The following is a 56,939-nucleotide window of genomic DNA, read 5'->3' on the forward strand; positions in this document are numbered from 1 at the left end:
CCGAAAGCCCGCCACAACCGGATGTCCCGGTCGTCGACGAGCGCGGCGTCCTCAGGCAGCCCCTGTGTGCTCTCCAGGTGGTCGGCGACCTCGTCCGTGAGGCCGGTCTCCCGCTTGGCGGGCGTCCAGGTGCGCCGCGCCTCCCGGCGGGTGGCGACGACGAGCCACCCCACCAGTGCGCGCGGTTCGTGCAGGCGGTCGATGTGGCGCAGGAACGCCAGCCACACCGTCTGCACCACGTCCTCGGCCGTCGAGCGGTCGAGCCCGTGCCCTCTGGCCACGTGCCAGACCAGCGGGGTGAGTTCGGCGACGAGCACGTCCAGCGCGCTCCTGTTCCCCGTGCGAGCGGCGATCACGCAGGCGGCGTGCCTGTCCGTGCCCGCGAGCCCCTCCCACGGCGGGTGATCGCCCGTTGTGCGCAGCTCACCCACATCCTCACCTCCCGGTGTAGCCGGTCTACCTGGTCAGATGATCGCCGAAGCGGCCCGCGACGCCTCCCCCGAAGCGCCGCGGACCGCTCCCGTGCGGCGGTCTCCCCGATCGACACCCCTCGAAGCCGACCGACTCACCACCCGTTCCCCCGTGGTTCCGTCAGCCGGTCTTCACCGGGTCGTCGTGGTTCGGTGCGGAGGTCCCCATCGGCGTCGGGGGCGCCGATGGGGACGGTGCCGCGGGCTCGTGGGGCCGGTCGCCAGGCGGATTGGCGGTCATCTGCCCTCCAAGGTCGGATGTCACGAGGTCTGTCACCAGCACAAGAGCGCAGTAGGTCTGAGTAGATACACCCATACGGAATTCTTTTGGCTCACTCTTCGCGCAGGAGTGGTCCCGCTGCGCACCGGGGTGCCGGACGGTGCGGCCGTGCGGGTGATGGGCGCGGCCGGCCGGGTGGTCCGTTCGCGAGCGGGTCGGGCGTTCGCGGGCCGGGAGGCCCTATGGTCCAGACCATGCTGGAAGTCATCGTTTTGGACGCCGCGGACGCCGAAGCCGCGCAAGCCGGTGGAGCGCACCGGTTGGAACTGGTAGCCGACATGGCATCGGACGGGCTCACGCCACCCCCGTCGGTGCTCACGAGCGTGCTCGCCGCCACGGACCTGCCGGTCCGGGTCATGCTCCGCGACGCGACGGGCTTCGGGCCCGGCAGCGTCGACGGGCTGCGCCGGACGGCGGCGGAGCTGCGGGAACTGGGGGCGAGCGAGTTCGTCCTCGGGTTCCTGACCCCGGAGGGCGAGGTCGACGAGGACACCGTCACGGCCGTGCTCGCCGAGCTGGACGGGTGCCGGTGGACGTTCCACCGCGCGCTGGACAACTCGGCCGACCCGCTGGCCGCGTGGTCGGTCGTCGCGAAGCTGGGCTGCGACACCGTCCTGGCGAGCGGCAGCCCCAAGGGGGTCGCGGACGGCCTGCCGGTGCTGCACGAGCTGATCGCCCGCCAGGCCGCGGACGGCGTGCTCGTGTTGGTGGGCGGTGGTTTGCAGGCCGCGCAGGTCGCGCCGCTCAAGGCGGTGGGCGCCACCGGCTTCCACGTCGGCGGTGCCGTCCGGCCGTCCGGCTGGAGCGGTCCGGTGTCCGCCGAAGTGGTTCGCACCTGGGCGGATCTGGTCTAGACCCTTGCCGAAACGGACACGCCGCTCCTAACATCGCCGAATCGCGTTGCTCACCGCGAAATGAACGTTGCATATAGTGCAACAAATCTCGCTGAGGGGATCTGAGATGCGGTTCGTGTTGTTGGCTGCGGCGTGTTCCGTGGTGCTGGCCGGCTGCGCGCCGGTGACGTCGTCGGGCCCGGCGGCCCCGAGCGGGGACGAGCAGACCGGCCAGCTCCGGGTGTGGCTGTTCGACGAGGTGAACCGCGGCCCCAAGGAGGAGGTCGTGAAGCAGGCGGTCTCCGAGTTCCAGGCCGCCCACTCCGGCGTCACCGTGGACGTCCAGTACATCCAGGTGTCCACCCGCGCCGAACGCTTCAAGGCCGCCTTCAGCGACCCCAAGAGCGCGCCGGACGTCGCCGAGTTCGGCAACACCGACCTCGCTGGGTACGTCGCCTCCGGCGGGTTCGCCGACATCTCCAAGGAGGTGTCGGACTGGTCCGACAGCAAGGACTTCCTGCCCGCGGTGCTCGACACCGCCAAGGTCGAGGGCAAGACCTACGGCCTGCCCTGGTACGTCGGCGTGCGCGCCCTCTACTACCGCACCGACGTGTTCACCGAGCTGGGGATCCAGCCGCCGAAGACGCTGGACGAGATCGCGCCGCTGGCCCGCCGGATCCGCGCCGCCAAGCCCGACCTGCTGGGCATCTCCGCGGGCGGCAAGTACACGTTCGGCATGCTGCCCTTCGTCTGGGCCAACGGCGGTGACATCGCCGCCGTCGACGGCGCCAAGTACACGGCGAAGATCGACAGCGCCGAGTCGAAGAAGGGCGTCGCGAAGTACACCGAGCTGATCGCCGACGACATCTGCCCGGCGGCGCAGTGCGCGGCCAACGGCGGCGACGCGAGCGTCGAGGCGTTCCGCGCGGGCAAGGCCGCGATGGTCATCGGCGGCGACTTCAACCGCAAGTCCGTCGACGCCAGCTCCGCCGCGGGCAAGTACGCGGTCGTCCCGCTGCCCGGCAACACCGAGGGCTCCATCGCCCCCGCGTTCGCGGGCGGCAACCTGCTGGGCGTGATGAAGGGGACCGAGCGCAAGACCCTCGCGAACCAGTTCCTCCAGCTCCTCGGCGGCAAGCAGTACCAGCAGAAGATGTTCCAGGCCATGGGCAACCTGCCGACGTTCGCCGACGTGCAGGCCGACGTCGCCAAGAACGACGCCTTCGAGCAGCCGTTCATCAAGACCCTGGAGGCGGGCACGAAGTTCGTGCCGGTCACGCCCGCGTGGGCCAAGGTCGACGCCCAGGCCGTCCTGCCGACGATGCTCCAGCAGATCGCGGCCGAGGGCCAGGACGTCGACACCGCCACCAAGACGGCCGCCGAGTCCATGAACGCGGCCTTCTCCTCGTGACGCAGCGCATGGCCAGGGGTGACGGCAGGACGGCGTTCGCCTACCTCACCCCGGCACTGCTGGTCCTCGGCGGCCTGATGGCCTACCCGATCTACCAGTTGGTGCTCATCTCGCTGTTCGACTACGGCCAGGAGCAGGTCAGCGGTGGCGCGCCGCTGGAGTTCCTCGGGCTCGGCAACTACACGGCGCTGCTGGCGGACCCGCAGTTCTGGACCGTGCTGTGGCAGACCGTCGGCTTCGCCGCGACCTGCGTGGTCGGCACCCTGGTGGTCGGGGCGGCGCTCGCCGTCCTGGCCACCAGGGTCCGCCCCTGGGCCCGGATGCTGCTGTTCCTCGCGGCGCTCGGCGCGTGGGCGACCCCCGCCGTCGCGGGCTCGACGATCTGGCTGTTCCTGTTCGACGCCAACTTCGGCCTGGTCAACGAGGTGCTGGGCAGCACGGGCTTCTCGTGGACGTTCGACCGCTGGATCGCCTTCGGCCTCGTCGCAGCCCAGGTGATCTGGTGCTCGTTCCCGTTCGTCATGGTGACCCTCTACGCGGGCATCAAGGCCATCCCGCAGGAGGTCATCGAGGCCGCGGCGCTCGACGGCGCGTCCACCGCCCGCACCGCGCGCAGCGTCATGCTGCCCCTGCTGCGCCCGCTGATCCTCGTCGTCACGATCCAGTCGATCATCTGGGACTTCAAGGTGTTCACCCAGATCTACGTGATGACCAGCGGCGGCGGCATCGCGGGCCGCAACCTCGTCCTCAACGTCTACGCCTACCAGCAGGCCTTCGCCGCCTCCGAGTACGGCCTCGGCGCCACCATCGGCGTCGTCATGACCGCCCTGCTGCTGCTGATCACCATCGGCTACCTGCGGGCGCTGCGGAAGTCGGGAGAAGAGCTGTGAAACGCCCCAGCAGGCTGATCGCCGAACTCGTCACCGTCGTCATCGCCGCGGTGATCGCGTTCCCGCTGTACTGGATGGTCCTGACCGCGCTGAAGCCCGCCGACGAGGTGATCTCGGCTGACCCGCGGCCGTGGACGCTGGCGCCCACGCTGGACAACTTCACCCGCGCGCTGACCGTGCAGAGCTTCGGCCGGTACTTCGTGAACAGCCTGGTCGTCGCGCTGGTCGTGGTGGTGCTGAGCCTGCTGATGTCGTTCCTCGCCGCGACGGCGCTGACGCGCTTCCGGTTCCGCGGCCGCACGACGATGCTGATCATGCTGCTGGTGGTGCAGATGGTGCCGGTGGAGGCGCTGACCGTGCCGCTGTTCTTCATGATGAGGTCGCTCGGCGACACGGTGCCCGCGTTCGGGCTGAACCACCTCGGGTCGCTGGTGCTGGTGCACCTGGCGTTCAGCATGCCGTTCGCGATCTGGATGCTGCGCGGGTTCGTCGCGGCGGTGCCGGTGGAGCTGGAGGAGGCGGCGACGTTGGACGGCGCGAGCCGGTTCCGGTTCCTGTGGCAGGTGCTGTTCCCGCTGGTCGCGCCCGGCCTGGTGGCCACCAGCGTGCTGGCGTTCATCCACGCGTGGAACGACTTCCTGTTCGCCAAGACGTTCATCATCTCGGCGGCGGAGAACCAGACGCTGCCGCTCGCGTTGCAGGTCTTCATCAAACCCGACCAGAACGACTGGGGAGCGATCATGGCAGGTTCGACGCTGATGACCATTCCGGTGCTGGTGTTCTTCGTGCTGGTGCAGCGCAGGCTCGTGTCCGGTCTCGCCGGGGCGGTGAAGGGGTGACGCTGCTGCCGCGCCCGGTCCGGTTCACCCCCGGCACCGGGCACACCGAGCGGGTCGAGCCGGTCGTGTCGTTCGTCGACGGGCCCGCGGAGTCGTACAAGATCGCGATCACTGCGGAGGGCGTGTCGGTCGAGGCGGCGGACGCGGCGGGCGCGTTCTACGCGGGGCAGACGATCCGCCAGCTCCTCGGGCCGGACGCGTTCCGGGCCGCGCGCGTCCGCGACGAGCCGCCGGTGCTGCCGGTGTGCGTCGTGGAGGACCGGCCGCGGTTCCCGTGGCGCGGCTGCATGATCGACGTGGCCCGGCACTTCCTGCCGAAGCACGACCTGCTGCGGTACGTCGACCTGATCGCGGCGCACAAGCTGAACGTGCTGCACCTGCACCTGACCGACGACCAGGGCTGGCGCTTCGAGGTGAAGAGGTACCCGAGGCTGACCGAGGTCGGGTCGTGGCGGCCGGAGTCGCGCTACGGCGACCGGCGGGCGAAGCTGTCGACCGGCAGGCCGCACGGCGGCTTCTACACGCAGGACGACCTGCGCGAGGTCGTGGCATACGCGGCCGAGCGGCACGTGACCGTGGTGCCGGAGATCGACGTGCCCGGTCACAGCCAGGCGGCCATCGCGGCGTACCCGGAGCTGGGCGTCGGCCCGGTGCCGGGGGTGTGGACCGACTGGGGGATCAACGAGAACGTGCTGAACCTGGAGGAGTCCACAGTGGACTTCTTCCGGACCGTGTTCGACGAGCTGGTGGACGTCTTCCCCAGCGAGGTGATCGGCCTGGGCGGCGACGAGGTGCCGGGCGCGACGGAGGCGCACGGCGGGTTCATCCGGGCCATCGCCGAGCACCTGGCGACGCACGGGCGGCGCGCGTTCGGCTGGGACGAGATCGCCGAGGTCGGGCCGCTGCCGGACGGCGCGGTGCTGGCGTCGTGGCGCGGGGAGGACGCGGGTGTGGCGGCGGTGCGCGGTGGCCACGACGTGGTGATGTGCCCCGAGCGGCACGTGTACCTGGACTACCGCCAGTCCGACTCGCCGGACGAGCCGATCCCGGTCGGGACGGTGCTGTCGCTGGAGGACGTCCACCGGTACGAGCCGGTGCCGCTCGCGCTCACCGGCGACGAGCCAGGTCGGGTGATCGGCGCCCAGGCGAACCTGTGGACCGAGCACCTGGATTCGGTCCGACGGCTGGACTACGCGGCGTTCCCGAGGCTGGCCGCGTTCGCCGAGGTGGTGTGGAGCGGGGGCGAGCGCGACGAGGCGGAGTTCCTCGACCGGCTCGCCACCCACCACCTGCCCCGACTCGACGCGCTGGGCGTGGAGTACCGGCCCCTGTCCGGTCCCCACCCCTGGCAGACGATGCCGGGCGTGCCCGGTTTCCCACGGTGATCAGAAGGTCGGCGTGGTGTCCTGGTAGAGGTCCGGGGTACTGAGCTCCTCCTCGGGGACGAGCATCCAGCAGGCGACGTAGAGGACCGCGCCCGCGCCGAAGCCGAAGAGCGTGGCGGCGACGAGACCGATGCGCAGCAGGGTCGCGTCGACGCCGATCAGCTTCGCGGCACCGCCGCACACGCCGCCCAGCATCTTCTCGTCCCGGCTGCGGCGGAACTTCTTGACCTTGTCGGTGGCTTCGTTGAGCACGTTGTTCGTCATGGGGACAACGATGCCGCCCCGGAGCTGCGAAAACATCGGGGGCGGACCCTGACGTCCCCCGGATCCGGACCCCTGGCCTTACCCTCAGGCCATGACGCCCGATGAGCTCGCCGCCGAGCTGGACCGGGTCGGGTACCTGCCCGACGCGGGGGTGACGACGGCCGCGTTCCTGGCGCTGCGGATGCACCGGCCGCTGTTCTGCGAGGGCGAGCCGGGCACCGGCAAGACGTCACTGGCCCTCGCGCTCGCCCAGGCCATGTCGCTGCCGCTGATCAGGCTCCAGTGCCACGAGGGCATCGACGCCTCGCAGGCCCTCTACGACTGGGACTTCCCCAGGCAACTGCTGCACCTGCGCGCCCTGGAAGCCGCCGCCGACGGCGCCCTGGACCCGGACGCCGCCGAAGCGTCCCTCTACACCCGCCGGTTCCTGCTGGCCAGGCCCCTGCTGCGGGCCCTGGAGGAGTCCCCGTGCGTCCTGCTGGTCGACGAGGTCGACCGCGCCGACGACGAGTTCGAGGCCTTCCTCCTGGAGGTGCTCGACACCAACGCCGTCACCATCCCCGAACTAGGCGAGATCCGCGCCCTCGTGCCACCGATCGTCATCCTCACCTCCAACCGCACCCGCGAGGTCCACGACGCCCTCAAGCGCCGCTGCCTCTACCACTGGGTCGACCACCCCGACCTGGCCCGCGAGGTCGCGATCATCCGCCGCGGCCTGCCGGGCGTGTCGGAACGGCTGGCGTCGCAGATCGCCGTCGCGGTCGGGAAGCTGCGCGAACTGGACCTGCTCAAGCCGCCGGGCGTGGCCGAGTCGCTGGACTGGGCACGGGCGCTGTCGGCACTGGGCCGGACCGAACTGGACGCCGAGACGGCCGCCGTGACGCTCGGCGCGGTGCTCAAGTACCGCGAGGACGCGACCCGCGCGGTGGCGTCGGGCGTACTGGGCTGACCACCGGTCGGCCGCCCCACGTGAGCGCTGGTCAACCCCGTCCCCGCGCCCAGTTGAGATTCCTGGACGATCCTCCAACCGCCGGAGGCGCACAATCGAAGGATGGCGGTGCTCACCGGATACGTCGGGTTCGCCCGTGCGCTGCGTCGGGCGGGCGTCGGGTGCGGGCCCGATCGGGTGCGGGCGTACGTCGCGGCGGTCGAGCACCTCGATCCGGGTCGTCGTGACGACCTGTACTGGGCGGGTCGGTTGACGTTGTGCGGGGAGCCGGACGACCTGCCGCGCTACGACGCCGCGTTCGACGCCTGGTTCGGTGGCGTGGAGCCGCGGCGGGTCGAGCGGCGGAAGCCGTTGGCGACCCGGTTGGCCTCGCTCAACGGGGGCGCGGAGCAGGACGGGCGGACCGGCAGGCTGGCGACCGCGGCCAGTGACGTCGAGGTCTTGCGGCACAAGGACATCGCCGGGCTCACGGCCGCGGAGAAGGCGCACCTGGGGGAGCTGATCGCGGCGTTGGAGCCGGTTCCGCCGAGGAGGCGGGCGCTCAGGACCCGGAAGGCGAAGAGCGGCGTCCCCGACGCGAGCCGGACGTTGCGGGCGATGCTGGCGGCCGGGGGAGAGCCCGCGAAGCCGCGGTACCGGCGCAAGGGCACTCGGCCGCGCAAGGTGGTGCTGCTGATCGACGTGTCCGGGTCGATGTCGCCGTACGCCGACGCGCTGCTGCGGTTCGCGCACGTGGTGGCGCGGGCGATGCCGACCGAGGTGTGCACGCTCGGCACGCGGCTGACCAGGGTCAGCCGCCAGCTCGGGCACCGGGACGCCGAGTTCGCCCTGACGAGCGCGGCCCGCGCCGTGCCGGACTACGAGGGCGGTACCCGTCTCGGTGAGACGATCAAGGTTTTCCTGGACCGGTGGGGGCAGCGCGGCGCCGCGAGGCGCGCCGTCGTCGTGGTGTTCTCCGACGGTTGGGAACGGGGTGACCCGGCTCTGCTGGGTGAGCAGCTCGCACGTCTGCGGCGGCTCGCGCACGCGGTCGTCTGGGTCAACCCGCACGTCGGCAAGGCCGGGTACGCCCCGACCCAGTCCGGCATCATCGCGGCCCTGCCGCACGTGGACCGCCTGCTGGCGGGCCACAGCCTCGACACCCTGCGCCACCTGCTCAAGGAGATCAACCGTGCGTGATGTGCTCGACGAACTGGTCCGCCGCGTGGCGGACGGCGAGACGGTCGGGGTCGGGACGGTCGTCGCGACCTTCAGCTCGGCGCCGCGCTCACCGGGCGCCGCGATGCTGGTCGGACCGGACGGCGAGGTCACCGGCAGCGTGTCCGGCGGCTGCGTCGAAGGGGCGGTGTACGACCTCGCGCAGCAGGTCGTCGCCGAGGACCAGCCGGTGCTCCAGCGCTACGGCGTGAGCGACGACGACGCGTTCGCGGTGGGGTTGACCTGCGGCGGGATCATCGACGTGTACGTGGAGTCGATCAACGCCGAGACGTTCCCGGAGCTGGCGGAGATCCACGAGGCCGTGCGGGCTGAGGTGCCGGTGGCCATCGCGACGGTCATCGAGCACCCCGACGCCGACCGGGTGGGCCGCCGGGTGGTGATCTGGCCGGACCGGGTGTCCGGGACGCTCGGGTCGGCGCGGGCGACGGACGCGGTCGTGGACGACGCGCGGGGGATGCTGGCGACCGGCCGCAGCGGGTCGCTGCACCACGGGCCGGACGGGCAGCGGCGCGGCGAGGGCATGACGGTGTTCGTGAACTCGTTCGAGCCGCCGCCGCGGATGCTGGTGTTCGGCGCGATCGACTTCGCGTCCGCGATGGCCAGGCTCGGTTCGTTCCTCGGCTACCGGGTCACGGTGTGCGACGCGCGGCCGGTGTTCGCGACCGCGAGCCGGTTCCCGGAGGCCGACGAGGTCGTCGTGGACTGGCCGCACCGCTACCTCGTGGCGCAGGCCGACGCCGGGCGGGTGGACGAGCGGACCGTGGTCGCGGTGCTGACGCACGACCCGAAGTTCGACGTGCCGCTGCTGGAGGTCGCCCTGCGGCTGAAGCTCGCGTACGTCGGCGCGATGGGGTCGCGGCGCACGCACGACGACCGGCTGCGGCGGCTCCGCGAAGCGGGGGTGACGGAGGGCGAGCTGGCCGGGATGGCGTCGCCGATCGGGCTGGACCTGGGCGCGCGCACGCCGGAGGAGACGGCGGTGTCGATCGCGGCCGAGATCATCGCTCTGCGTTGGGGCGGTCGCGGTGAGCGATTGACGGTTCTCGACGGCGCGATCCACCGGTAGCGGCGTTAGGGTGATGTGACACCGGTCACCCACCACTGGCCTGGAGGGTTTCATGCGCATCACCGTCAACGTCGACGGCGTGGGTTACACCGACGATGTGGAACCGCGAACGCTGCTGGTCCACTACCTCCGAGAACGACTAGGCAAAACCGGAACCGTCGTCGGCTGCGACACGAGCAACTGCGGCGCGTGCACGGTCCACCTCGACGGCCACAGCGTGAAGTCGTGCTCCGTGTTCGCCGTGCAGGCGGACCGCCACGAGGTCACCACGATCGAGGGTCTGGCGCGGGACGGGAAGCTGCACCCCGTGCAGCGGGCGTTCCACGAGAACCACGCGCTCCAGTGCGGGTTCTGCACGCCAGGAATGATCATGCAGTCGCTCGACCTGATCGCCGACCACCCCGACCCGGACGAGGAGACCGTCCGCAAGGGACTGGAGGGCAACCTCTGCCGGTGCACCGGCTACCAGAACATCGTGAAGGCCGTGCGGGACGCGGCCCACCACATGCGTCCCGGCGCGGGCCCGGAAGCCGAGCAGGTCACCGAGGAGACCCGGTCGCCTTCGCACGCCGGAGGCGGGGAATGACCGCGACAGTCGAACCGGAGATCGGTAAGGCGCGGCTGCGCAAGGAGGACGCGCGGCTGATCACCGGCGACACCCGGTGGACCGACAACATCCAGATGGCCGGGATGCTGCACATGGCGGTGCTCCGCAGCCCCATGGCGCACGCGAGGATCACCAGCGTCGACGTGACCGCCGCCGCGGCCATGCCCGGCGTGCTGCTGGTGCTGACCGGCGAGGACGTGGCCGAGGAGCAGGGCAGCCTGCCGTGCGCGTGGCCGATCACCGAGGACATGCTCGCCCCACCGGCCCCGTCGCTGGCCGTGGGCGAGGTCAACTTCGCGGGCGAGGGCGTCGCCGTCGTGATCGCCCGCAGCGACTACGAGGCGCACGACGCGCTGGCCGCGATCGACGTCGAGTACGACGAGCTGCCGGTCGTGCTGGACATGAAGGCCGCCCTCGCCGACGGCGCGGACCTCGTGCACCCGGACCTCGGCACGAACAAGAGCGCGACCTGGGTGTTCGACTCCGCCGAGGCGGGGACGGGCTCCGACGTCGACCAGGCCATCGCCGACGCGGAGGTGACGGTCACCAGGACGTTCCGCCAGCAGCGGCTGATCCCGGCGTTCATGGAACCCCGGTCCGTCGTGGTCGACCCCGGCGGTGGGTCGATCACCATGTGGTCGGCGACGCAGGTCCCGCACATCCTGCGGTGGATGCTGGCCGCCGTGCTCGGCATCCCCGAGCACAAGGTGCGGGTCATCGCCCCGGACGTGGGCGGCGGGTTCGGCGGCAAGCTCCAGGTCACGCCGGAGGAGGTGCTGACCCTGCTGGTCGCGCGCCGCCTCGGCAAACCGGTGAAGTGGACGGAGTCGCGCACCGAGTCGATGCTGTCCGCCCACCACGGCCGCGACCAGGTGCAGGAGCTGACGATCACCGCGCGCCGCGACGGCACGGTCACCGGCCTGAAGGTCGACCTGCTCGCCGACATGGGCGCGTACCTGCGGCTGGTCACGCCGGGCGTGCCGATCCTCGGCGCGTTCATGTTCAACGCCATCTACAAGTTCCCGGCGTACCGGTTCACCTGCGTCAACGTGTTCACGAACAAGGTGCCGACGGACGCGTACCGCGGCGCGGGCAGGCCGGAGGCCACGTTCGCGATCGAGCGGATGATGGACGAGCTGGCCGCCGAGCTCGGCGTGGAGCCGATGGAGCTGCGCCGCAAGAACTGGATCAAGCACGAGGAGTTCCCGTTCACCACCGTCTGCGGGCTCACCTACGACTCCGGCAACTACGAGGCCGCGACCGACCGGGCCATGGAGCTGTTCGGGTACGAGGAGCTGCGGCGGGAGCAGGCCAGGCGGCGGGAGAGCGGTGACCCGGTCCAACTGGGCATCGGGATCTCGACGTTCACCGAGATGTGCGGCCTTGCGCCGTCGCGGGTGCTCGGCTCGCTGCGCTACGGCGCGGGCGGCTGGGAGCACGCGGCGATCCGGATGCTGCCCACCGGGAAGGTCGAGCTGATCACCGGCACCTCGCCGCACGGGCAGGGGCACGAGACGGCGTGGAGCCAGATCGTGGCGGACCGGCTCGGCGTGCCGTTCGAGGACGTCGAGGTGCTGCACGGCGACACGCAGTCGTCGCACAAGGGCATGGACAGCTACGGGTCGCGGTCGCTGGCCGTCGGCGGCACGGCGATCGTGCTGGCGGCGGACAAGGTGCTCGCCAAGGCCCGCACGCTGGCCGCGCACCTGATGGAGTGCTCGGAGTCCGATGTGGACTTCTCCAACGGCCAGTTCTCCGTGCGGGGCACCGGAACCAGCACCGCGCTCACCGACGTAGTGCTCGCGGCGCACGTGGCGCACAACCTGCCGGACGGCATGGAGCCGGGCATGGACGCCGAGTCGACGTTCGACCCGACGAACTTCTCGTTCCCGCACGGCACGCACCTGTGCGCGACGGAGGTCGACACCGAGACCGGCGCCGTGAAGATCCACTCGTACGTCTGCGTCGACGACATCGGCGAGGTGGTGAACCCGCTGATCGTCGAGGGCCAGGTGCACGGCGGGCTGGCGCAGGGCATCGCGCAGGCGCTGTTCGAGGAGGCCGTGCACGACGAGTCGGGCACCCTCACGACGGCGACCCTGGCGGACTACCTGGTGCCGACGGCGGCGGACCTGCCGCACTTCACCACCGACCGCACGGTGACACCCGCGGACTCCAACCCGTTGGGCGTGAAGGGGGTCGGCGAGGCGGGCACGATCGCGTCGACCCCGGCCGTGGTCAACGCGATCATCGACGCCGTGCGCCACCTCGGCGTGACCGACGTCGAGATGCCGTGCACGCCGATGCGCGTGTGGAAAGCGGTGCACGAGGGCAAGGAGCGGGGTGTGCCGACGACACCGGTCGCGGCGGGCGGCCTTGGCTCCATCGACGCGCAGGGAGGTGCGGAGTGATCCCCGCGGAGTTCGAGTACGTGGCGCCGACCAGCGTGGAGGAGGCCGTCCGGGCGCTCACCGAGGCCGGTGAGGACGCCAAGGTCCTGGCCGGTGGCCAGAGCCTGATCCCGGTGCTGCGCATGAGGTTGGCCGCGCCGAACGTGGTCGTGGACCTGTCGAACCTGAGCGAACTGACCGGTGTCCGGGACGACGGCGACTCGCTGCTCATCGGGGCGATGACCACGCACTACGAGGTCCAGCGCGACCACCTGGTGCACGACCACGCCCGGCTGCTGGCGTTGGCCACCGACGAGGTCGCGGACCCGCAGGTGCGGCACCGCGGCACGTTCGGCGGCGCGCTGGCGCACGCGGACCCGGCGGGCGACCTGCCAGCCCCGGCGTTGGCGATGGACGCGACGATGATCATCGTCGGGCCGGGTGGACGGCGGGAGGTGCCCGCGGCGGAGTTCTTCGTCGACTACTTCACCACCGTGCTGGAGCCGAACGACGTCCTCGTCGACATCCGCGTGCCGAAGCTGACCGGGTGGAGCGCGCACTACGAGAAGTTCAACCGGGTCGCGCAGGCGTGGTCCATCGTGGCCGTGGCCGCGGCGGTCCGGGTGTCCGACGGGACCATCGCCGAGGCGAGGGTGGCGCTCACCAACATGGGGCCGACCCCGGTGCGCGCGCACGGCGTGGAGGAGGCCCTGGTCGGGCAGCCCGCCACCGCCGAGTCGATCAACGCCGCCGCCGCCCGCGCGGCGGAGGGCACGAACCCGACGACGGACGGCAACGCCGACGCCGAGTTCCGCTCGCACCTCGCGCGGGTGCTGACCGGGCGGGCCATCACCGCAGCGGTGGGCGCATGAGGCTGGAGCACGAGTTCACGGTCCCGGCCCCGGTCGAGACCGTGTGGGCCGCGCTCCTGGACCCGGAGAGGGTGGCGCCGTGCATGCCCGGCGCCACCCTGACCGAGGTCGACGGGCCGCGGTTCACCGGCACCGTGAAGGTGAAGCTCGGCCCGATCACGTTGATGTACAAGGGATCGGGCGAGTTCCTGGAGACCGACGAGAAGACGCGCACGGCCGTGATCAAGGCGTCCGGCAAGGACGTCCGGGGCAACGGCACGGCGTCGGCCACCGTCACGGCGGTGCTGACCGAGGCCGATGGCGGCACGCGGGCGGACGTCGTGACCGACCTCAGCATCACCGGCAGGCCCGCGCAGTTCGGCAGGGGCCTGATCGCCGAGGTCGGCGGCAAGATCATCGACCAGTTCGCGACTTGCCTGGCGAGTAGGCTCGGATCGGAGGAGGCTGGCGGGGACGACACCGACACCGACGACGCCCCCGAGGGGATCGACGTGACCCAGCAGCACCTCAGAGCCGTTCCGGACCAGGCCGAGGAAGCAGAGGCGATCGACCTGCTCGGCACCGCGGGCGTGCCCGTGCTCAAGCGGGCCCTCCCGCTGGCGCTCGGCCTCGTCGTGCTCGTCCTGGTGATCTCGCGCCTGCGGCGGCACCGCTGAAGCACCGGTTCGGGAGGGTGTCGGCGGTCGTGACCGCCTGCGCCCTCCTGGCCGCGTGCACGGCCACCGCGGGCAGCCCGGCGGCGGCGCCCGCCCCTTCCTCCTCGTCAGCCGCGCCTCCCGCCGCGCCCGCGGCCCAGGCCCCGCGGTCGTTCACACTGGCCGCGGGCGGCGACATCCTCATCCACCCCGCGCTCACCGACCAGGCCAAGGCCGACGGCGGTGGCGCCGCGAACTTCGGGCCGCTGCTGGAGGGGATGCGCCAGGCCGTGGCCGCGGACCTGTCGATCTGCCACCTGGAGACGCCGCTGTCCGCGCCGGGGGACCCGACGTTCGGCTACCCCGCGTTCAGCGCGCCGCCGGAGATCGCGAAAGCACTGGTGGACCTCGGGTACGACAGTTGCTCGACCGCGTCGAACCACACGCTGGACCGCGACGTGCGGGGCGTGCGGACCACGCTGGACGTGCTGGACTCGGTGGGCCTCAAGCACACCGGCTCGGCGCGCAGCCCCGAGGAGGCCGCGACCCCGCTGATCCTGGACGCGAACGGCGTGAAGGTCGCGCAGGTGTCGTTCACCTACGGCTACAACGGGATCCCGCTGCCCGAACCGTGGATCGCGAACACCCTCGACCCGCAGCGCGTCATCGACGCCGCGCGCGCCGCGAAGGCCGCGGGGGCCGAGGTCGTGGTCGCCAGCCTGCACTGGGGCGCCGAGTACGAGGCCGACCCGACGCTGGACCAGCGCAAGACGGCCGCGACCATCCTCGCCGACCCGGCGGTCGACCTGATCATCGGCACGCACGTGCACACCGTGCAGCCGATCGAGCAGATCGGCGGCAAGTGGGTCGTGTACGGCATGGGCAACGAGGTCGCGAAGCACGAGGAACCCCGCGGCACCACGGAGGAAGGCCTGATCGCCCGCTTCAGGTTCGTCGAGGGCGCGGCGGGCTGGAGGGTCGAGGAGGCGAAGTACCGCCCGACCCTGGTCGAGCTGGGCCCGCCGATCCGGGTCGTCGACCTGTCGTCGGCCCCGCCGACACCCCGGCGCACGGAAGCGCTGGCGCGCACCGACGAGATCGTCGGCCGCCTCGGCGCGGCGGCGGCCGGACTGGGGCGGTAGCCGACTTCCCGGTGCCGTTGAACCGAAAGCGCCGCGTGCTCGTGACCCTGCTGTACATCGGGAACACCAGCACCGGAGGACAGCCGCCATGACCGGGAACGACGCGAACCTCTTCGCCGCGAAGACGACGCTGCTCCGGCTCCCGCGGCGGGGCACCGGCTTCGGCGGGGTGCCCGCCGTCGGCCACCCGGCACCGGACCAGGCCATCGCCCCCGTCATGCCGCTGCCCCGGCACCCCGCGACCGCTCCGCTGCGCGTCGACGTCGTCGGCGGTGGCCCGGTCGGCCTCACGTTCGCCTGCACGCTGCGGGCGATGATGGGCGACCAGGTCGCGATCCGCGTCCACGACCCCCGCTGGCACCGGCGCAACGGCCGCGTCCTGTGGCGCGAGCGCGCCGAGGGCAACACCCGCCGCGAGCAGGTCGTGACGTTGCAGAGCAACGTGTGGTCCAACCTCCCGGAGAAGGTCAAGAGGCGGCTGTTCACCGAGGGCCGCTTCGGCGAGATGTGGCCGCTGGGCCCGGACTCCCCGGCCGAGCGCGGCCGTCCCCGCAACCTCAAGATCCGCTGGATCGAGGACTGCCTGCTGGACATGGCGCAGGACGTCTACGGCATCGAGCTGCGCGCCGAGGCGTACGAGGTCCCGGAGAAGTGGGACGGCACGCACGTCGTGGCGATCTGCGACGGCGCCAGGTCCAGGACCCGCGAGGCGCTCAAGGACGACTTCGGCACCCCCGACCGCGACTTCTACTCGATCAACGGCGAGCCGCTGGAGGAGACCGTCCTCGGCATCCGGGTCAGGTCGCACCTGCCGGACGAGTTCACCGTTCCGCTGACGGTCAGCCAGAACCGCTTCCTCTTCAACTCCCTCGGCGGCGGTTTCATCAACATGCGCCTCACCGCGGAGGAGGCGTCCGAGATCGTCGCGATCGGCGAGAACGGCCCGGTCGAGTGCATCGAGCGCTACTCGTGCACCCTGCGCCCACTGGGCGACCGCTTCGTCTGCGACCGCCACCTGTCCACGTTCAAGCCGTCGATCGACCCGCTCTCCTTCCTGTGGCCCAGGATCATGGACGGCATCCGCTTCTTCGGCGCCTCGCCGTCGGACTTCCTCAGCCTCACCTCGTTCAAGCTCGGCATGCGGCAGCACTCCCGCTTCACCGCCCAACTCGCGCCCGGCACGTGGGGCTTCCTGCTGGGCGACGCCGCCAACTCGCTGCACTTCTGGCCGGGCCGCGGCCTCAACACCGGCGTCAAGAGCGCCCAGTCGCTCGCCACCACGCTCCGGGAACGCTGGCAGGGCAAGGCTTTCCGCTCGTCCGACTTCTCCTCGCACGAGGGCACCATGCAGCAGCTCCAGTACCGCGAGAAGTCCCGCGCGTGGACCACGATGGTCATGCCGGACGAGAACGGCGCACCTCGCGGCATCGAGGACCGCGTCCGCGACGGCCTCGAAGGCCCGTTCGACCGCCAGGCCCTCACCGCCGAGCTGTGGAACCGGGTCCGCGACGTCAAGGCCCGCCTCGCCCCGCGCATGGGCCACCTGCCGAACGACCAGTGGTACCTGGACAAGATCAACGGCCTGCACGTCAAGACCCTCAAGGTGATGGTCGAGACCGGCCCGTGGATCACCCGCGAGATCGGCGGCGACGAGATCTCGGTCAACGTCGAGTTCCCCGAACCGTCCCGCCGCGACCTCCCGCTCACCCACCTCCGCGCCACGTCGCTGGCGGGGTAGCGCCGTCGGTCCCTACGGTGGCGCGATGAGCCTCCAGCCCGAGCCCATCACCACCGCGCGGCTCGTGCTGGAGCCGTTGCGGGTTGAGCACGCCGAGGAGATGGCGGTGTTGCTGGACGACGTCCGGCTGCACGAGTTCACCGGCGGTGAGCCGTTGGCGGTGGACCTGTTGCGGGACAGGTACGCCCGGCAGGTCGCGGGGGTCGGGCGGGGGTGGTTGAACTGGGTCGTGCGGTACGGCGGTCTGGTCGTGGGGACGGTGCAGGCGACGCTGGAGGGCGGGGACGCCGAGGTGGCCTGGGTGGTCGGTGTCGCGCACCAGGGGCGCGGGTTCGCGGGGGAGGCGGCTGTCGGGATGGCGGGGTGGTTGCTGGCCCACGGGGTGCGGGGGCTGGTGGCGCACGTGCACCCGGAGCACCTGGCGTCGGCGGCGGTGGCCCGGCGGGTGGGGCTGGTGGCGTCCGACGTGGTGGTCGACGGCGAGGTGCGGTGGGTCAGCGCAGGGCGGTGACGCGGGCCAGGCGGTCGAGCCAGCGGGCCGTGGTGGGGGCGTCGGCGGCGTAGCGGTCGGCCAGGTCGGGGAGCGGGGCCGTGGTCGGGACGGGCAGGTGGCCGTTCATCGGGCGCAGGGAGTCGGTGGCGACGTCGCCGGTCAGGAGCGACAGGGTCGCGAGGCCGCAGGCGTGGTCGAGGGACGGCAGGGCGGCGGCCAGCGCCAAACCCGCCGCCAGACCGACGGAGGTCTCCACGGCGGACGAGATGACGCACGGGAGGCCGGAGGCCTCGGCGACCTTCAGCGCTCGCCGGACGCCGCCCAGCGGTGCGACCTTGATCACGGCGATGTCGGCGGCACCCGCCACGGCGACCTTCAGCGGGTCCTCGGCGCGGCGGATCGACTCGTCGGCGGCGACCGGCACGGCCACCCGGCGGCGGACCAGCGCCAGCTCCTCGATGGTGCGGCACGGCTGCTCGACGTACTCCAGACCACCCGCGGCGCGCTCCAGCGCGGAGATCGCCGCTACCGCGACGTCCACGTCCCACGCCGCGTTCGCGTCCACCCTGATCTTGCCGCCGGGGCCCAGCGCGTCGCGGACCGCGGCCACCCGCTCCAGGTCGGACGACAGCGGCGTGCCCGGATCGGCGACCTTCACCTTGGCCGTGGCGCAGCCGGACGCGGCCACGATCTCGTGCGCGCGCTCCGGCGACACGACGGGGACGGTGCAGTTGACCGGGATCGACGTGCGCAGCGGCGCGGGCCAGTGCAGGCCCGCGGACTCCTCGGCGCACTCCAGCCACGGCACGCACTCGGCGTCGGAGTAGTCCAGGAACGGGCAGAACTCGCCCCACCCGGCAGGCCCCTCCAGCAGCACGCCCTCGCGCACGGTGATGCCCCGGAAGCGGTTGCGCATCGGGATCGCGTACACCCGGATCGAGGAGACGTCCACGGCCCCATCCTGTCAAACCCGGTGCCGCCCGGCCGGACGGCACCGGGGCCGTCAGTCGACCTCGGGCAGCTTCGGCGCCAGCAGGTCGTCGGCGTCGACGATCTTGTACGCGTAGCCCTGCTCCGCGAGGAACCGCTGGCGGTGGGCCGCGTAGTCGGTGTCCAGCGTGTCCCGCGAGACCACGGAGTAGAAGTGCGCCTGACGGCCGTCACCCTTGGGGCGCAACAACCTCCCGAGCCGCTGGGCCTCCTCCTGCCTGGACCCGAACGTGCCGGACACCTGCACCGCCACCGACGCCTCAGGCAGGTCGATGGAGAAGTTCGCGACCTTCGACACGACGAGCACGCGGATCTCGCCCTTGCGGAACGCGTCGAACAGCTCCTCGCGCTCCTTGTTCTTCGTGGAGCCCTGGATGATCGGCGCGTTCAGCGCGGCGCCCAGGTCGTCGAGCTGGTCCAGGTACGCGCCGATGACGAGCGTCGGCTCACCGGGGTGCCTGTCCAGGATCGCTTGCACCACGGGCATCTTCGTGTGCGCCGTGGAGCACAGCTTGTACCGCTCCTCGGGTTCCGCGGTCGCGTACAGCAGCCGCTCGTTGTCGGTCAGCGTGACCCGCACCTCGGTGCACTCCGCGGGCGCGATCCAGCCCTGCGCCTCGATGTCGCGCCACGGCACGTCGTAGCGCTTCGGCCCGATGAGCGAGAACACGTCGCCCTCCTGGCCGTCCTCGCGGACCAGCGTCGCCGTCAACCCGAGTCGGCGGCGGGACTGGAGGTCCGCCGTCATGCGGAAGACGGGAGCGGGCAGCAGGTGCACCTCGTCGTAGACGATGAGGCCCCAGTCGCGCGAGTCGAACAGCTCCAGGTGCTTGTACTCGCCCTTGGACTTGCGGGTGATCACCTGGTAGGTGGCGATGGTGACCGGGCGGATCTCCTTGCGCTCGCCCGAATACTCGCCGATCTCCTCTTCGGTCAGCGACGTCCGCGCGATCAGCTCGCGCTTCCACTGCCTGCCCGCGACGGTGTTCGTCACCAGGATCAGCGTGGTCGCCTGAGCCTCGGCCATCGCCGCCGCGCCGACCAGGGTCTTGCCCGCGCCGCAGGGGAGGACGACCACACCGGACCCGCCCGCCCAGAACGCCCGCGCGGCCAGCCGCTGGTAGTCGCGCAGCTTCCAGCCGTCCTCGGCCAGCGCGATCGGGTGCGCCTCGCCGTCGACGTAACCCGCGAGGTCCTCGGCGGGCCAACCGATCTTGAGCAGCGCCTGCTTGAGCCTGCCGCGCTCGCTCGGGTGCACGACGATCGAGTCCTGGTCGATGCGCTCGCCGAGCATCGGCGCTATCTTCTTGTGCCGCAGCACTTCTTCCAGGACCGCTCGGTCTACCGTGCTGAGCACCAGGCCGTGGACCGGGTTGTTCGCGAGCTGCAACCTGCCGAACCGGCTCATGGTGTCGACGACGTCGACGAGCAGGGGCTGGGGCACGGGGTAGCGCGAGAACCGCACCAGCGCGTCGACGACCTGTTCCGCGTCGTGTCCGGCGGCGCGGGCGTTCCACAAGGCGAGGGGAGTGACCCGGTAGGTGTGCACGTGCTCGGGAGCGCGCTCCAGTTCCGCGAACGGAGCGATGGAGGTGCGCGCCTCGTCCGCGAGCGGGTGGTCGACCTCCAGCAGCAAGGTCTTGTCTGACTGGACGATCAACGGTCCGTCGGTCACGGGTGCCGGCTCCTGTCGGTTGGCGTTCTGCCATTGTCACAACAACGCGCAAGTCGCAGGCAGTCCCGTGGCTCACCGTGGCCCTGAGGCGACGCTCTGCACTTGGCGACGGTTTGGTAAAACTCTCCAAAACCAGCAATCGGGTGCCTACGTTCTGCTAGGTCCGGACACCCAACGGGACCTCCAGCAAAGGTGATCATGAGCAACGAGTCGACTCCCGACCCCAAGGCCGACGACGCGCCGAAGACCGCGCAACCGGCATCGGAAGCCGCCGCGACACCCGCGCCCGCACCGGACGAGGCGCCTGCTGCCAAGCCCGCGGCGAAGCGCGCGCCCAGGCCGAGGAAGACCGCCGCCGCCACACCGGCGGCGGGAGCGGCGGAACCGGCCACCGACGAACCGGGCGCGGCGGCCACCCCGGCCAAGACCCCCGTCAAGCGGACCCCCAGGCCGCGGAAGACGGCGGCGAAGCCCGCCGCCGAGGCGGCGCCGGAGACCGCGGTCGCCCCGGTGGACGCCCCCGCGGCCCCGATCGCCCCGGTGACCCCGGTGACCTCGGAGGCCGCCGCGGCCGCGGGAACCGCGGACCCGGTGACCGAGCCGGTCCCCGTCGCGAAGCCCAAGCGGGCTCCCGCGACACGCCGGAAGGCTCCCGCCGCGACGTCCGCAGCGGCGAAGCCCGCCGCGACGTCCGCGACCGCCAAACCCGCCACGACGTCGGCCGCGGCCAAGCGCGCCGCCGCCGCTGCCGCCGCGGCGGCCCCTGCTGCCGCTGCCACGCCGGTCGCGGCCGCCGCCCCCACCGCGGCCGAGCCGGTCACCGAACCCGTGCCGGTCGCCAGCGCCGGGACCGTCGAGGAGAAGCCGGTCACCATCCCGGCCGAGCCCGCGCTCACCGCGGGCGAGCCCGCCAAGACCGACCCGGTGACCGAGCCGGTCCCCGCGGCCAAGGCCGACGAGCCCGCGAAGGCCGACTCCGCCAAGGCCGAGCCATCGGAACCGGTGACCGACGCGCTGCCGATCCTCACCGCGGAGCCGGTGGTGCCCGCGAAGGCCGAGCCCGAGGAGCCGGTCACGGAAGCGCTGCCGATCCTCACCCCGGAGGGCGTCGCCGCGGCCGCTCCCGCCAAGGCCGACTCCGCCAAGGCCGACCCGGCCGAGCCGGAGGAGCCGGTGACCGAGGCCATCCCGATCCTCACCCCGGACGCCGAGCCCGCGAAGTCCGCCGAGCCCGCCGCCACCACGGCCGAGCCCGTCGAGCCCGCCAGGCCCTCGGCGGCCGGGTCCGACAAGCCCACGGTCACCGCGGCCGTGCCCGCGGAGCCGGGCGGGCCCGTCGAGGAGAAGCCGATCACCATCCCGGCCGAGCCCGCGCTGACCGCCGACGAGCCCACCCCCGCCAAGGCGACCGCCGAGCCCACCGTCACCCCGGCCGACGAACCCACCGCCACCCCCGCCAAGGCGACCGACGACCCCACCGCCACCCCGGCCGACGAACCCACCGCCACCCCGGCCGTGGCCGCGGCCGACGAGCCGACCGCCGCTCCCGCCAAGGCGGCCGACGCACCCGCGGACCCGGTGGCCCCCGCCGCACAGGCCCCGCAGACGGCCCCAGAGGTGCCCCAGCCCGCCGCGGGCGACTCGGGCAACGTCCTCTACCGCAAGCCCAAGGCGGAGGACGAGGAGGAGGACGAGGGCCCCTCGCGCAACTGGGGTCGCCTGATCGCGATCGTCGCCGTGGCGATCATCCTGATCGCGGGCATCGTCTACGCCTTCACGGCGTTCGGCGGCAGTGACCCAAAAGACGCGGCGGCCGGTGACTGCGTCTCCCTCTCCGCCGCGTCGCTGGAGGAGTCGGAGAAGGTCCAAACGGTCGGCTGCGACGACGACAAGGCCCTGCTCCTGGTGGGCAAGGTGATCGGGAACGACACCGACTCGTGCCCCGAGGCGAGCTTCTACCAGCAGTACCCGGTCGAGGGAAAGCCTGCGCAGGGCTTCCGGCTGTGCCTGCTGCCGAACCTGGCCGAGGGCTCCTGCTACAAGCTCGACGACCTGAGCGCGAACTACGTCAAGACCGAGTGCAAGGGTGTCGAGGCCCTCAAGGTCACGAAGGTCATCAAGGACACCGACGACACCGGCCAGTGCCCGGACGGTGCGGGCGAGTCCTACCCGGAGCCGAAGCTGACGTACTGCTTCGCTCCCGCCGAGAACTGATCGAAGCCCGATTTTCGTACCACCATGTGGGCAATTCTGCTCACATGGTGGTACGGGGCCGAGCAGTTTTTGCCACTTTTAGGTGAATACTGTCAACTCGCCGGGCGCCGGTGCCGATGCGAAGCATCATGCGCAAGATCGTCACCGGCCTCGGTGTGGCCCTCCTCGTCCTGCTCGGCGCCTACGCACTCGGCGTGTTCGACACCGAGGAGCCCCCGGTGGCTGTCGGCCAGTGCGCCAGCGTCACCCGCGCCGTCGACGCCCCCCGCTTCACGGCCCTGGACTGCGGGTCCGACCAGGCGAACGTCAAGGTCGCGAAGGTCGTCGCCCAGAAGGGTGAGGGCTGCCCGGCGGGCGGGTCCGCCTACTCGACGTTCACCTCCAGCGTCACCCTGTGCCTGATCCCGAACCTCGTCGAGGGCTCCTGCTACGGCCAGGACCAGGCGGCCGGGCTGCTGAAGGTGCCGTGCGGCACCGCCCAGTCGGTGAAGGTCGCGAAGGTCCTCGGCGGCGGCGCGGCGTGCGGCGACCAACGCTCCGTGGCCTTCCCGGAACCCGCCGTGACGTTCTGCCTCGCCGAGGGCGGCGCCTGACAACGATGTGGTCACTTCGCTGCGCCCGCGGGGGCCGCCGGCTAGGTTTCGGCCTCCCGTGAAGCGAGAGGACCACCCGTGAGCACGCCCAACTACCCGCCGCCCGCTGGGCCCAACGGGCCCCCGCAGGGCCCGGTCCCGCCTCCGTACGGCGCGCAGCCGCCGCCCCCGTACGGCCAGCAGGCCCCGCAGCCGGGTTGGGGCCAGCAGCCGACCCCGGCGGGCTGGGCGGCGCCGCAGCAGCCCGGCCCCGGCCAGCAGCCGTACGGGGCGCAGCCCGCGTTCGGCCAGCCGATGCCGCCCGCGGTGCCGCCCGCCAAGAAGGGCGGCGGCAAGGTCAAGCTGGTCCTGACCCTGGTCGTGGTGGCGGCGCTGGCCGTCGGCGGCTACTTCCTGAACAAGAGCGCCCCGGCCAGCGCGAACCCCGGTGACTGCATCAACATCGTCTCGGCCAGCATCACCGACCCGAAGATCGAGAAGGTCGAGTGCGGGGCGTCGAACGCCGCGTACAAGGTCGCGAAGAACCTGGACAGCGCCTCGGACGAGTGCCCGACGGGCGACTACGGGTCGTACTCCGAGAGCGGTCGGCGCCGCAGCGGCTTCACGCTCTGCCTGATGCTGAACGCGACCGAGGGTGAGTGCTTCAAGACCGAGGGCAACTTCGTGTCCGGCAAGACCAGCAAGGTCACCTGCGACGCGTCGGCCGACTTCAAGGTCTCGAAGGTCGTAACCGGCAGCACCGACAAGGCGGTGTGCGGGGGCGACGGCAACGAGCTGGTCTACTCCGACCCCGCGACCGTCATGTGCCGGGTCGCCGCCGACGAGGCGGGCACCGGTACGGGCTGAGTCCACCCCGCTACCGAGGGTCAGCGGACTAGACCACTGCGCCTCCCCGTGACCTGCAACACGGGTTCGCGGTCCCGGTACCGGGAGCCGGTACCGCCGATCGGGGGTTCCGCGCGCTGGGCCGAACCGGTGACGGCCCTTGACGGCACCTGGGGAAAAAGAAACGGGGCGGTCACCTTGGGTGACCGCCCCGTTCCGCTTGGCTAGTTCGTCGTACCGGGTGGCAGGAGCTGCTGCACGTCGAGCCTGCCCGGCAGCACGTCCTCGGTGTCCATCATGTCCGCGACCCGCTGGAGGCGGATCGGGTTGAGGGACAGCGGGAAGGTGCCGACCGACACGAGCGCCGCGGTCTGCTGGTCGACGTCGACGTAGCTGCTCAGGACGTCCTGGACGGTCAGCTTGTTGTTCGCCGCGGCCTGTTGCGCGTCGCGCAGGACCGAGCGGAACAGGGCCAGCGTCTTGGGGTTGCCGTCCGCGAACTTCTTGCTGGCGGCGTACCCGGACATCGGGAAGTCCTTGGTCGGGCCGATGGCCGTGTCGCTCACGATCCGGGCGCCGATGTCGCGTTGCGCCTTCGTGATGAACGGCTCGGTCATCCACGCCGCGTCGACGGTCTTCGACTGCATCGCCGTGACCATCTGGTCGTACGGGAACTCGCGGAACTGGATGCCCTGCTTCTCGACACCCGCGGTGTCCAGCACGGCCCTGGTGGTCAGGGCGCCGATGTCGTCGTCGTTGACCACGGCGATCCGCGGCTTGGCGATCTTCGCGGGACCGTCGTAGTTCGGGTCCGTGCTGACCAGCGCCATCGAGTTGGCGCCCGCCTGGTAGGCCTCGCCCTGGAGCTGGAGCTGGGTGCCCTCCGCGACCTTGCGGAACAGGGTCACGTGGCTCGCCCAGGTGATGTCCAGCGTGGTGTCGAGCTGCTTGATGCCCTCGTCCTCGCTGGTCTGGGGCACGAGCTGGACCTGGAGCCCGGCCTTGTCGAACAGCTTCTCGTTGATCGCGATGCGGAGCGGGGCGACGTCCACGACCGGCATGACGCCGATGCGGAGCGTGTTGCGCTCGATGTCGGTGGCGTCGTTGTCGCCACCGCCGGGCAGCAGGCTGCACCCCGCGGTCGTGGTGACGACGGTCAGGGCACACGCGACCAGCGCTGCCGCACGTCGGAGAACATGCGCTCGGGTAGGCATGGCACCTCTCGCCTGTTGACTCGATGAGTCGAGTTGATCAGTGTTCGTCGTCACGCGGCATACTGTCCGTCGGGTCACCGGGGATGGTGGCGCAGAGGCAGCTAGGTATCGACGTTCGGGGATGTTAACCACCCGGACGTATGAAGCGACAGCCCAACTCGATACGGTGCGTGCTGCTAGAGGCTTCCATCAAGTAGGGGCAGACCATTACGCTGCCGGCCGGGTGGTACAGGTTCTAGCGAGCCATCGGGTTCCTGGAGCAGAATGGAGCGCTTGGTCGGCGCTAGGCTCCTGTGCTGCATTTTGCCCGATTTTGCGAGTCCATACTTCGGTCCGGGGGAGAGGCCGGGGACACTGCTGCCGGAAGAGGAAGCCCAGGGTGGCCCGACGAGAGAGAGGTCCCAGCCAGTCCGGCGCGGGGACCGCACCGCGCTCCGATAGGCCCGAAACGGGTGACGGACTGGCTGCGCTACGAGATGCAACTGTGACCGAGTCGACGGGATCTGGAAAAACCGACGTGCCGCAGAACAGCGCAACAGATGCGCAGAGCGCTCGTACGTCGAGCTTCCGGCTGCGCAACTGGCGCCTCCGGACCAAGCTGTTCGCCGTGCTGCTCATCCCGACCGTCGCCGCGCTCGCGCTCGGCGGCCTCCGGGTGCAGTCGGACCTGCAGAGCGCGACCGAGTTCAACCAGTTGGCCAACGAGGTCCAGCTCGAGAGCTCCGTCGCGGACCTCGTGCAGCAGCTCCAGCGCGAGCGAGACCTGAGCGTGAGCCACGTGGCCTCGGGCAAGCAGATCGACCGCGTGGTGCTCGACCGCCAGCTACGCCGGGTGAACGACAACTCCGACGCTCTGCAAACGAAGATCACCGAACTGAGCGGCGACCTCGAGCCCGCCGTGGCGGACCGCTTCCGCCGGGCCGCCGAGCAGCTCAAGCGCCTCAACAGCCTCCGCAACGCCGTGCGCGACACCGCGTACCCGTCGGACGCCGTCCTGCGCACCTACTCCGAGTCGGTGGAGAGCCTCCTCGACCTCGGTGAACAGGCCATCGCGGGCATCAACGACCCCGACCTGGTGCGGCTGCACCTGGCGACCAACGCCATCGCGCGCATCAAGGAGCAGGAGTCCCGCAAGCGCGGCATCCTGCTCGACACCTTCCAGCGGGGCGACTTCCCGGCGAGCCAGCAGCGGCTGCTCCTCGCGGCGAACGCCGAGCTGGAAGCGGCCCGGAACGACTTCCGCAAGTCCGCGTCGCCCGACCAGGCGAAGATCTACGACGACACCGTCACGGGTCTGATCGTCGACACGGCGAACGACATGCAGGAGTCGGCGCTGAACCTGGCGGCGGCCAACCAGAGCCTCCAGTCGCTGAGCCCGGAGCGGTGGGACATCGCGTCCACGCTGACGGTGAACCTGACGCGCGACGTGGAGAACCTGCTCCTGGAGCAGTTGCAGAACCGCACCGACGAGGCGACCGGCACCGCGCGGGCCGACGCGTTCCGCGACTCCGGCCTCGTGCTCGCCGCGCTGCTGCTCGCGCTGGCCATGGCCCTGTTCGTCGCCCGCTCGATCCTGAACCCGCTGCGCGTCCTGCGCCGCACCGCCCTCGCGGTGGCCGACCACGGTCTGCCGGAGGCGGTCGAGAAGATCCTCGCCGACCCGAACCCGCAGCTCGCGGCGCAGAACGCCATCGCGCCCGTGCCGATCACCACGCGGGAAGAGGTCGGCCAGGTGGCGCGGGCGTTCGACGCGGTGCACGGCGAGGCGGTCCGCCTGGCGGCCCAGCAGGCCCTGCTGCGCGACAACGTCAACGCGATGTTCGTCAACCTGTCCCGCCGCTCGCAGGCGCTGGTCGAACGCCAGCTCAACCTGATCGACCGGCTGGAGCAGGACGAGCAGGACCCGGACCAGCTCGCCAGCCTGTTCGAGCTCGACCACCTCGCGACCCGCATGCGCCGCAACTCGGAGAACCTCCTGGTCCTCTCGGGCACCGACCTCTCGCGCCGCCTCACCCGGCCCGTCCCCGCGGCCGAGGTGCTGGGCGCCGCGGTGTCCGAGGTCGAGCAGTACGCCCGCGTCCAGGTCGGCCAGACCCCGGAGCTCACGGTCCAGGGCCGCGCGGTCAACGACCTCGTGCACCTGATCGCCGAGCTGCTGGACAACGCCACCGCGTTCTCCGACCCTGTGACGAAGGTCACGGTCCGCACCGCTCGTACCCGCAAGGGCGAGCTGGCGATCGAGATCCAGGACCGCGGCGTGGGCATGGCAGAGCAGGACATCCTCGACGCCAACGAGCGCCTGGCCGACCCGCCGGACGTCGACGTCGCCGTGTCCCGCCGAATGGGCCTGTACGTGGTCGCCCGGCTGGCCAAGCGCCACGACATCAAGGTCCGGCTCCGGGTCAACGAGGACATCGAGGGCGGCACCACCGCGCTCGTCGTCGTCCCCGGCACGCTGGTCGCGCAGCCCGGTCAGGCCCCCGCCCCGATGGGCGGCCCGACCGAGTCCCTCACGGACTTCAACCCGGCTCAGCGGGCCAGCGGCATCGCGGGCGCGTTCAGCGGCTCGCCCCGCTTCGACGACGACGGCGGCAACAGCTTCCCGTCGCAGGGCGGCGCGGGCGACACCGGCTACCACTCGTCCGGCAGCCTCACGAACACCGGCGGCTTCCCGTCGCAGGAGTTCAGCCCCACGGGCAGCTTCGCGCAGCCCGACCTGAACATGCCGGTCAGCTTCGTGCGGGGCGACTCCGTCCCCGAGCCAAACGCGGTCCCCGCGTTCGGCGTCACGAGGGCCGAGGAGGAGTCGAACGTCTGGCTCCCCCTGTCGGGTGGTGACCAGACGCCTGCCGAGAAGGTGTGGCCCGAGCACGCCAACGCCCACGACCCCGGCCCGTCGACCGGTGAGCAGACCCTGTTCACCGCCTACGAGGACCGCCACGAGGACGCTTCGGAGCCCATCCAGTCGGGCTACGAGACGACCCGCTTCGAGCCCGTGGTGCCCCGCGCCGCGGTGGCGGAGCCCGAGCCGGAGCGGCGCAACGGCAACACGCCGGCGCGCAAGGAGGTCGACCACGACCTCGACGCCCCGACCGAGCGCCTGCCGATCTACGAGGCGGTCCTGTCCCAGTGGTTCCAGGCGGTCGGCAGCGAGACCTCCGCCGCGAAGGCGCAGGCCGTGCCCGCCGTCGAGCGGCGCGAGCCCGTCCACATCGACGAACCCGTGGTGGAACCACCGCTCTCGGACCAGGAGGAGCCCGCTCTTCCGACCCGCAAGCCGAAATCGGTTCCCGCTGTGGCTCCCACCACCACCGAGGTTTCCGTACCCTCAAGGCTCGACGGTTTGTCGGCTTCGGGTCTCCCGAAGCGGGCACCGCGACCCGAAGCCGCACCCGTCCCCGAACCGGAGCCGGTGGCCGAGGTCGAGGCCGGGCAGGTTGAGGAGCAGGAGGCCCCACAGATGCAGGCGGAACCGACCGCCGAAAGCGCTTGGCAGTCGCCGGCCGACGAAGGCTGGTCCGCTGCCCAAGCACTGCTCAGCAAGACGCCAGACGCCAAGACACAAGCGGGGTTGCCCAAGCGGGTACCCAAGGCTCAGCTTGTGCCAGGGTCAGCCGCGCCGAAGATCCCCTCGGCGCAGCAATCGCAGCGGCCCCCGCTGCCACCACGGTCGCCTGACGCGATCCGTGGACGGATGTCGAGTCTTCAGCAGGGCGTCCGACGAGGGCGACACGCGTTGATCGACGCTTACGCTGGTGACCAGTCGAGCCGGCAAGACGAGGAGCAGGAGTGACGACCGCAGCTCAGCCAGGCAGCTTTGGTTGGCTAATCACCGACTTCGTGCGCCGGGTACCCGGTGTTGCGCACGCCGTTGTCGTGTCGGCGGACGGGCTTCTGCTCGCCGGCTCGCAGGGCTTGCCACGGGACCGGGCCGAACAGCTTTCGGCGGTGGCATCCGGTCTGGTCAGCCTCACCGCAGGTGCGGCTCGCTGCTTCGAGGCCGGTGGCGTGAACCAGACCGTTGTCGAGATGGAACGGGGTTACCTGTTCCTGATGTCCATCAGCGACGGGTCGTGCCTCGCCGTACTCGCCGCGCCCAACTGCGACATCGGACTTGTCGCCTACGAGATGACCCTGCTGGTCGAGAGAGTCGGCCAGCAACTCACCCCGGAGCTGCGCGCTCAGCTCCAGGGCGTGGTAAGGCGGTAGACCTCATGAGAGTGTGGGGGTGAGCGGAGATGGCTGAGAGATCGGGCGCCCACGGTCGTCGCTTCGGTAGCGGGTTCAACTACCAGGAGTGGGCGGTCGGGGGTTTCCAGTTCTCGGATCCGGACGCCGCCGACCCCGCGCCGGATGATGAGGAAGCCGATGGAGTGGTTGCACCGAGCGTCAAGCCGGTCGTCCGCCGCAAGCGCGGCCGACCGAAACGCGAGAGCGCGGAGATCGATGGCACAGGGCAGGGGCTAGACGACATGTCTCAGCGTGAGGTTGACGATTCGTCGTACGACTACGACGACGTGCCGAACCGTTTCGACATCGACGGGTACGGAAGTGGTCTGTTCGGAGGACCGGGCGCTGATCTCTTCGGTGCCCACAACCTGCCGGACAGCGTTCCGGAGCAACTCCCGTACACGACCGGCCAGCAGCCGATCGTGAGACGGGAGGAGAACCCGGCGGCCGAATCGGGATCACTGGTCCGTCCGTACACCCGGACCGGTGGACGCACGAGGCCGGACTACGATCTGGCCATCGAGGCACTGGTGTCCACCAGTGATCGCGGGCTGGAACGTGACGCGGCGGTGCTACCGGAACACCGGTCTATTTGCGGGATTTGCACGGACACCCGGTCCGTGGCCGAAGTCGCCGCACACCTCCGACTGCCGTTGGGCGTCGTGCGGGTGCTGATCGGGGACATGGCCAGCATGGGTTTGGTTTTGATTCACCAGGGTGGTCTGGTCGTGGGAGACCGACCTTCCATTGACTTCCTTGAGAGGGTGCTCAGTGGGCTTCGCAGGCTCTAGTCCCCAGGGCGCCGAGGGCGCACGGAAGCCGACGACCTCCGCGAAGATCGTGGTCGCGGGTGGCTTCGGCGTGGGCAAGACGACCTTCGTCGGCTCGGTGTCCGAGATCGTGCCGTTGACCACCGAGGCGGTGATGACCGAAGCCAGCGCGGGTGTGGACGACCTGTCGGCTACGCCGAACAAGGTCACCACCACCGTCGCGATGGACTTCGGCCGCGTCTCCCTGGACAGCGACCTGATCCTGTACCTGTTCGGTACGCCGGGTCAGCACCGGTTCTGGTTCATGTGGGACGACCTGGTCCGTGGTGCCATCGGCGCCATCGTCCTGGTCGACACCCGGAGGTTGGCCGACGCGTTCGCGTCGATCGACTTCTTCGACGACCGGCAGTTGCCGTACGTCGTCGGCGTGAACTGCTTCGACGGGTTGCTGCACCACCGCATCGAAGACGTGCGGGAGGCGCTGACGATCGATCAGTCCGTGCCGATAGTGACTTGCGACGCGCGCAACCGGCAGTCGACCAAGCAGACGTTGATCACGCTGGTCGAGCACGCCATGCGCCAGTGGATGTCCGTCCGCGCAGGCTGATCCAACGCTGCAAGGCCTGGTTCGCCCACCCCGGTAGGGGTAGGTGAACCAGGCCTCAGGCGTACGCGGAGAACGCCTTGTTCAGTCGTCGTCGCTCCGAGATCAGTGGTCGTCGAGGTCAGCGGCCATAGCCCTCCAGGTCCAGGTCGACGTCCGGCGCCCACCACGGTGAGGTGGCGTCCACGGCCACCACCGGCTGGACCGGCCCCGGAGCCGCGCCACCGAGTTCCGTCACCGGCTGGACCGTCCGCTCCACGGCGGTCGGGCCGGGTGGGAACCGGTGCGTCCACGCGTCCCCGGAGCTCGACCAGGTGCCGAGGGCGGCCGCACCGGCGGCCGGGTCCGCCCGCGCGGTGCCCACCGCGCCCAGGACGGCCGCCAGGACAGCGGTGACGAGGATCGACCCACGCGCCCACCTGTGGATGGTCATGCGCTGCTCCTTCGTCGGGTGCGGCGTCCCGGTGGTGTGCGGGCCCGCTCTTCGACGGTAGAGCGGCGCGCGGTCACCATCGGGTGCACCGGCTCCCCGACCGGGTCTCACCCGCCGTGACGGCTCGCGTCAGTCCTCGACGAGCGCCGCCGACGTGATGCGGTGCAGCGGGAAGCGGCGGACCTCGCCGTAGCTCAGGTCGTAGCCCTCCAGCACGCCGCCGCCGACGATCTGCGGCTTGATCACCCTGGTGGCCGCGGTGCCGTGCGAGTCGACCAGGTCGACCAGCACGCTCCGGCCTTCCTTCGCCGCCCGCTGGAGCAGGTCCACCGTCGCCGACGGGCCGTTGCCGTGGTTCGCGGGCACGGAGACGCGCTCGCCCCGCTGGGTCGACCGCGCCCGGTCGCCCGCCTTGACCAGCCGCACCAGTTCCGCGAGCTGCTCCTCGCTCGGCGTCGGCACGTGGACCGGGCGCCGGGCGGCGCGGGCCTTGCCGGGGATGCGGCGCCCGCTCACCCGCAGGTCCAGCACCCGCCCGTCCGGCCCCTCGGCGGCCGGGGCGAAACCCGCTCCGCGCAGGCCGTCCAGCACGTCGGACAGCGGCAGCGGGCTGACCAGGACGGTCGGGGCGATCTTGCGCAGCTCCAGCGCGTCCGCCGCCGGGTGCGCCATGACCTCGGTCAGCAGCACCGGGTCGTCGCAGCGCAGGAACGAGCTCGCGGCGCCGCCGCGCAGCCTGCCGTGCTTGCGGGCCGCATCGTCTATCAGGTAGGTCAGCGACTGCGGGATCGGGGTCCGCGACCCCTTGCGGAACAGCTCGTGCAGGTCCGCCGCCGTCTTGCCCGCGTCGAACGCGCGGCGCACGGAGTCGTCGCCGACCCGGTAGACGGTCGCGCCGCCCGCCGACTCGACGTCGGCCACCAGCGCCAGCTCGTCGGCCAGCTCGGGCTCCAGCCTGCCGGGGGCGATCACGGTCAGGTCGGCCTGCACCAGGAAGTGGTCGACCGGCGCGGGCAGCGAGTCGGTGAGCTGCTTCGACGCCAGCGCCGGCCCCTCGGTGAGCAGCACCTTGCCCGCGCTGGTGATGGCTCCCCGCGACAGCACGGCCAGCGCGGTGCCCTCGGTCAGCGTCCAGCGGACCAGGTCGTCGCGGAGCCTGCCGCCGCGGCGCGGGGCCCGCCACGCCAGCACGGCCGCCAGCTCGGCCGGGTCGGCGACCGTCGTGCCCGGCTCCAGCCCGGCCAGCGCCTCCAGGATCCGGCGGCGGTCGCGCGGGGCACCGGGGCGGTTCAGCTCGGCGGACAGCGGGTTGAGCAGCCGCTCCTTCTCGTCCCGCTGCCCGATCAGGCCGGGCAGCCGGGGGAGGTCGAGCCACGCCTGCGCCAGCGTCGACCAGCGGACCTCGGGGGTCGCGGTCAGCCACGTGTCCGCCAGCGCCGTCGGCACCCACTCCGGGTCGACGCCCTCGCTGTCGGCGATCAGGCCGGCGGCCACGGCCACCTCGATCAGCAGCGCCGCGCGGGTCTCGTCGACCTCCAGGTCCTTGGCGATCCGGCGCATCTCCCGCACGCCGAGGCCACCGGTGCGCAGCACCGACGGCGGGTCCTCCGACCAGGCGTTGACGAGCGACTCGGTGTGGCGCGCCAGCTCCAGCGCCTCACCGCCGCCCGTCTCGTCGACGACGGACGCGGTCAGCGCGGTCGTGCGCAGCGCGGGCTCGGTGACCTGGAGCCTGCCGAGCGGCCGGTCGCCGCGCACGGCCAGGCCCACCTCGCGGGGCAGTTCCACGGTCTTGCCGTCGCGGCGGATCAGCAGGCCCCTGGCGAGCAGCTTCTGGATCGGCGTCCGCGCCTGCGCCAGCGGCACCACGAGCGCGGCGTCCTTGGTCTGGCCGATCGGCGGGCCGTCGGCCAGGGTCTTGAGCACCCGGTGCTCGTCGTCGCCGAGGTCGGTGAGGACCGGGTCGGCCAGTTCCGGCACCGAGCGGCCGAGCCCGCCGGGGAACGCGGCCACCGCGTCCCGGCTCGCGGGCGGCGTCGACAGGGCGTCGTCCGGCCCCCACAGCAGGGCGCGGGCGCGCAGCAGCGCGACCGTCTGCTTGAGCTGCCGCGCCTTGACCTCCTTGCCCAGCAGCCCGGCCAGTTCCGGCAGGGGGACGGGGCGCTGGTCCGCGTCCAGCACGAGCAGCGCTTCGAGGACCGTCAGCGTGAACGTGTCCAGGTCCTCGCACGCCCGCGACACCGACGCGCGGGTCGCGATCCGCGCGGCCAGCACGGCCGTGTCGGCGGGGACGGGGGTCGCCAGGTCCGGCCGGGCGCGCAGCAGCGCCACGAGCACGGTGTCGTCCTGTGCGCGCAGCCAGTCGGCCAGAGTGGTGCCGGACATCTGCACCACGGTATATGTGCGCGGCTCGATCGGGCACACTTGTCCCGACGTAGGCACCACCGAGGAGGAACCGTGGCGAAGGCCGCACGCCCTGAGCGCGTTGACCCGCACTGGCCCGTCGTGCCCGAGGGCGAGCACGTGGTCAGCGAACTCGCCAGCGACAGCCAGGGCGCGCAGTCGCCCTTCGGGCACATGCCCTTCCCCCTGGCGCCCGAGGACCTGCCGTACCGGCACCCGGTGACCGAGATCAACAGGTAGTCCCGGCGAGGGCCGCCGCTCGTCCGAGCGGCGGCCCTCTTCGTCGAGTCGCGCGAGTTCCGTAATTGCCGGGCGACTACCCTCGACCCCCGCGTGGGCAGTACTGATGTGGGAGGTTCGATGCCGGTCCCCGGCCCTGGTTACTCGATCACCGTTCGACTGGAGGCACCCCCGTCCGCGAGCGCCGCGGGTGACCTGACCAGCGCGGTTGGCCACGCGGGCGGTGTGATCACCGCGTTCGACGTCGTGGAGTCGCACGGCGACCGCGTCGTCATCGACCTCACGTGCAACGCCCTCTCGGCGAACCACGCGAAGGACATCACCGACACCCTGGAGACGCTGCCCGGCATCGTCGTCCGCAAGGTGTCGGACCGCACGTTCCTCGTGCACCTCGGCGGCAAGATCGAGGTCACCTCGAAGGTGCCGCTGCGCAACCGCGACGACCTCTCCCGCGCCTACACGCCCGGCGTCGCCCGCGTCTGCCAGGCCATCGCGGAGAACCCCGAGGACGCGCGCCGCCTCACCATCAAGCGCAACACCGTGGCCGTCGTCACCGACGGGTCCGCCGTGCTCGGCCTGGGCAACATCGGCCCGGCCGCCGCGCTGCCCGTGATGGAGGGCAAGGCCGCGCTGTTCAAGAAGTTCGCGGGCGTCGACGCCTGGCCGATCTGCCTCGACACGCAGGACACCGAGGAGATCATCCGCACGGTGCAGATCCTCGCGCCGGTCTACGGCGGCATCAACCTGGAGGACATCGCCGCGCCCCGCTGCTTCGAGATCGAGGCCCGGCTGCGCGAGATGCTCGACATCCCGGTCTTCCACGACGACCAGCACGGCACCGCGATCGTGGTCGTCGCCGCGCTGCGCAACGCGCTCCGCGTGGTCGAGAAGGACATCAAGGACTGCAAGATCGTCGTCTGCGGCGCGGGCGCGGCGGGGTCGGCGATCATCCGCCTGCTGCTCCAGCAGACGCCGGGCGACGTGATCGCCGTGGACGTCGAGGGCATCGTGCACCGCGACCGCGAGAACATGGACGTCAACCTCAAGTCCATCGCCGAGCGCACGAACAAGAAGAACGTGAAGGGCCGCCTGCACGACGCGCTCGTCGGCGCGGACGTGTTCATCGGCGTCTCGGCGCCCAACCTGTTCGGCGCCGAGCAGGTCGCGACGATGAACTCCGACGCCATCGTGTTCGCGCTGGCCAACCCGGACCCCGAGATCGACCCGATGGAGGCGCAGAAGCACGCCGCCGTCGTGGCCACCGGGCGCAGCGACTTCCCGAACCAGATCAACAACGTGCTGGCGTTCCCCGGCGTGTTCCGCGGCCTGCTCGACGCGCACGCCAGGACCATCACCGACGCGATGCTGCTGGCCGCCGCCAACGCCATCGCCGACGTCGTCACGCCGGACCAGTTGAACGCGTCGTTCATCGTGCCCAGCGTGTTCGACGCCACAGTCGCGGGCGCCGTCGCCGAAGCGGTCCGCAAGGAAGCCGCCGCCGCGAAGGTCTAGGAATAAGGTCGATGGCATGACCGAGCAGTTCACCCACCTGGATTCCAGCGGCGCGGCGCGCATGGTCGACGTCTCCGGCAAGGAACCCACCACGAGGACAGCGGTGGCGACCGGGGTGGTGCACACGACGAAAGAGGTCGTGGCACTGCTCGCCGGGGACGGCCTGCCGAAGGGCGACGCGCTCGCGACCGCGCGCATCGCGGGCATCATGGCCGCGAAGCGCACCTCCGATCTGGTGCCGCTGTGCCACCCGCTCGCGCTGTCGAGCGTGAAGGTCGACCTCGAACTGGGCGAGGCGGAGGTCCGCATCTCCGCCACGGTCCGCACGACCGACCGGACCGGCGTGGAGATGGAAGCGCTGACCGCGGTGTCCGTCGCGGGCCTGACCCTGCACGACATGGTGAAGGCCGTCGACCCGTGCGCGTCGCTCGACGCGGTCCGGGTGGAGCGCAAGGACGGCGGCAAGACCGGCACCTGGATCCGCCCGGAGGGCAGATGAGCACCACGGCACGTGTCATCACCGCGTCCAACCGCGCCGCCTCCGGCGTGTACCAGGACCGCGGTGGGCCGATCATCGTGGAATGGCTGCGCGGCAAGGGTTTCGACGTCCCCGACGCGCTCGTCGTCCCCGACGGCGAGCCGGTGGCGGACGCCTTGCGGCAGGCCGTGGCGGCCGAGGTGAACGTCGTCGTGACGACCGGCGGCACTGGCGTCAACCCGACCGACCGCACCCCGGAGGCCACCGCGGCGGTCCTCGACTACGAGGTGCCCGGCCTCGCGGACGCGATCCGCCAGTCCGGCTGGCCGACCGTCCCTACCGCCGTGCTCTCGCGCGGTCTGGCCGGGGTGGCGGGCCGCACGCTCGTCGTGAACCTGCCCGGCTCCACGGGCGGTGTCCGCGACGGCCTGGAGGTCCTCGGCCTGGTGCTCGACCACGCCGTCGACCAGCTCCGCGGCGGCGACCACGTCCAGGCCACCGCCCACACCCACGAGACCGTCCACACCGGACCCGCCGCCGTGCTCCGCGCGACCGTCGGCGAATCCCCGCTGTCCGTCGAGGAGCACGCCGCGCTGGTCGAGGACGCCGGCGCGGGCGCGGTCGTCACGTTCTCCGGCGTCGTCCGCGACCACGACGGCGGCCGGTCCGTGCGGGAGCTGGAGTACGTCGGCCACCCCAGCGCGGCCGACGTCGTCGCCGAGGTGGCGGCCGAGGTCGCGGGCCGCTACTCGGGCGTCCGGGCCCTCGCCGTGTCCCACCGCGTCGGCCCGCTGGCCATCGGCGACGTCGCGCTGGCCGTCGCCGTGGCCGCCGAACACCGCAAGGAGGCGTTCGCGGTGTGCTCGGAGCTGGTCGACGAGGTCAAGCGCCGCCTGCCCGTGTGGAAGCGCCAGGTCTTCGCGGACGGCACCGACGAGTGGGTCAACTGCCCCTGAGCTTGGCCCGGAGCTGGTCGACGTCGGCGCCCGGCAGGTTCTTCGCGAGGTCGAGCGCCCGCTGCCACGCCTGCCGGGCCTCGGCGGGGTCGCCGGAGGCGTGCAGGGCGTCGCCGAGACTGCCGAAGATGGTGACCTGGTCGTCGTGCGAGCAGTGCTCCACGCACAGGCTCGCCGCCCGGCGCAGGTGCTCGACGGCCCGGACGTGGTCGCCGAGCCGGTGGTAGGCGACGCCGACGGTGTCCCTCAGGTTCGCCTCGGAGTCCAGGTCGCCGACCTCCTCCGCGATGGCGAGCGCCTGGTGGCCGTGGACGAGTGAGCGCTCGTAGTCGCCCAGGTCGATGTAGTAGAAGGCGATGGCGTTGAGCGCGCGGCACTCGCCCTCCTTCCGGCCGGTGATCCGGTAGAGCTCGGCCGACCGCAGGCTGTGCTCCAGGTAGTCCTCGTGCCGGTCGAGGAACCTGCACGCCCAGGCGAGGCTGCCGTGGGCCGCGGCCTGGCCCGCGGCGTTGCCCAGCCGCAGGTAGAGGGTCAGCGCGGTGGACAGCTCGGCGTGCGCCCGCGTGAAGTCGCCCGCTCTCCCGCACGCCTGCCCCAGGGAGATGTGCGCCTCGGCGCGGGAGTCGTCGTCGCCGACCCGTTCCGCCGCGCTGATCGCGACCCGCTGCGTCCGGGCCCACTCGTGGTGGTGGCCGAACTGGTTGAGGTAGCTCGCGAGCGACCACGCGAGCCGGTGGGCGTGCCGGTCGAACCCGGTGGCCGCCGCCAGGTCCACGGCGGCGGGCAGCACGTGGTGCTCCGCGCCGTACCAGGCGAGGGCCTGGTCGGGACCGGCCACCTCCTCGGGAGTGGTGCCGGGCGCGGGATCCGCGGGGGTGAGCGGGATCCGGTGCGGGTACAGCCGCGCGCACGCGGCCAGTGCGGTGTGCAGGTAGTGGTCGAGCAGCCGTCGCGTGGCGTCGTGCCGCTCGTCGTCGTGCTGCTCGGCGGCGTAGGCGCGCAGCAGGTCGTGCAGGGCCAGCCGGGTGGGCGTGGGCTGCCCGACCAGGCGGGCCGTCACCAGCTCCTCCAGCACCGGTCGGACCTCGGCTGCGGACAGGCCGGCGAGGCTCGCGGCCGCCGCGAAGGAGATGTCCGGGCCGGGAGCCGTGCCGAGCAGGCGGAACAGCCTGGCGGCCGGGGGGCTCAACCGCCGGTAGGAGTAGGAGAAGACCGCCCTGGTGCCGTTGGCGGGGTCGTCGGAGTCCAGCGCGTCCAGGCGGGTCCGCTCGTCGCGGAGGTCGTCGGCCAGCGCCCGCAGGCCCAGCCGCGGGTTGACCGCCGCGCGGGCGGCCATGAGCGCGACGGCCAGCGGGAGGTGGGCGCAGCGGTCGACCAGTTCGGCCACGGCCTCCGGTTCGGCGGCGACCCGGTCCCGCCCGAGGTGGTGGGTGAGCAGGTCGGTCGCCTCGGCCGTGCTCAGCAGGTCGAGCGGGATCGGCCTCGCGCCCTCGCGGGCCACCAGGCCGGTCAACTGGGCGCGGCTGGTGACCAGCACCAGGCAGGTGGGACTGGCGGGCAGCAGCGGGCGGACCTGGTCGGCGTCGCGCGCGTTGTCGAGCACGACGAGCACCCGGCGGTCGGCCAGCAGCCCCCGGTAGAGGGCGGCCTGGGCGTCCAGGCCCGCCGGGATCCGGTCCGGCGGCACGGCGAACGCGTCGAGGAACCCGCGAACGGCCTCGGCGGGGTCCATCGGTTCGCTCTTGCCGTCGAAGCCGCGCAGGTTCACGTAGAGCTGGCCGTCCGGGAACTCGGCCCGGCTCTCGTGCGCCCAGTGCACGGCCAGGGTGGTCTTGCCGATGCCGCCACCGCCGTTGATGGCGCTGATCACCACCGTCTCCCCGGTCAGGCCCCTGAACCTGGTGAGGGCGGCCAGTTCCGCGGCGCGGCCGACGAAGTGCGGGGTGCGCCTCGGCAGTTGCCTCGGCACCTGGGCGTCCGAGGTGGGGAGCGGCGCCGGGCCGGTGAGGATCCGCTGGCGCACCTCGCGCAGTGCCGGGCCTGGATCGATGCCCAGCTCCTCGGCGAGCACCTTCGCGACCCGCCGGTAGCACTCGAGCGCCTCGGCCTGCCTGCCCGACCCGTCCAGCGCGAGCATGAGCTGCCCCCAGAAGTGCTCGCGCAGCGGGTGGCGGTCGGTCAGCTCGCGCAGTTCGGCGACGAGGTCGTGGTGCCTGCCCAGCGCCAGGTCCGCTTCGACGCGCTGCTCGGTCGCGGCCAGCTTCCGTTCGAGCAGACCCGGCACGACCTCGCGCCGCAGCCGCTCGGACGGGACGTCCGCCAGCGGTTCGCCGCGCCACAGCGCCAGCGCCTCGGTCAGCAGCGCGGACACCCGACCGGGGTCGGTGGCCGCCTTGGCGCGCTGGACCAGTGCGTCGAAGTGGCGGAGGTCCAGGTCGGTCTCGGCGACCTCGATCAGGTAGCCGTCCGAGCGCGTCCTGATGACGGTCGCGCCCAGGGTCTGCCGCAGCCGCATGATCAGGTTGTGCAGCGCCGTGCGGCCGGGCGGATCGCCGTCCCACACCCGTGCCACCAGCACGTCCAGCGGGACCATCCGGTTGGCGTCCACCAGCAGGGCCGCGAGCACCGCGCGCTGCCTGCCCGCCCTGATCGGCAGCGGTGAGACGCCCTGCGTGACTTCGAGCGGACCGAGCAGGCGGAACCTCATCGGTCCATCATGCAGAAAACGGCGGCAGGGGCCCCAGCCGCGGGGGGAAGCGGATGGGGCCCCTGGTCCGTCACTCGACCGAGGTCGAGCTGGTCCTACTTGGTGGCGATCTTCAGACCCGGCGTGATCAGGTCCGGCGACGGGATGAAGTCCTTGTTCAGCTCGGCCAGCTTGGCCCAGCCGCCTTCGACCTTCAGTTCGTCGGCGATCTTCGACAGGCTGTCGCCCGCCTTGACCTCGTAGTCGCCGTTCGGGTTGTTCGTCGGCAGCGAGAGCACGACCGGCGCGGGCGCCTGGCGGACGGGCGCCTGAGCGGTCCGCTGCTGCGACGGCGCGGGGGTGGCCTGCTTCTGGGCCGGGGCCGGGGCCGCCGCGACGGGGGAACCGCCACCGCCGAGACCCTTCTGGCCGCAGACGGGCCACGCGTTGATGCCCTGCGACTGGAGCACGTTCTCGGCCACGCGGATCTGCTCTTCACGCGACGCGTTGGCCGCCGAGCCGGTGCCGCCGTTGGAGGACCAGGTGCTCGGGGAGAACTGGAGGCCACCGTAGTAGCCGTTGCCGGTGTTGATGCCCCAGTCGCCACCGCTCTCGCACTGCGCGACGGCGTCCCAGTTCACGTCACCCTGGGCCTGGGCGGTTCCTGCGGCGATGCTGAGCGGCGCACCCACGATGATGCCTGCCACTGCCACCTTGGCGATGCTGCGAGCGGTACTGGACAGCTTGCTGTGCTTGCCACGGTTAGAAATCATTTTCCTCACGGTCCACCAGCACCTGCACGGGGAACTCGGGTTCGGGCCCGGTGCGTTCCTCAGCCCCTGTCCGGCGGGATTTCTCGCTCGGGGTTGTGTGCCGGGGGGCCGCTGGACAGGGCTGGGTGCTCGGTCCCCCGGTGTAGCTCGTGACTGGTTCGGGGCCAGTCGATTAGCGACCGTACGTAACCGGTGGCGAGACGCCAAACGTTTCAAGCTGTGACGCACGTCACCATGACAGCGGGAAGGGGGCTGATACCCCGCTATTTGTGCAGCTCAGGCCACCGTTACCGGTCTGTTTCCATTCCGAGATCAATCGAGATGGATCACCCTAAGTGAGTCATGCCTCACGCCGTTGCTCCACTCGGGGACGACCTGCGGAGGCCTCCGCGCCGTGCTTACGATCAAGCCGTGCGCGTCGAGGTCAAGATCGTCGGCAAGCCCGAGATCGTCGTCGACGGCCGTCGGGTCGAGGTCGTGGGCGACCGGCTCGCGGCCTTCGTCACGGCACTCGCCATGGACGCCGACCAACCCGTCCCGATGGCGACCCTGATCGAGCGGATGTGGCCGGCCGGACCGCCCGCGAGCCCGGAGCGCGCGGTGCGCGCCGTCGTGCTGCGGCTCCGCCACCTCCTCGGCGTCCCGGACCTCGTCACCACCGAACCGAGCGGCTACCGGCTCCGGGTGCCGCGCGAGGACGTCGACGCGCTCGTCGACCGGGACCCGGCCCCCGCCGACCCCGGACCGCCCGTCCCGGCGCAGCTCCCGGCCGACCTGCCGGACTTCGTCGGCAGGCGGGAGCAGGTGGCCGAACTGGCCGGGGCCACCGCGCCGGTGCTGGTGATCTCCGGCCCGCCCGGCATCGGCAAGACGGCGCTCGCCGTGCGGGCCGCGCACCGGCTGCGGTCCCGCTTCCCCGACGGCAGCCTCTACGGCGACCTGCGCGCGTACGCGCCGGGCGAACCCGTGGCGCCCGAACGGGTGCTGTCGCGGTTCCTGCGCGCGCTGGGCACCCCGCCGGATGCCATCCCGGTGCGGCTGGACGACCAGGTGCGCGCCTACCGGGCCGCGCTGGAGGGCAGGCGCGTCCTCGTGCTGCTGGACAACGCCACCGAGGCCGTCCTGGGCCCGCTGCGCCCCGAGGCGCCCGGCTGCGTGGCGCTGGTGACCAGCAGGCACGACCTGTCGGCCGCGCCCGGCGTCCACCAGGTCGAGCTGGGCGGGCTCGCCGACGCGGAAGCCCGCGACCTGCTCGGCGGCATGATCGGCGAGGAACTGGCCGCCGAGGCGCCCGCCGCGGTCGACGAGCTGGTCCGGTTGTGCGCGCGGCTGCCGCTCGCGCTGCGCATCGCGGGGGCGAACCTCGTGGGCCGCTACGCGGACGACGTGGCGGACTACGCCGCCGAGCTGCGCGACACCGACCGGCTCGCGGCGCTGTCGGTCGACGGGGACGTCGCCGTGCGGCGCGCGTTCGACCTCTCCTACCGGGTGCTGCCGGTGGACGCCCAGCGGCTGTTCCGCAGGCTCGGCCACGTGCCCGGCCCGGACTTCGGCGTGGCGACCGCGTCCGCCGTGCTGGGCGCGGACGCGCGGGGCCTGCTCGACGTGCTGGTCGGCGCGAGCCTCGTGCGGCACTCGACGCCCGGCCGCTACCTCCTGCACGACCTGCTGCGCCTCTACGCCGCGGGCATGGCCGAACCCGACCCGCTGGGCGGGCTCCTCGACCACCTGCTCGGCGCGACCCTGGCCGCCGGGCGCGCGCTCAACCCGGAGTTCCACCGCGTCGCCCTCCCTGCGGGCGTCCCGGTCGTCGAGGAGCCGGAGGACGCGCTGGCCTGGTTCGACGCCGAACGCGCCACGCTGGTCGCCACGGCCGTCCGGGCGGCCGGGTTCGGCCGCCCGGAGGTCGCCTGGCTGCTCACCGACCTCGCCCGCGGCTACTTCTACTTCCACGGCCACCTCTCCGACTGGCTCACCGCGTCGGAGGCCGCGCTGGAGGCCGCCGCCTCGGACCGCTACGGCGAGTTCGTCGCCCGCCGCGGCCTCGCGCTGGCCCACTGGCGCGGCGGAGGGCTCGCACTGGCCGTCGACGAGTTCACCAAGGCCCTCCACCTGGCCCGCGAGGTCGGCACGCCCCTCGACGTGGGCGCCGTCCTGTCCAACTACGCGATCGTCAACTGGGACCTGGGCAGCCTCGACGCGGCCGCCGCCGCCCTCCGCGAGTCGCTGGAGTTGAAGCGCGCGGAGGACCCCGTCCAGCAGGCGCCCACCCTGTTCAACCTCGCGGGCGTCCACATCGACCTCGGTCCGCTCGACCGCAGCATGGAGCACGTCCTGGAGGTCCTGCGGATCTCCTCGGAGAACGACCTCGCGTACGGCGTGGCCTTCTCGACCGCCCACGTCGGCGACACCCACTACCTGGTGGGCAACCTCCCGCTGGCCGAGCAGCACCTGGCCGCGGCGCTGGCGTCGCACGAGACCGTCGACGTGGGCCTCGTCTTCCGCGCGGGCGGCGTCGACAGCATGGCCAACGTCGAACTGGACCTCGGTCGCCCCGCGGCGGCGCTGCGCCGAGCCCTGCACGGCCTCGACCTGGCGACCAGGGCGGCCGACAGCAAGGGCGAGGTCGACTCCCGCAACACCCTGGGCCGGGTGCACCGCGTCCTCGGCGACCTGCCTGCCGCGATCGGCCACCACCGCGCCGCGCTGGGGACCAGCGCCCGCACGGGCTACCGGCGCGGCCAGGTCGACGCCCACCTCGGCCTCGCCACCGGCCACCGGCTGCTCGGCGACCTGGACACCGCGCTGCGGCACGTGGAGGACTCCGACGAGGCCGCCAGGAGCGGCCAGTTGCACGTGCGCCGCACGCGGGTCCTGGTGGAGTTCGCCGCGATCCGCCTGGCCCGCGGCGAGGTCGCCGAAGCGCTGGAGCAGGGCGGGGCGGCGCTCGACCTCAGCCGCCGGACCGGCAGGCGGATCGGCGAAGCGCACGCGCTGACCTGGCTGGGACGGACGCGGCTGGCGATGGGCGAGGACCGCATGGCGGCCGGGTGCTGGCGCGCGGCGCTGGAGGTGTTAGAGGAACTCGGCGCGCCGGACGCCGCCGAGGTGCGCGCCCTGCTCGGGGCGGACGAACCTTCAGCGACCCCGTGACGGGGCGAACTCAGCCGCCGGCGAACGGGGGCAGCACGTCCAGCAGCGCTCCGGACCGGACCGGGATGGCGCGGTCGCGGACGGCCACGCCGTCGAGCAGGAAGCTGGCCGCGGCCAGCACCCGCGCGAGCGGCTCGCCGTGCCGGTCGCGCACGGCGGTGAGCACGTCGGCGACCGTGGGGGAGCCGTGCAGGTCGATGTTCTCGTCCGGCACGCCCGCGGCGGCCCGCGCTCCCGCGAAGTACCGCACCGTCAGTTCGGGCACGTCATCCTCCGATCGCGCTCATGGGACGGTCGGGCTGGCTGAACCCGACGTCGTTGATGCCGTGCCCGGCGGCCTTCGCCCACATCGTCGCGCGCCACAGGTCGGCGATCTCCTGGTCGGTCGCGCCCGCCCGCAGCGGGGCGCGCAGGTCGGTCTCGGACTGGCTGAACAGGCAGTTGCGCAGTTGCCCGTCGGCGGTCAGGCGGGTCCGGTCGCAGGCGGCGCAGAACGGCCTGGTGACGGAGGCGATGACGCCGACGACGGCGGGGCCGCCGTCGACGAGCCAGCGTTCGGCGGGGGCGCCACCGCGGGCGGCCGGTTCGGGGGTGAGCTCGAACTCGGTCTTCAGCGAGGCGAGGATCTCGGCGGCGGTGACCATGTTCGCGCGGTCCCAGCCGTGCTGCGGGTCGAGCGGCATCTGCTCGATGAACCGCAACTGGTAGCCGTGCTCGACGGCGTAGCGCAGGAGGGGGACGGCCTCGTCCTCGTTCACGCCGCGCAGCAGCACGGAGTTGATCTTGACCGGGTCGAGGCCAGCCGCGCGGGCGGCGGCCATGCCCTCGAACACGTCGTGCAGCCGGTCGCGCCGGGTCAGCTCGTGGAAGCGGGTCCGGTCGAGCGTGTCCAGCGAGACGTTCACCCGGTTCAGGCCCGCCTCGACCAGGGTCGTGGCGCGCTTGGCGAGCGACAGGCCGTTGGTGGTCATGGAGATCTTCGGCCGCGGGGAGAGCGCCGCCGTGGCCGAGATCACGTCCTCCAGCCCCCGGCGCAGCAGCGGCTCGCCGCCGGTGAAGCGGACGTCCGTCACCCCCAGCTCGGTCACGGCGACCCGGAGCAGCCGGACGAGCTCGTCGTCGCTGAGCACCTCGGACGTCGGCAACCAGTCCAGGCCCTCGGCGGGCATGCAGTAGGTGCACCGCAGGTTGCAGCGGTCGGTCAGCGAGACCCGGAGGTCCGTCGCCACCCGGCCGAAGCGGTCGATCAGTTCCGGCCTGTCCGGACGCGTGGAGGCGTCCGGCGTGCCGCGGAGGACTGGCAACCCGAGTTCGACTGCTGTCACCTCCGCCAGGGTAGTGCGGAAACACGAGTGGGCGGTGGAGCGGAGCGCGCTGTGACGGAAGCGACGGTCGTCGTCACCCACAAGGCCGACGTGGTTGCTCCTTTCTTAGTCGCTAAGATGTTGAACAAGCCAAGAGGAGTGTGGTCATGGCCGAGGTGCCGTCCGACGTGCTGGAGCGGTTCGCCTGGTACGCCCGCGAGATGAGCGCGCTGACGGTGATGTTCCACAGCCGCGTCGCCGAGCACATGGGGCTGTCGGCCACCGACGAGAAGTGCCTCGACCTCGCCATGCGCGCCGACGGGGCGCTGACGGCGGGCCGCATCGCGGAGCTGTCCGGGCTGTCCACGGGCGCCGTCACCGGCGTGATCGACCGGCTCGAGCGCGCCGGGTACGTCCGCCGCGTGCGCGACCCGCACGACCGCCGCAAGGTGCTGGTCGAGGTCACCCGGCAGAACGCCGAGAAGTTCGCGCACCTCTTCGAGGACGCGCTGGCGTCCGTCGAGGAGGTGCTCTCGGGCTTCACCCCGGCCGAGATCGAGGTGCTGGAGCGCTACAACAAGGCGTCCATCGACGTGTTCCGGGCTCGCGTCGTCAAGGGCTGAGTAGCCCGGTGCCACGCTCGGGTGAATCATGTGCCGCATGCCGGAGAGCTGGAACTACCTCATGGACATGGACGGCGTCTTGGTGCACGAGGAGCACCCGATCCCCGGCGCGAGCGAGTTCGTCGCCGAGCTGACCGGGAACGACATCAAGTTCCTGGTGCTGACCAACAACTCGATCTACACCCCCCGAGACCTGCGGGCGCGGTTGGCGCGCACCGGGCTGGACATGCCCGAGACCGCGATCTGGACCTCGGCGCTGGCCACCGCCAAGTTCCTCGACTCGCAGCGCCCGAACGGCTCGGCGTTCGTCATCGGCGAAGCGGGCCTGACCACCGCCCTGCACGAGATCGGCTACGTCCTCACCGACCGCGACCCCGACTACGTCGTGCTCGGCGAGACCCGCACCTACAGCTTCACCGCCATCACCAAGGCGATCCGCCTGGTCGAGGAGGGCGCGAAGTTCATCGCCACCAACCCGGACGCCACCGGCCCGAGCCGTGAGGGCTCGCTGCCGGCGACCGGCGCCGTGGCCGCCCTCATCGCGCGGGCCACCGGCCGCGAGCCTTACTTCGTCGGCAAGCCGAACCCGTTGATGATGCGGTCGGCGCTGCGGGCGCTGGGCACGCACTCCGCCAACACCCTGATGATCGGCGACCGCATGGACACCGACATCCGCGCGGGCCTGGAGGCCGGCCTGCAGACCATCCTCGTCCTCTCCGGCATCTCCGCCGACTCCACGGCCGAGATGTACCCCTTCCGCCCCACCAGGGTCATCAACTCCATCGCCGACCTGGTGGGCAACTCCGCGGCCCCCTTCTAGCCCCCGGAGCCCACCCGCGCGGGGCCGACTTCGGGCGGTCGGGCCGGAGTCCGCGAAACAGCGGTCCTCCAACGCAGTAACGTCGCGTTCGTGGACACCGACCAGCGCAAGCTCTTCGTGGTCGGCGACGTGCACGGGCACCTCGCGGAACTCGCTCGTTCCCTGCACCTCGCCGACCTCCTCGATTCCGACGGCGACTGGTGCGGTGGGGAGTCGGAACTCTGGTTCCTCGGCGACTTCGTCGACCGGGGGCCGGACGGGATCGGCGTGATCGAGCTGGTCATGCGGCTCTCTGCGGAGGCAGCCGAGGCGGGTGGCAGCGTGAACGCCCTGCTGGGCAACCACGAGGTGCTGCTGCTCGGCATGCACCGCTTCGGGAACACGAACGTGCCCGGCGCGCCCAGCGCCCGCAGCTTCGAGCGGAGCTGGTTGATGAACGGCGGCCTGCGCAGCGACCAGGACCGCCTCACCGACAAGCACATCGAGTGGCTGACCAGCAGGCCGGTCATGACGCTGGTCGACGACCACCTGCTGATGCACTCCGACACGATGGCGTACCTGGAGTACGGCGACACGATCGACGAGGTCAACGACGCCGTCCGCGAGGTGGTCGCCGACGACGACCTGTCCGAGTGGTGGGAGTGCTGGCGGCGGATGACGACGCGGTACGCGTTCCGCGGCACGCACGGCGTCGAGGTCGCCGACCAGATGCTGGACCAGCTCGGCGGCAAGGTCGTCGTGCACGGCCACAGCGTCATCGCCGACCAGTTGGGGGTGCCGCCGGAGCAGATCGACGGTCCCCTCCAGTACGCCGACGGCCGGGTGCTGGCGATCGACGCCGGGCTGTACAGCGGCGGCCCGTGCCTGGTGGTCGAGCTGCCCTACGGCTGAGCGTCCCGCCAGGACCCATGCTTTCACCGGGCGGCCGTGCGAAGGTTGGGGGAGCGCTCAACGTCGTCGCGGGAGGTCGTCGTGTCCACGGTCAGCTATTCCTCCGGTACCTCGACCGTCCCGCTGCTCGGGGACACCATCGGCGCGAACTTCGACCGCGCCGTCGAGCGCTTCGGCGACCGGGAGGCGCTGGTCGAGTGCGAGACCGGCCGCCGCTGGACCTACCGCGAACTCGCCGCCGAGGTCGACGCGCTCGCCGCCGGGCTGCTCGCGTCCGGCGTGCGCGTGGGCGACCGGGTCGGGATCTGGGCGCCGAACCGCGCCGAGTGGGTGTTCGTCCAGTACGCCACGGCCAAGATCGGCGCGATCATGGTCAACGTGAACCCGGCCTACCGGGTGCACGAACTGGAGTACGTGCTCAACCAGTCCGGGGTGCGCACGCTGGTCGCCGCGCGCGACTTCAAGACGTCCGACTACGCGGGGATGATCGAGCAGGTCCGGTCGAAGTGCGCCGGGCTCCGGCAGGTCGTGCTGCTCGGGAGTCCGGAGTGGACGGAGCTGCTGGCGGCGCGGGAGCGGCCGGAGTTCCCCGAGCTGTCGGCCGACGACCCGATCAACGTCCAGTACACGTCCGGCACCACGGGGTTCCCGAAGGGCGCGACCCTGTCGCACCACAACATCCTCAACAACGGGTACTTCGTCGGCGAGCTCGTCAACTACTCCGAGGCCGACCGGATCTGCGTCCCCGTGCCGTTCTACCACTGCTTCGGCATGGTCATGGGCAACCTCGCGGCCACCTCGCACGGCGCCTGCGTGGTCATCCCCGCGCAGGGCTTCTCGCCCGCCGCGACGCTGCGCGCGGTCGCCGAGGAGCGCTGCACGTCCCTGTACGGCGTGCCGACGATGTTCATCGCCGAGCTCGCCGAACCGGACTTCGACGGTTACGACCTGTCGTCGCTGCGCACCGGGATCATGGCGGGCTCGCCGTGCCCGGTGGAGGTGATGAAGCAGGTCATCGATCGGATGGGCATGCGCGAGGTGTCCATCTGCTACGGCATGACCGAGACGTCACCGGTGTCCACGCAGACCCGCGCGGACGATTCGCTGGACCGCCGCGTGTCCACCGTCGGCCGGGTCGGGCCGCACCTGGAGGTCAAGGTCGTCGACCCGGTCACCGGCGGGACCGTGCCGCGCGGCACGCCGGGTGAGCTGTGCACCCGCGGCTACTCGGTGATGCTCGGGTACTGGGAGCAGCCGGACAAGACGGCCGAGGCGATCGACTCGGCCCGCTGGATGCACACCGGCGACCTCGCCGTCATGGACGCCGACGACTACGTGAACATCACCGGCCGCATCAAGGACATGGTGATCCGCGGCGGCGAGAACGTGTACCCGCGCGAGATCGAGGAGTTCCTCTACACCCACCCGGACATCCTGGACGCGCAGGTCATCGGCGTGCCGGACGCCCGCTACGGCGAGGAGCTGATGGCGTGGGTCCGACTGCGGCCCGGCGCCGCGGCCATCACCGTCGAGGCGCTGCGGGAGTTCTGCGCCGGGAAGCTCGCGCACTACAAGGTCCCCCGCTACGTGCACGTCGTCGACGAGTTCCCGATGACCGTGACCGGCAAGGTCCGCAAGGTCCAGATGCGCCAGGAGGCCGTGGCGCTGCTCGGGTTGGAGTAGGGGCCTTCCGACCCGTGGACCAGCGTCGCGGCCGGGCGGACGATGGGGTGCCGAGGGGAGAGCGAAGGAGCCCGAGATGCTGACCGCCGCGAAGACCACCACCATGCTGCCCGTGACCGACCCGGAACGGGCGGGCCGGTTCTACGCCGACCAGCTCGGGCTCAAGGCCGTCGGCGTGCAGCCGGACGGCACCAGGGTGTTCGAGCTGGGCCGAGGTGACGGGCTGGGGCTGATGCCCGCCGAGGCGGGCGCGCAGACCGCGCACACCGTGCTGACCTTCGAGGTCGACGACCTGGAGTCCGAGGTCGCCGACCTGGAGCGGCGAGGGGTGCGGTTCGAGGACTACGACCTGCCCGACCTCAGGACGGTGAACCACATCGCGGCGATGGGCGACGAGCGCGCGGCGTGGTTCCACGACTCCGAGGGCAACGTCCTCTGCGTGCACGAGGTGGTCACGGCACGTCGACGATGACCTTGCCCAGCGGCATCAGGGACACGGGGATGAGCTTGAAGTTCGCGATTCCCAACGGGATGCCGATGATCGTGACGCACAGCAGGACGCCGGTGACGACGTGGCCGATGGCCAGCCAGATGCCCGCGACGACGATCCAGATGATGTTGCCGATCAGCGAGGCCGCTCCCGCGTCGTGGCGGTCGACGACCGTGCGCCCGAACGGCCACAGCGCGTAGTTCGCGATGCGGAACGACGCGATGCCCCAGGGGATGGTGATGATCAGGACGCAGCAGATGATCCCGGCTATCGCGTAGCCGACGGCCATCCAGAACCCGCACAGGATCAGCCAGATCAGATTGAGGATGAGGCGCATACCTCGATCTTGCCTGATTAGGCTGCGGTGCTGTGACCCAATCCGTGCGTTGGGGCGTAGTCGCCCCTGGTGGTATCGCTGACGTCGTCACCGCCGACCTGCTGCTGGTGCGTGGTGCCGAAGTGCTCGCCGTGTCGTCGCGCGCACTGCCGCGCGCGCAGGAGTTCGCCGAGAAGCACGGCATCCCGCGCGCCTACGGCAGCACCGCGGACCTGCTGGCCGACCCGGACGTGGACGTGGTCTACGTGGCCACACCGCACGCCCAGCACCACGAGGTGGCGCGGGCCGCGCTGCTCGCGGGCAAGCACGTGCTGTGCGAGAAGGCGTTCACGCTGACGCTGGCCGACGCCCAGGACCTCGTCGACCTGGCCCGCGAGCGGAACCTGTTCCTGATGGAGGCCATGTGGACGCGGTTCAACCCGCTGGTCCGCCGGATCAAGTCGCTGGTCGCCGAAGGGGCCATCGGTGAGGTCCGGGCGGTGCACGCGGACTTCGGGTTCACCGCCGCCTACGACCCGTCGCACCGGCTGTGGAACCCGGCGCTCGGCGGCGGCGCGCTGCTCGACCTCGGCGTCTACCCGGTGTCGTTCACGCACATGCTGCTCGGCGAACCCGAGTCGATCACCGTGCACGGTTCGCTCGCACCGTCCGGTGTGGACGCCGACGTGGCGCTGCTGCTCGCCTACGCCAACGGCGCCCACGGGCTGCTCACGTGCTCGTTGACCAGCACGCCGGAGGTGAGCGCGACCATCGTCGGCAGCGGTGGGCGCATCGACGTCCCCGAGCCGTTCTTCAACCCGTCGGCCATCGTCGTCAACGGCGTCGAGGAGCGGGTCGAGCTGGAGGGCACCGGCTACACCTACCAGCTCACCGAGGTCACCCAGCGGGTCGCCGCCGGCTACACGGAGAGCCCCGAGATGACCTTGGACGACACCCTGGCCGTGATGCGCACGCTCACCACGGCGCTCGACGCGCTGGGCGTGAGCTACGAGAACGTGAGGTAGACCAGCACGAGGTTGAGGGCGATCACGGCCACCGACACGGCACCGGCCGCGACGGTGGTGCCGACGCGGTTGGCGGCCGTGCCCATGACGGACCGCCGGGCGGTCAGCCACACCAGCGGCACCAGCGCGAACGGGATGCCGAACGACAGGACGACCTGCGACAGCACCAGGGCCTGGGTCGGGTCGACGCCGACGGCCAGCACGACGAGGGCGGGCACGAGCGTGATGAGCCGCCGGGTCAGCAGCGGGATCCGGAAGCGCAGCAGGCCGTCCATCACGACCGCGCCCGCGTAGCAGCCGACGGCCGTGGAGGCGAAGCCCGACGCGAGCAGGCCGATGGCGAACAGTAGCGCGATCCCGCCGCCGAGCTGCGTGCCGACGGCGGCGTGCACGCCCTCCAGGCCGTCGACGCCCGGCACGTCCCGCAGCGCGCCCGCGGCGAGCAGCAGCATGGCCGTGTTCACCGCGCCCGCGAACACCATCGCGATCACCACGTCGACCTTGGTGGCGGCCAGCAGCCGTCGGCGCGGTGCGCCTTCGGCGGGCTTGCCGTGCCGGTCGCGGGCCAGCGCCGAGTGCAGGTACACGGCGTGCGGCATCACGGTCGCGCCCAGCATCCCGGCCGCGAGCAGCACGCTGTCCGCGCCGTCGAACCGCGGCACCAGCCCGCCAAGGGTCCCCGAGACCGATGGCGGGTCGACGAACAGGCCCGCGGCGAACCCGACGGCGATCACCACCAGCAGCGTCGTGACGACCCGCTCGAACGGCCGCTGCCCGCGCCGGTCCTGCACGAGCAGCAGGGCGGTCGACACGACACCGGTGATCACCCCGCCGACCAGCAGCGGCAGGTCGAACAGCAGCCCCAGCGCGATGGCCCCGCCGAGCACCTCCGCGAGGTCGGTCGCCATCGCCACGACCTCCGCCTGCCCCCAGTAGGCGAGTCGCACCGGCCTCGGCATCCGGTCGCGCACGGCCTCCGGCAGCGACTGCCCCGTGACCAGCCCGAGCTTCGCCGACAGGTACTGCACCAGCCCGGCCATCACGTTCGCCACGACCAGCACCCAGACCAGCAGGTACCCGTACCGGGCGCCCGCGGCGGTGTTCGTGGCGACGTTGCCGGGGTCGACGTAGGCGATGGCCGCCACGAAGGCGGGACCGAGGAGCACGGCGCCCGCTCTGACACGGGCGACCTTCGGGCGAATCGCGACCACCGGGGGACCTCCTCGTAGCTTGTCGCCACATCATGGCAACAAGCCCCGGTCACTCCGGCAGCACGGCCCTCGCGACCGCGATCATGGCGTCCACGGCCCGCTCGGGCGGCCCGCTGGGCAGCAGCAGGTGGCTCAGCGCCAGCCGCACGATCGTCTCCGCCGCCTGCCCCGCCCGCTCGACCGGCAGGTCAGGCCACCGCAGCCGCAGGTGCTTGGCCACCACCTCGGTCGCGGGCACCAGCACCGGCAGCCCCTTGGTCGTCAGGAACGGCAGCAGGTCCTCGGCGTCCGCCCCCGTCACCACGGACGTGACGAGCCGGTCCCTCGCGGCCTGCTCCAGCATGAACATCAGCGCGTTCCGCATCCCCTCGAACGGGTCCGCGGCCTCGTTCAACCGCTGCTCGACCCCCGTCAGGTACTCGGCCGTCCGGTGCAGCGCCACGGCCTGCACGAGCCCCTCCTTGTTCCGGAACTCGTTGTAGACCGTCTGCCTGCTCACCCCCACCCGACTGGCCACGTCGGCCATCCGCAACCCCGCGAACCCGTTCGCCGCCAGGTCCTCGGCCGCGGCGGCGAGCAGGCTCTCGCGCAGCGCGCTCTCGGTGGTTCGAGTCACGTGGTGAGCCTTACATATTCGGCCGAAGTGCCCATCACCTGGACGGGGGACCGCTTTTCGTCAATCCACGTAGAGTGAGCCGGTGCCGTTGACCGTGGGATTCGACCTGGACATGACCCTCATCGACCCCCGACCGGGCATGGCGGCGGTGATGAACGCCGTGGCCAAGGAGACCGGCTACCCGCTCGACGGCGAGGCGTTCGCCGCCCACCTCGGCCCGCCGCTCGACATGGTCTACCGGGAGAGCGGCGTCCCGGAGGAGGAGATCCCCGACCTGGTCACCCGCTTCCGCGCCCTCTACCCCGACGTCGTCATCCCGTCCACGGTCGAGCTGCCAGGCGCGGCGCAATCGCTTGCGGCCGTACGCGAGCTGGGCGGCACCGTAGTCGTGGTCACCGGCAAGTACCGCCAGAACGCCAAACTGCACCTCGACGCCTTCGGCTGGGAGGTCGACCACCTCATCGGCGGCGTCTGGTCAACCGGCAAGGCCGAAGCCCTGCTCCTGCACGGCGCGGCCGTCTACGTGGGCGACCACCTGGGCGACGTGCGCGGCGCCAAGGCCGCGGGCGCGGTAGCCGTGGGCGTCACCACCGGCCCCTGCGACGAGGCGGAGTTGAAGGAAGAGGGTGCGGACGTGGTCTTCCCCGACCTCACCGAGTTCCCGACGTGGCTGCGCGAGAACGCAGACCGCCTCAGCGCCGCTTCGACCGAGAACTCCGCACCACGCTGACCACACCAACCGCCAACCCCACCGGCGTCAACAACCAGGCGGCCACGTTCAACCACACCGGCAGGTCGCTCCGCCCAGCCGCGAAGAGCACGAACACCACCACGATCGCCACCAGTCCGAGCGCGAACAAGCCCAGTGCCAGCGGCATCAGCTTCGAAGCGGTCATGCCCCGAGGGTAGTCGCGCAATCGGAGGTGCCCGCACGCCGGTCTTCTGGCTACTCTGGGGGAACGCGTCCTGGGCACGCCCTAGGGCGCTTCGTCATGTCAAAGCAAGGGAATGGTGAGGGCAGTGCCGACCGGCAAGGTCAAGTGGTACGACACCGAGAAGGGCTTCGGCTTCGTCACCCAGGACGGTGGCGAGGACGTCTACGTGCGGAAGTCCGCGCTCCCTCCGGGCGTCGAGGGCTTGAAAGCCGGACAACGCATCGAATTCGGCATGGCAGAAGGCCGCAGAGGCCCACAAGCCCTCTCGGTACGCCTGGTGGACCCCGCACCCTCAGTAGCCGAAGCCAGGCGCAGACCAGCGGAAGAACTGCACGGCCTGGTAGAAGACATGATCAAACTGCTGGAAACCAAGATCCAGCCAGACCTACGCCGAAACCGCTACCCAGACCGCAAGACGACAAAGCTGGTAGCAGAGGTAGTACGCGCAGTGGCACGGGAACTCGACCCGTAAAGGCCACAACGGCGACGACGGCGACGGCCGTGGTGGGGGTGACAGCGGTGGCGAGCGCCGTGACGGCGGCGAGCGCAGTGGCGAGGGCGGCGACGGTGGTGGCGGTGGCAACAAGCCGCCACCTTTCGCCCTGACGCACGCCACTACCAACAGCCCTGGCGACCCACCACAAACCGGTGCAACCCGAGTGACCCACCACAAAGCTGGCGCAACCTTGGTGACCCACCACAAACCGGCGCAACCCCAGTGACCCTCCACAAAGCCGACGCAACCCGAGTGACCCACCACCAACGCGACCCAGTGGCGACCCACCGCAAAGCCAGCGCAACCCTGGTGACCCACAAAGCCGACGCAAACCTGGCGACCCACCACCAACGCGACCCACGGGTGGCCCACTACGAAACCGGCACCCACCGCCCTAAAACCGTGGCCGATTTTACTTGGGGGATTCGACCCTTAAACTTGCGTCGGGCGGCAGCTTCACCTTCTGCCCTTTATTGCCCGACGAAGGGTCGAATCTAGGGGCCCCAAGTCAAATCGGCCACACCACGCTGGTACCAGCGCCGACCAGCAACCCCAACCCCACCCTCAACCCCGATCATCCACAGACAAAACCCAGGTCCCCCGAGCCACGAACTCAATCTGCCCAGTCTCATCAATCTGGACCCTCTTCCCGAACTGCTGAACCTCAACACTCTCCAATTGATCATCAGCAGCAGGCAATTCCAACGTATAAGCATACCGAGGCTCAGCAGAAGTAAAGACCTTGGACCGCAACGGCTCCTGCCCCACCCCATCCCCATCCCGGTACGTGAACTTCACCGACCAAGCAGAATCCGCCACCTCCCCAGGCACAGAAATCTGCACGGGCAACCCAGGCCGAACCCGCAAAACCCCCACAGCCCCAGCGTCAACCACGCAGTTCTCCGACTCCAGGTCGCAGTACTGCGTAGGACGAACGTTCACCGTCTTCCCGGACGAGTAGAACGTCACCTCAGGCAACGACGGCGCAGAACACCCCGCAACCACCACAACCGCACTGACCAGCACAGCAAGAACTCGGCGCACGCAACCAAACTCTACGCAGCCCGCCCCCGAGCACCCCCACCCGCACCAAGCCCCTCACCGAGCCCCCTCACCCGGTCCCCTCACCCGATGGGCTTCGTAGGATGCACCGCCCCAGGATGCTCAGGCCGATCCCCACCGATCCCGGGGATCAACGACCCCCCACGCTGACACATCACCGTCTGCGTCAACCCCACCGCCAACAACACCGACAACACCGTGAACCCGACCCAGTACGTAGCGGGCAACAACACCCCCAACGCCCCACCGAACACCCAGGTCAACTGAAGGATCGTCTCCGACCGCCCAAACGCCGACGCCCGAGACTCCTCCGGCAGATCATCCTGGATCACCGCGTCCAAACTGATCTTCGCCAACCCACTGGCCGTAGCCCCCACCAACCCCACAACAGCCGCCGTCGCCAACCCCGGCAGCACCGCCGCCAACACCGCCACGAACAACGAAGCCCCCAAACAGGCGATCACCACCTGATCAGGCTTCCCGAAGTGCAACCGTGCCCCCACGGCGTTCCCGAGGAAGCTGCCGATCCCGGCCGCCCCGGCGATCACGCCCAGCAGCAGCAACTGCTTCCCGGCGTCGCCCTCCGTCTGGGCCCGGACGACGAACGCCGCGAACAGCGTCAGGAACCCGGTCAGCATCCGGATGGTCCCGTTGCCCCACAACGACACCACCACGTGCCGCCCCAACGGCTGCCGCTTCGCCTTCCTCGGCTCGGTGCGCATCGACGTGGGCACCTCGCCCTCGGTGACCTCGACCCAGGCCGGGATCCGCAGGCACAGCCACCCGTTCGCCAGGCACAGGACGGCCGTGAACCACAGCGCCCCCGGCGAGTCGAAGAGCTGCGCGAACCCGGCGGCCACGGCCCCGAACACGCCGCCTGCCGCCAAGCCGAACACCGTCATCCGCGCGTTCGTCTTCGACAGCGTGATGTCCGGCGGCAGCACGCGCGGCGTGATCGCCGACTTCAGCACCGTGAACGACTTCGACAGCACCATGCTGCCCAGCGCCGCCGGGTACAGCCCCCAGTCGTCGAAGTGCAGCGCCATGATGATCGACAGGAACACCCGCAGCACGCAGGCGGCGGCCAGCGCGATCCGCCGACCCCGCTGGATCCGGTCCAGCGCGGGCCCAATCACCGGTGCGATCAGCGCGAACGGCGCCACGGTGATCAGCAGGTAGAGGGCGACCTTCCCCTGGCTCTCGCCGGTGGCCGCGGAGAAGAAGAGCGTGTTCGCCAGCGCCACGGCCATCGCGGCGTCGGCGGCGTAGTTCAGCATCACCGCGTACGTCAGGGCGGTGAGCCCGGACTTCTCCGCCCCGTCCGCGTGCGCGGCCTTCCGGAACGCGGTCACCGCCTGCTTGCTGAGCTGCTTGCCGCGGAACATCGCGACCCTGGTCACGGTCAGCTTCTTCGGCAGCGTCGGCTCGGTGGCCTGCTCGGACGGGGGCACCGGTTCCCGGCGCGGGCGCTGCTCGGGGTCCGGCGGCTCACCCGTCGGGTACGGCCTGGTCGGGCGCTGGCGGGAGGGCCGTTCGAAGTCGAAGCGCGCCTCGGTGTTCTGCCTCGGCTGGTAGTCCTCCTCGTCCCACGGGTACCGCGGCGGTTCCTGGCGGGGAGGCGGCTGCCTGCGCGGGGGCGCTTGCCGGGGCGGCGGGTTCGGCGGCCACTGGGAGACGCCCTGGGGCTGCTCCGGCCCGCGGCGGGACTTGCGGCCGCCGCTCCAGCCGCGCCGGGCACGAGGTGTGCCGTGCGGGTCGTCCGAACCGGAGCGCATCACGCCCCAATCCTGCCTCACGCGGACGCCTGGTGTGCGGGAACGGGCGCGAGGCGGACGTGAATCACCCGCTCCGGGGCACCCCCGGAAGGGTCACGCGACGAACCGGACGCGGAACGCGCTCGGCCAGTTCTTCCCCGTCACCAGGAACTCGTCGGTGCCCGGCACGGCCGCGATCCCGTTCAGCACGTTCGACTTCGGCACGTCGGCCGGGCGCAGGGAACTGGCGTCGACGGTCGCGGTCACCTTGCCGCTGGCGGGGTCGATGCGCACGATCTGGTCCGTCTGCCACACGTTCGCCCACACCGAGCCGTTCACGCACTCCAGCTCGTTGATGTACTGGAGCGGCTGCCCGTCCCTGGTCACGGCCACGGTGCCGGTCTCGGCGAACGTCGTCGGGTCGCGGAACGCCAGCTCGGCCGTGCCGTCGCTCATGACGAGCCGTTGACCGTCGAGGCAGA

At 71.4% G+C, this 56,939-nt stretch carries 53 protein-coding genes (2 of these 53 cut by a window edge); 35 read left to right on the forward strand and 18 right to left on the reverse strand.

Going from position 1 to position 56,939, the window contains the following annotated elements; translation table 11 throughout:
• On the reverse strand, positions 1-431 hold the 5' portion of the coding sequence (locus NZH93_RS18625) for an RNA polymerase sigma factor (protein WP_259624384.1). The gene continues 175 nt to the left of window position 1, outside the view; the window shows 431 of its 606 coding nt (coding positions 1-431); the start codon lies at positions 429-431; the stop codon falls past the left edge of the window.
• Between the two features lie 513 nt (positions 432-944).
• Between NZH93_RS18625 and NZH93_RS18630 the strand changes: the two genes are divergently transcribed.
• From NZH93_RS18630 to NZH93_RS18650, 5 genes are all read left to right on the forward strand, one after another.
• On the forward strand, positions 945-1,604 hold the full coding sequence (locus tag NZH93_RS18630) for a copper homeostasis protein CutC (protein ID WP_259624385.1): 660 nt from the start codon (positions 945-947) through the stop codon (positions 1,602-1,604).
• A 106-nt stretch (positions 1,605-1,710) separates the two neighbouring features.
• Positions 1,711-2,994: an extracellular solute-binding protein gene (locus tag NZH93_RS18635; RefSeq protein ID WP_259624386.1), complete on the forward strand. Its 1,284-nt coding sequence runs from the start codon at positions 1,711-1,713 to the stop codon at positions 2,992-2,994.
• 8 nt (positions 2,995-3,002) lie between these two features.
• Positions 3,003-3,884, forward strand: coding sequence for a carbohydrate ABC transporter permease (locus tag NZH93_RS18640; RefSeq protein ID WP_259624599.1), 882 nt, complete (start codon positions 3,003-3,005; stop codon positions 3,882-3,884).
• Entirely contained in the window at positions 3,881-4,723 is an 843-nt protein-coding gene (locus NZH93_RS18645; RefSeq protein WP_259624387.1) for a carbohydrate ABC transporter permease, read from the forward strand. The genes NZH93_RS18640 and NZH93_RS18645 overlap by 4 nt, the downstream gene beginning before the upstream one ends.
• Positions 4,720-6,108, forward strand: a complete 1,389-nt coding sequence (locus NZH93_RS18650) for a beta-N-acetylhexosaminidase (RefSeq protein ID WP_372506689.1) — start codon at positions 4,720-4,722, stop codon at positions 6,106-6,108. Before NZH93_RS18645 ends, NZH93_RS18650 begins: the two co-directional genes overlap by 4 nt.
• On the opposite strand, the gene NZH93_RS18655 is transcribed toward NZH93_RS18650, so the two are convergent.
• On the reverse strand, positions 6,109-6,372 hold the full coding sequence (locus NZH93_RS18655; RefSeq protein WP_259624388.1) for a PspC domain-containing protein: 264 nt from the start codon (positions 6,370-6,372) through the stop codon (positions 6,109-6,111). It abuts the gene before it with no gap.
• Positions 6,373-6,463: 91 nt separating this feature from the next.
• Between NZH93_RS18655 and NZH93_RS18660 the strand changes: the two genes are divergently transcribed.
• The 10 genes from NZH93_RS18660 to NZH93_RS18705 all read left to right on the forward strand — a co-directional run bounded on the left by NZH93_RS18660 (position 6,464) and on the right by NZH93_RS18705 (position 17,500).
• Positions 6,464-7,321: an AAA family ATPase gene (locus NZH93_RS18660; protein ID WP_259624389.1), complete on the forward strand. Its 858-nt coding sequence runs from the start codon at positions 6,464-6,466 to the stop codon at positions 7,319-7,321.
• A gap of 102 nt (positions 7,322-7,423) precedes the next feature.
• Entirely contained in the window at positions 7,424-8,500 is a 1,077-nt protein-coding gene (locus tag NZH93_RS18665; RefSeq protein WP_259624390.1) for a vWA domain-containing protein, read from the forward strand.
• On the forward strand, positions 8,493-9,605 hold the full coding sequence (locus NZH93_RS18670) for an XdhC family protein (RefSeq protein WP_259624391.1): 1,113 nt from the start codon (positions 8,493-8,495) through the stop codon (positions 9,603-9,605). Before NZH93_RS18665 ends, NZH93_RS18670 begins: the two co-directional genes overlap by 8 nt.
• A gap of 52 nt (positions 9,606-9,657) precedes the next feature.
• On the forward strand, positions 9,658-10,191 hold the full coding sequence (locus NZH93_RS18675; protein WP_259624392.1) for a (2Fe-2S)-binding protein: 534 nt from the start codon (positions 9,658-9,660) through the stop codon (positions 10,189-10,191).
• Positions 10,188-12,623, forward strand: a complete 2,436-nt coding sequence (locus NZH93_RS18680) for a xanthine dehydrogenase family protein molybdopterin-binding subunit (protein ID WP_259624393.1) — start codon at positions 10,188-10,190, stop codon at positions 12,621-12,623. Before NZH93_RS18675 ends, NZH93_RS18680 begins: the two co-directional genes overlap by 4 nt.
• Complete coding sequence (locus NZH93_RS18685; RefSeq protein WP_259624394.1) at positions 12,620-13,474, forward strand: FAD binding domain-containing protein; 855 nt, start codon at positions 12,620-12,622, stop codon at positions 13,472-13,474. Before NZH93_RS18680 ends, NZH93_RS18685 begins: the two co-directional genes overlap by 4 nt.
• Positions 13,471-14,130 carry an SRPBCC family protein gene (locus NZH93_RS18690; RefSeq protein ID WP_259624395.1) on the forward strand — a complete coding sequence of 220 codons (660 nt, stop codon included), beginning with the start codon at positions 13,471-13,473 and terminating at the stop codon, positions 14,128-14,130. The genes NZH93_RS18685 and NZH93_RS18690 overlap by 4 nt, the downstream gene beginning before the upstream one ends.
• 29 nt (positions 14,131-14,159) lie before the next feature.
• Positions 14,160-15,251, forward strand: coding sequence for a CapA family protein (locus NZH93_RS18695; protein WP_259624396.1), 1,092 nt, complete (start codon positions 14,160-14,162; stop codon positions 15,249-15,251).
• Between the two features lie 88 nt (positions 15,252-15,339).
• Positions 15,340-16,989 carry a hypothetical protein gene (locus NZH93_RS18700; protein ID WP_259624397.1) on the forward strand — a complete coding sequence of 550 codons (1,650 nt, stop codon included), beginning with the start codon at positions 15,340-15,342 and terminating at the stop codon, positions 16,987-16,989.
• Between the two features lie 25 nt (positions 16,990-17,014).
• Positions 17,015-17,500, forward strand: a complete 486-nt coding sequence (locus NZH93_RS18705; protein WP_259624398.1) for a GNAT family N-acetyltransferase — start codon at positions 17,015-17,017, stop codon at positions 17,498-17,500.
• On the opposite strand, the gene NZH93_RS18710 is transcribed toward NZH93_RS18705, so the two are convergent.
• Entirely contained in the window at positions 17,484-18,419 is a 936-nt protein-coding gene (locus NZH93_RS18710; protein WP_259624601.1) for an o-succinylbenzoate synthase, read from the reverse strand. The genes NZH93_RS18705 and NZH93_RS18710 overlap by 17 nt on opposite strands.
• Before the next feature lie 66 nt (positions 18,420-18,485).
• The gene (locus tag NZH93_RS18715) at positions 18,486-20,147 is read right to left on the reverse strand and encodes a DNA repair helicase XPB (RefSeq protein WP_259624399.1); all 1,662 of its coding nucleotides are present in this window, start codon (positions 20,145-20,147) and stop codon (positions 18,486-18,488) included.
• A 198-nt stretch (positions 20,148-20,345) separates the two neighbouring features.
• Here NZH93_RS18715 and NZH93_RS18720 point away from each other — a divergent pair, with 198 nt between their 5' ends.
• From NZH93_RS18720 to NZH93_RS18730, 3 genes are all read left to right on the forward strand, one after another.
• A complete protein-coding gene (locus NZH93_RS18720) occupies positions 20,346-22,361 on the forward strand; it encodes an LppU/SCO3897 family protein (RefSeq protein WP_259624400.1) in 2,016 nt (671 codons plus the stop codon).
• Between the two features lie 116 nt (positions 22,362-22,477).
• Positions 22,478-22,954, forward strand: a complete 477-nt coding sequence (locus NZH93_RS18725; protein WP_259624401.1) for an LppU/SCO3897 family protein — start codon at positions 22,478-22,480, stop codon at positions 22,952-22,954.
• 78 nt (positions 22,955-23,032) lie between these two features.
• Positions 23,033-23,800 carry an LppU/SCO3897 family protein gene (locus NZH93_RS18730; RefSeq protein ID WP_259624402.1) on the forward strand — a complete coding sequence of 256 codons (768 nt, stop codon included), beginning with the start codon at positions 23,033-23,035 and terminating at the stop codon, positions 23,798-23,800.
• Between the two features lie 203 nt (positions 23,801-24,003).
• Here NZH93_RS18730 and NZH93_RS18735 read toward each other — a convergent pair whose 3' ends face one another.
• Complete coding sequence (locus tag NZH93_RS18735; RefSeq protein ID WP_259624403.1) at positions 24,004-24,993, reverse strand: ABC transporter substrate-binding protein; 990 nt, start codon at positions 24,991-24,993, stop codon at positions 24,004-24,006.
• Positions 24,994-25,510: 517 nt separating this feature from the next.
• Here NZH93_RS18735 and NZH93_RS18740 point away from each other — a divergent pair.
• From NZH93_RS18740 to NZH93_RS18755, 4 genes are read left to right on the forward strand one after another with little or no spacing between them, the layout of a single operon-like run.
• Entirely contained in the window at positions 25,511-28,786 is a 3,276-nt protein-coding gene (locus NZH93_RS18740; RefSeq protein ID WP_259624404.1) for a nitrate- and nitrite sensing domain-containing protein, read from the forward strand.
• Positions 28,783-29,202 (forward strand): roadblock/LC7 domain-containing protein, encoded by a 420-nt coding sequence (locus tag NZH93_RS18745; protein ID WP_106185427.1) that lies wholly within the window; start codon positions 28,783-28,785, stop codon positions 29,200-29,202. The genes NZH93_RS18740 and NZH93_RS18745 overlap by 4 nt, the downstream gene beginning before the upstream one ends.
• Before the next feature lie 29 nt (positions 29,203-29,231).
• Positions 29,232-30,014 (forward strand): DUF742 domain-containing protein, encoded by a 783-nt coding sequence (locus NZH93_RS18750; protein WP_259624405.1) that lies wholly within the window; start codon positions 29,232-29,234, stop codon positions 30,012-30,014.
• Positions 29,995-30,600, forward strand: coding sequence for a GTP-binding protein (locus tag NZH93_RS18755; protein WP_106185428.1), 606 nt, complete (start codon positions 29,995-29,997; stop codon positions 30,598-30,600). The genes NZH93_RS18750 and NZH93_RS18755 overlap by 20 nt, the downstream gene beginning before the upstream one ends.
• Positions 30,601-30,718: 118 nt before the next feature.
• On the opposite strand, the gene NZH93_RS18760 is transcribed toward NZH93_RS18755, so the two are convergent.
• Together NZH93_RS18760 and NZH93_RS18765 are read right to left on the reverse strand one after the other, a co-directional pair.
• Positions 30,719-31,030 (reverse strand): hypothetical protein, encoded by a 312-nt coding sequence (locus NZH93_RS18760; protein ID WP_259624406.1) that lies wholly within the window; start codon positions 31,028-31,030, stop codon positions 30,719-30,721.
• Between the two features lie 129 nt (positions 31,031-31,159).
• A complete protein-coding gene (locus tag NZH93_RS18765) occupies positions 31,160-33,415 on the reverse strand; it encodes a helicase-associated domain-containing protein (RefSeq protein WP_259624407.1) in 2,256 nt (751 codons plus the stop codon).
• A 72-nt stretch (positions 33,416-33,487) separates the two neighbouring features.
• Between NZH93_RS18765 and NZH93_RS18770 the strand changes: the two genes are divergently transcribed.
• The 4 genes from NZH93_RS18770 (at position 33,488) to NZH93_RS18785 (ending at position 36,619) form a co-directional block, all read left to right on the forward strand.
• A complete protein-coding gene (locus tag NZH93_RS18770; RefSeq protein WP_259624408.1) occupies positions 33,488-33,673 on the forward strand; it encodes a hypothetical protein in 186 nt (61 codons plus the stop codon).
• Positions 33,674-33,793: 120 nt separating this feature from the next.
• Positions 33,794-35,185 (forward strand): NAD-dependent malic enzyme, encoded by a 1,392-nt coding sequence (locus tag NZH93_RS18775; RefSeq protein ID WP_259624409.1) that lies wholly within the window; start codon positions 33,794-33,796, stop codon positions 35,183-35,185.
• 16 nt (positions 35,186-35,201) lie between these two features.
• Entirely contained in the window at positions 35,202-35,684 is a 483-nt protein-coding gene (gene moaC / locus NZH93_RS18780) for a cyclic pyranopterin monophosphate synthase MoaC (RefSeq protein ID WP_259624410.1), read from the forward strand.
• The gene (locus tag NZH93_RS18785; RefSeq protein ID WP_259624411.1) at positions 35,681-36,619 is read left to right on the forward strand and encodes a molybdenum cofactor biosynthesis protein MoaE; all 939 of its coding nucleotides are present in this window, start codon (positions 35,681-35,683) and stop codon (positions 36,617-36,619) included. The genes moaC and NZH93_RS18785 overlap by 4 nt, the downstream gene beginning before the upstream one ends.
• On the opposite strand, the gene NZH93_RS18790 is transcribed toward NZH93_RS18785, so the two are convergent.
• Positions 36,606-39,326: an AfsR/SARP family transcriptional regulator gene (locus NZH93_RS18790; RefSeq protein WP_259624412.1), complete on the reverse strand. Its 2,721-nt coding sequence runs from the start codon at positions 39,324-39,326 to the stop codon at positions 36,606-36,608. The genes NZH93_RS18785 and NZH93_RS18790 overlap by 14 nt on opposite strands.
• Before the next feature lie 95 nt (positions 39,327-39,421).
• The gene (locus NZH93_RS18795; RefSeq protein WP_259624602.1) at positions 39,422-40,075 is read right to left on the reverse strand and encodes a LysM peptidoglycan-binding domain-containing protein; all 654 of its coding nucleotides are present in this window, start codon (positions 40,073-40,075) and stop codon (positions 39,422-39,424) included.
• 414 nt (positions 40,076-40,489) lie between these two features.
• On the opposite strand from NZH93_RS18795, the gene NZH93_RS18800 reads away from it, so the two are divergent.
• On the forward strand, positions 40,490-43,231 hold the full coding sequence (locus NZH93_RS18800; protein ID WP_259624413.1) for an ATP-binding protein: 2,742 nt from the start codon (positions 40,490-40,492) through the stop codon (positions 43,229-43,231).
• Between the two features lie 10 nt (positions 43,232-43,241).
• On the opposite strand, the gene NZH93_RS18805 is transcribed toward NZH93_RS18800, so the two are convergent.
• Positions 43,242-43,496 (reverse strand): MoaD/ThiS family protein, encoded by a 255-nt coding sequence (locus NZH93_RS18805; RefSeq protein WP_259624414.1) that lies wholly within the window; start codon positions 43,494-43,496, stop codon positions 43,242-43,244.
• 1 nt (position 43,497) lies between these two features.
• A complete protein-coding gene (gene moaA, locus NZH93_RS18810; RefSeq protein ID WP_372506692.1) occupies positions 43,498-44,556 on the reverse strand; it encodes a GTP 3',8-cyclase MoaA in 1,059 nt (352 codons plus the stop codon).
• A 146-nt stretch (positions 44,557-44,702) separates the two neighbouring features.
• On the opposite strand from moaA, the gene NZH93_RS18815 reads away from it, so the two are divergent.
• From NZH93_RS18815 to NZH93_RS18835, 5 genes are all read left to right on the forward strand, one after another.
• Positions 44,703-45,158: a MarR family winged helix-turn-helix transcriptional regulator gene (locus NZH93_RS18815; protein ID WP_259624415.1), complete on the forward strand. Its 456-nt coding sequence runs from the start codon at positions 44,703-44,705 to the stop codon at positions 45,156-45,158.
• 37 nt (positions 45,159-45,195) lie between these two features.
• Entirely contained in the window at positions 45,196-45,978 is a 783-nt protein-coding gene (locus NZH93_RS18820) for an HAD-IIA family hydrolase (RefSeq protein WP_259624416.1), read from the forward strand.
• 90 nt (positions 45,979-46,068) lie between these two features.
• The gene (locus tag NZH93_RS18825) at positions 46,069-46,869 is read left to right on the forward strand and encodes a metallophosphoesterase family protein (protein WP_259624417.1); all 801 of its coding nucleotides are present in this window, start codon (positions 46,069-46,071) and stop codon (positions 46,867-46,869) included.
• An 81-nt stretch (positions 46,870-46,950) separates the two neighbouring features.
• A complete protein-coding gene (locus tag NZH93_RS18830; RefSeq protein WP_259624418.1) occupies positions 46,951-48,552 on the forward strand; it encodes an AMP-binding protein in 1,602 nt (533 codons plus the stop codon).
• Positions 48,553-48,628: 76 nt separating this feature from the next.
• Positions 48,629-49,024, forward strand: a complete 396-nt coding sequence (locus NZH93_RS18835) for a VOC family protein (RefSeq protein ID WP_259624419.1) — start codon at positions 48,629-48,631, stop codon at positions 49,022-49,024.
• On the opposite strand, the gene NZH93_RS18840 is transcribed toward NZH93_RS18835, so the two are convergent.
• On the reverse strand, positions 49,005-49,379 hold the full coding sequence (locus NZH93_RS18840) for a YccF domain-containing protein (protein WP_259624420.1): 375 nt from the start codon (positions 49,377-49,379) through the stop codon (positions 49,005-49,007). The genes NZH93_RS18835 and NZH93_RS18840 overlap by 20 nt on opposite strands.
• 32 nt (positions 49,380-49,411) lie before the next feature.
• On the opposite strand from NZH93_RS18840, the gene NZH93_RS50710 reads away from it, so the two are divergent.
• Positions 49,412-50,383 (forward strand): Gfo/Idh/MocA family protein, encoded by a 972-nt coding sequence (locus NZH93_RS50710; protein ID WP_259624421.1) that lies wholly within the window; start codon positions 49,412-49,414, stop codon positions 50,381-50,383.
• On the opposite strand, the gene NZH93_RS18850 is transcribed toward NZH93_RS50710, so the two are convergent.
• On the reverse strand, positions 50,365-51,594 hold the full coding sequence (locus NZH93_RS18850) for an Nramp family divalent metal transporter (RefSeq protein ID WP_259624422.1): 1,230 nt from the start codon (positions 51,592-51,594) through the stop codon (positions 50,365-50,367). The genes NZH93_RS50710 and NZH93_RS18850 overlap by 19 nt on opposite strands.
• A 49-nt stretch (positions 51,595-51,643) precedes the next feature.
• Positions 51,644-52,210, reverse strand: coding sequence for a TetR/AcrR family transcriptional regulator (locus tag NZH93_RS18855; RefSeq protein WP_259624423.1), 567 nt, complete (start codon positions 52,208-52,210; stop codon positions 51,644-51,646).
• Between the two features lie 82 nt (positions 52,211-52,292).
• On the opposite strand from NZH93_RS18855, the gene NZH93_RS18860 reads away from it, so the two are divergent.
• Positions 52,293-52,940, forward strand: coding sequence for an HAD family hydrolase (locus NZH93_RS18860; protein ID WP_259624424.1), 648 nt, complete (start codon positions 52,293-52,295; stop codon positions 52,938-52,940).
• Here NZH93_RS18860 and NZH93_RS18865 read toward each other — a convergent pair.
• Positions 52,903-53,106, reverse strand: coding sequence for a hypothetical protein (locus NZH93_RS18865; RefSeq protein WP_259624425.1), 204 nt, complete (start codon positions 53,104-53,106; stop codon positions 52,903-52,905). The two genes, NZH93_RS18860 and NZH93_RS18865, sit on opposite strands and share 38 nt — an antisense overlap.
• 124 nt (positions 53,107-53,230) lie before the next feature.
• Here NZH93_RS18865 and NZH93_RS18870 point away from each other — a divergent pair, with 124 nt between their 5' ends.
• Positions 53,231-53,617 carry a cold-shock protein gene (locus NZH93_RS18870; RefSeq protein ID WP_106185445.1) on the forward strand — a complete coding sequence of 129 codons (387 nt, stop codon included), beginning with the start codon at positions 53,231-53,233 and terminating at the stop codon, positions 53,615-53,617.
• 588 nt (positions 53,618-54,205) lie between these two features.
• Here the strand turns inward: NZH93_RS18870 and NZH93_RS18875 are convergent.
• The 3 genes from NZH93_RS18875 to NZH93_RS18885 all read right to left on the reverse strand — a co-directional run.
• Complete coding sequence (locus NZH93_RS18875) at positions 54,206-54,685, reverse strand: DUF2771 family protein (RefSeq protein WP_308214212.1); 480 nt, start codon at positions 54,683-54,685, stop codon at positions 54,206-54,208.
• Positions 54,686-54,765: 80 nt separating this feature from the next.
• Entirely contained in the window at positions 54,766-56,478 is a 1,713-nt protein-coding gene (locus tag NZH93_RS18880; RefSeq protein WP_259624605.1) for an MFS transporter, read from the reverse strand.
• Between the two features lie 93 nt (positions 56,479-56,571).
• A protein-coding gene (locus NZH93_RS18885; RefSeq protein WP_372506693.1) for a glutaminyl-peptide cyclotransferase crosses the window boundary here: on the reverse strand, positions 56,572-56,939 show its 3' portion. The gene runs 400 nt beyond the window's last position; 368 of the gene's 768 nt are visible here — the last part of the coding sequence; the start codon falls outside the window, past its right edge; its stop codon occupies positions 56,572-56,574.

The organism is Umezawaea endophytica, from assembly GCF_025061645.1.
In the GTDB taxonomy this organism is placed as follows: domain Bacteria; phylum Actinomycetota; class Actinomycetes; order Mycobacteriales; family Pseudonocardiaceae; genus Umezawaea; species Umezawaea endophytica.

What these genes read in the sequence shown, in the direction of transcription:
- NZH93_RS18630 (WP_259624385.1), top strand. Translation starts at nt 945, where the DNA reads ATGCTGGAAGTCATCGTTTTGGACGCCGCGGACGCCGAAGCCGCGCAA.
- NZH93_RS18635 (WP_259624386.1), top strand. Translation starts at nt 1,711, where the DNA reads ATGCGGTTCGTGTTGTTGGCTGCGGCGTGTTCCGTGGTGCTGGCCGGC.
- NZH93_RS18640 (WP_259624599.1), top strand. Translation starts at nt 3,003, where the DNA reads ATGGCCAGGGGTGACGGCAGGACGGCGTTCGCCTACCTCACCCCGGCA.
- NZH93_RS18655 (WP_259624388.1), bottom strand. Translation starts at nt 6,372, where the DNA reads ATGACGAACAACGTGCTCAACGAAGCCACCGACAAGGTCAAGAAGTTC.
- NZH93_RS18660 (WP_259624389.1), top strand. Translation starts at nt 6,464, where the DNA reads ATGACGCCCGATGAGCTCGCCGCCGAGCTGGACCGGGTCGGGTACCTG.
- NZH93_RS18665 (WP_259624390.1), top strand. Translation starts at nt 7,424, where the DNA reads ATGGCGGTGCTCACCGGATACGTCGGGTTCGCCCGTGCGCTGCGTCGG.
- NZH93_RS18675 (WP_259624392.1), top strand. Translation starts at nt 9,658, where the DNA reads ATGCGCATCACCGTCAACGTCGACGGCGTGGGTTACACCGACGATGTG.
- NZH93_RS18680 (WP_259624393.1), top strand. Translation starts at nt 10,188, where the DNA reads ATGACCGCGACAGTCGAACCGGAGATCGGTAAGGCGCGGCTGCGCAAG.
- NZH93_RS18690 (WP_259624395.1), top strand. Translation starts at nt 13,471, where the DNA reads ATGAGGCTGGAGCACGAGTTCACGGTCCCGGCCCCGGTCGAGACCGTG.
- NZH93_RS18700 (WP_259624397.1), top strand. Translation starts at nt 15,340, where the DNA reads ATGACCGGGAACGACGCGAACCTCTTCGCCGCGAAGACGACGCTGCTC.
- NZH93_RS18705 (WP_259624398.1), top strand. Translation starts at nt 17,015, where the DNA reads ATGAGCCTCCAGCCCGAGCCCATCACCACCGCGCGGCTCGTGCTGGAG.
- NZH93_RS18720 (WP_259624400.1), top strand. Translation starts at nt 20,346, where the DNA reads ATGAGCAACGAGTCGACTCCCGACCCCAAGGCCGACGACGCGCCGAAG.
- NZH93_RS18725 (WP_259624401.1), top strand. Translation starts at nt 22,478, where the DNA reads ATGCGAAGCATCATGCGCAAGATCGTCACCGGCCTCGGTGTGGCCCTC.
- NZH93_RS18735 (WP_259624403.1), bottom strand. Translation starts at nt 24,993, where the DNA reads ATGCCTACCCGAGCGCATGTTCTCCGACGTGCGGCAGCGCTGGTCGCG.
- NZH93_RS18750 (WP_259624405.1), top strand. Translation starts at nt 29,232, where the DNA reads ATGGCTGAGAGATCGGGCGCCCACGGTCGTCGCTTCGGTAGCGGGTTC.
- NZH93_RS18760 (WP_259624406.1), bottom strand. Translation starts at nt 31,030, where the DNA reads ATGACCATCCACAGGTGGGCGCGTGGGTCGATCCTCGTCACCGCTGTC.
- NZH93_RS18765 (WP_259624407.1), bottom strand. Translation starts at nt 33,415, where the DNA reads ATGTCCGGCACCACTCTGGCCGACTGGCTGCGCGCACAGGACGACACC.
- NZH93_RS18775 (WP_259624409.1), top strand. Translation starts at nt 33,794, where the DNA reads ATGCCGGTCCCCGGCCCTGGTTACTCGATCACCGTTCGACTGGAGGCA.
- moaC (WP_259624410.1), top strand. Translation starts at nt 35,202, where the DNA reads ATGACCGAGCAGTTCACCCACCTGGATTCCAGCGGCGCGGCGCGCATG.
- NZH93_RS18785 (WP_259624411.1), top strand. Translation starts at nt 35,681, where the DNA reads ATGAGCACCACGGCACGTGTCATCACCGCGTCCAACCGCGCCGCCTCC.
- NZH93_RS18790 (WP_259624412.1), bottom strand. Translation starts at nt 39,326, where the DNA reads ATGAGGTTCCGCCTGCTCGGTCCGCTCGAAGTCACGCAGGGCGTCTCA.
- NZH93_RS18815 (WP_259624415.1), top strand. Translation starts at nt 44,703, where the DNA reads ATGGCCGAGGTGCCGTCCGACGTGCTGGAGCGGTTCGCCTGGTACGCC.
- NZH93_RS18820 (WP_259624416.1), top strand. Translation starts at nt 45,196, where the DNA reads ATGCCGGAGAGCTGGAACTACCTCATGGACATGGACGGCGTCTTGGTG.
- NZH93_RS18835 (WP_259624419.1), top strand. Translation starts at nt 48,629, where the DNA reads ATGCTGACCGCCGCGAAGACCACCACCATGCTGCCCGTGACCGACCCG.
- NZH93_RS18840 (WP_259624420.1), bottom strand. Translation starts at nt 49,379, where the DNA reads ATGCGCCTCATCCTCAATCTGATCTGGCTGATCCTGTGCGGGTTCTGG.
- NZH93_RS18865 (WP_259624425.1), bottom strand. Translation starts at nt 53,106, where the DNA reads ATGACCGCTTCGAAGCTGATGCCGCTGGCACTGGGCTTGTTCGCGCTC.
- NZH93_RS18880 (WP_259624605.1), bottom strand. Translation starts at nt 56,478, where the DNA reads ATGCGCTCCGGTTCGGACGACCCGCACGGCACACCTCGTGCCCGGCGC.